The organism is Verrucomicrobiota bacterium (genome assembly GCA_016871675.1).
GTDB lineage: Bacteria > Verrucomicrobiota > Verrucomicrobiia > Limisphaerales > VHCN01 > VHCN01.
Map to the genome: position 1 here is coordinate 1 of VHCN01000009.1, position 57,671 is coordinate 57,671.

General features: G+C 66.3%; 50 protein-coding genes (1 of these 50 running past the window's edge). 38 read left to right on the top strand and 12 right to left on the bottom strand.

What is annotated here, in order from left to right:
- Positions 1 to 444 precede the first annotated feature (444 nt).
- Complete coding sequence (locus FJ386_03405) at positions 445 to 780, top strand: hypothetical protein (protein ID MBM3875749.1); 336 nt, start codon at positions 445 to 447, stop codon at positions 778 to 780.
- A gap of 143 nt (positions 781 to 923) precedes the next feature.
- Here FJ386_03405 and FJ386_03410 read toward each other — a convergent pair whose 3' ends face one another.
- Complete coding sequence (locus FJ386_03410) at positions 924 to 1,445, bottom strand: hypothetical protein (protein ID MBM3875750.1); 522 nt, start codon at positions 1,443 to 1,445, stop codon at positions 924 to 926.
- A 612-nt stretch (positions 1,446 to 2,057) separates the two neighbouring features.
- Between FJ386_03410 and FJ386_03415 the strand changes: the two genes are divergently transcribed.
- The 3 genes from FJ386_03415 (at position 2,058) to FJ386_03425 (ending at position 4,168) form a co-directional block, all read left to right on the top strand.
- Positions 2,058 to 2,390, top strand: a complete 333-nt coding sequence (locus FJ386_03415) for a hypothetical protein (GenBank protein ID MBM3875751.1) — start codon at positions 2,058 to 2,060, stop codon at positions 2,388 to 2,390.
- 142 nt (positions 2,391 to 2,532) lie between these two features.
- Entirely contained in the window at positions 2,533 to 3,099 is a 567-nt protein-coding gene (locus FJ386_03420; GenBank protein ID MBM3875752.1) for a hypothetical protein, read from the top strand.
- A gap of 100 nt (positions 3,100 to 3,199) precedes the next feature.
- Positions 3,200 to 4,168, top strand: a complete 969-nt coding sequence (locus tag FJ386_03425) for a terpene cyclase/mutase family protein (protein ID MBM3875753.1) — start codon at positions 3,200 to 3,202, stop codon at positions 4,166 to 4,168.
- Between the two features lie 30 nt (positions 4,169 to 4,198).
- Here the strand turns inward: FJ386_03425 and FJ386_03430 are convergent, their stop codons facing one another.
- The 7 genes from FJ386_03430 to FJ386_03460 all read right to left on the bottom strand — a co-directional run bounded on the left by FJ386_03430 (position 4,199) and on the right by FJ386_03460 (position 15,281).
- Positions 4,199 to 5,416: a hypothetical protein gene (locus FJ386_03430; protein ID MBM3875754.1), complete on the bottom strand. Its 1,218-nt coding sequence runs from the start codon at positions 5,414 to 5,416 to the stop codon at positions 4,199 to 4,201.
- The gene (locus FJ386_03435) at positions 5,413 to 6,510 is read right to left on the bottom strand and encodes a hypothetical protein (GenBank protein ID MBM3875755.1); all 1,098 of its coding nucleotides are present in this window, start codon (positions 6,508 to 6,510) and stop codon (positions 5,413 to 5,415) included. Before FJ386_03435 ends, FJ386_03430 begins: the two co-directional genes overlap by 4 nt.
- Before the next feature lie 179 nt (positions 6,511 to 6,689).
- Positions 6,690 to 10,007 carry an efflux RND transporter permease subunit gene (locus FJ386_03440; GenBank protein ID MBM3875756.1) on the bottom strand — a complete coding sequence of 1,106 codons (3,318 nt, stop codon included), beginning with the start codon at positions 10,005 to 10,007 and terminating at the stop codon, positions 6,690 to 6,692.
- A complete protein-coding gene (locus FJ386_03445) occupies positions 10,004 to 11,779 on the bottom strand; it encodes an efflux RND transporter periplasmic adaptor subunit (protein MBM3875757.1) in 1,776 nt (591 codons plus the stop codon). The genes FJ386_03440 and FJ386_03445 overlap by 4 nt, the downstream gene beginning before the upstream one ends.
- Positions 11,776 to 13,119 carry a TolC family protein gene (locus tag FJ386_03450; GenBank protein MBM3875758.1) on the bottom strand — a complete coding sequence of 448 codons (1,344 nt, stop codon included), beginning with the start codon at positions 13,117 to 13,119 and terminating at the stop codon, positions 11,776 to 11,778. Before FJ386_03450 ends, FJ386_03445 begins: the two co-directional genes overlap by 4 nt.
- 104 nt (positions 13,120 to 13,223) lie before the next feature.
- Positions 13,224 to 13,565 (bottom strand): hypothetical protein, encoded by a 342-nt coding sequence (locus FJ386_03455; GenBank protein MBM3875759.1) that lies wholly within the window; start codon positions 13,563 to 13,565, stop codon positions 13,224 to 13,226.
- 285 nt (positions 13,566 to 13,850) lie between these two features.
- A complete protein-coding gene (locus FJ386_03460; protein MBM3875760.1) occupies positions 13,851 to 15,281 on the bottom strand; it encodes a DUF3463 domain-containing protein in 1,431 nt (476 codons plus the stop codon).
- 228 nt (positions 15,282 to 15,509) lie between these two features.
- Here FJ386_03460 and FJ386_03465 point away from each other — a divergent pair, with 228 nt between their 5' ends.
- Complete coding sequence (locus FJ386_03465) at positions 15,510 to 16,265, top strand: hypothetical protein (protein ID MBM3875761.1); 756 nt, start codon at positions 15,510 to 15,512, stop codon at positions 16,263 to 16,265.
- Positions 16,266 to 16,278: 13 nt separating this feature from the next.
- Here FJ386_03465 and FJ386_03470 read toward each other — a convergent pair whose 3' ends face one another.
- The gene (locus FJ386_03470) at positions 16,279 to 17,271 is read right to left on the bottom strand and encodes a YHYH protein (GenBank protein ID MBM3875762.1); all 993 of its coding nucleotides are present in this window, start codon (positions 17,269 to 17,271) and stop codon (positions 16,279 to 16,281) included.
- A gap of 256 nt (positions 17,272 to 17,527) precedes the next feature.
- On the opposite strand from FJ386_03470, the gene FJ386_03475 reads away from it, so the two are divergent.
- From FJ386_03475 to FJ386_03485, 3 genes are all read left to right on the top strand, one after another.
- Positions 17,528 to 19,132 (top strand): arylsulfatase, encoded by a 1,605-nt coding sequence (locus FJ386_03475; GenBank protein ID MBM3875763.1) that lies wholly within the window; start codon positions 17,528 to 17,530, stop codon positions 19,130 to 19,132.
- Positions 19,129 to 20,577, top strand: a complete 1,449-nt coding sequence (locus FJ386_03480; protein ID MBM3875764.1) for a hypothetical protein — start codon at positions 19,129 to 19,131, stop codon at positions 20,575 to 20,577. The genes FJ386_03475 and FJ386_03480 overlap by 4 nt, the downstream gene beginning before the upstream one ends.
- 63 nt (positions 20,578 to 20,640) lie before the next feature.
- Positions 20,641 to 21,978, top strand: a complete 1,338-nt coding sequence (locus FJ386_03485) for a signal recognition particle protein (protein MBM3875765.1) — start codon at positions 20,641 to 20,643, stop codon at positions 21,976 to 21,978.
- 333 nt (positions 21,979 to 22,311) lie between these two features.
- On the opposite strand, the gene FJ386_03490 is transcribed toward FJ386_03485, so the two are convergent.
- The gene (locus FJ386_03490; protein ID MBM3875766.1) at positions 22,312 to 23,262 is read right to left on the bottom strand and encodes a hypothetical protein; all 951 of its coding nucleotides are present in this window, start codon (positions 23,260 to 23,262) and stop codon (positions 22,312 to 22,314) included.
- A 424-nt stretch (positions 23,263 to 23,686) separates the two neighbouring features.
- On the opposite strand from FJ386_03490, the gene FJ386_03495 reads away from it, so the two are divergent.
- On the top strand, positions 23,687 to 24,637 hold the full coding sequence (locus FJ386_03495; GenBank protein ID MBM3875767.1) for a nucleotidyltransferase family protein: 951 nt from the start codon (positions 23,687 to 23,689) through the stop codon (positions 24,635 to 24,637).
- 105 nt (positions 24,638 to 24,742) lie between these two features.
- Entirely contained in the window at positions 24,743 to 25,300 is a 558-nt protein-coding gene (gene efp, locus FJ386_03500; GenBank protein MBM3875768.1) for an elongation factor P, read from the top strand.
- An 80-nt stretch (positions 25,301 to 25,380) separates the two neighbouring features.
- On the opposite strand, the gene typA is transcribed toward efp, so the two are convergent.
- Together typA and FJ386_03510 are read right to left on the bottom strand one after the other, a co-directional pair.
- Positions 25,381 to 27,216: a translational GTPase TypA gene (gene typA / locus FJ386_03505; protein MBM3875769.1), complete on the bottom strand. Its 1,836-nt coding sequence runs from the start codon at positions 27,214 to 27,216 to the stop codon at positions 25,381 to 25,383.
- A gap of 125 nt (positions 27,217 to 27,341) precedes the next feature.
- On the bottom strand, positions 27,342 to 27,770 hold the full coding sequence (locus FJ386_03510) for a hypothetical protein (protein ID MBM3875770.1): 429 nt from the start codon (positions 27,768 to 27,770) through the stop codon (positions 27,342 to 27,344).
- Between FJ386_03510 and FJ386_03515 the strand changes: the two genes are divergently transcribed.
- From FJ386_03515 to FJ386_03650, 28 genes are all read left to right on the top strand, one after another.
- Positions 27,769 to 29,103 (top strand): hypothetical protein, encoded by a 1,335-nt coding sequence (locus tag FJ386_03515; GenBank protein ID MBM3875771.1) that lies wholly within the window; start codon positions 27,769 to 27,771, stop codon positions 29,101 to 29,103. The genes FJ386_03510 and FJ386_03515 overlap by 2 nt on opposite strands.
- A 2-nt stretch (positions 29,104 to 29,105) precedes the next feature.
- The gene (locus tag FJ386_03520; GenBank protein MBM3875772.1) at positions 29,106 to 29,768 is read left to right on the top strand and encodes a hypothetical protein; all 663 of its coding nucleotides are present in this window, start codon (positions 29,106 to 29,108) and stop codon (positions 29,766 to 29,768) included.
- A gap of 6 nt (positions 29,769 to 29,774) precedes the next feature.
- Positions 29,775 to 30,368 carry a hypothetical protein gene (locus FJ386_03525; protein ID MBM3875773.1) on the top strand — a complete coding sequence of 198 codons (594 nt, stop codon included), beginning with the start codon at positions 29,775 to 29,777 and terminating at the stop codon, positions 30,366 to 30,368.
- A gap of 2 nt (positions 30,369 to 30,370) precedes the next feature.
- Positions 30,371 to 31,027, top strand: coding sequence for a hypothetical protein (locus FJ386_03530; GenBank protein ID MBM3875774.1), 657 nt, complete (start codon positions 30,371 to 30,373; stop codon positions 31,025 to 31,027).
- Positions 31,028 to 31,085: 58 nt separating this feature from the next.
- Positions 31,086 to 32,693 carry a type II secretion system protein GspD gene (locus tag FJ386_03535; protein ID MBM3875775.1) on the top strand — a complete coding sequence of 536 codons (1,608 nt, stop codon included), beginning with the start codon at positions 31,086 to 31,088 and terminating at the stop codon, positions 32,691 to 32,693.
- Between the two features lie 29 nt (positions 32,694 to 32,722).
- A complete protein-coding gene (locus FJ386_03540; protein MBM3875776.1) occupies positions 32,723 to 35,740 on the top strand; it encodes a hypothetical protein in 3,018 nt (1,005 codons plus the stop codon).
- Positions 35,741 to 35,837: 97 nt separating this feature from the next.
- Positions 35,838 to 36,446: an SIS domain-containing protein gene (locus tag FJ386_03545; protein ID MBM3875777.1), complete on the top strand. Its 609-nt coding sequence runs from the start codon at positions 35,838 to 35,840 to the stop codon at positions 36,444 to 36,446.
- A gap of 3 nt (positions 36,447 to 36,449) precedes the next feature.
- Positions 36,450 to 36,971 carry an HAD family hydrolase gene (locus FJ386_03550; GenBank protein MBM3875778.1) on the top strand — a complete coding sequence of 174 codons (522 nt, stop codon included), beginning with the start codon at positions 36,450 to 36,452 and terminating at the stop codon, positions 36,969 to 36,971.
- A gap of 28 nt (positions 36,972 to 36,999) precedes the next feature.
- A complete protein-coding gene (locus tag FJ386_03555; protein ID MBM3875779.1) occupies positions 37,000 to 37,725 on the top strand; it encodes a transaldolase in 726 nt (241 codons plus the stop codon).
- A 38-nt stretch (positions 37,726 to 37,763) separates the two neighbouring features.
- Entirely contained in the window at positions 37,764 to 38,789 is a 1,026-nt protein-coding gene (locus FJ386_03560; protein MBM3875780.1) for an SDR family oxidoreductase, read from the top strand.
- On the top strand, positions 38,786 to 39,790 hold the full coding sequence (locus FJ386_03565) for an NAD-dependent epimerase/dehydratase family protein (GenBank protein MBM3875781.1): 1,005 nt from the start codon (positions 38,786 to 38,788) through the stop codon (positions 39,788 to 39,790). The genes FJ386_03560 and FJ386_03565 overlap by 4 nt, the downstream gene beginning before the upstream one ends.
- Before the next feature lie 77 nt (positions 39,791 to 39,867).
- Entirely contained in the window at positions 39,868 to 41,418 is a 1,551-nt protein-coding gene (locus FJ386_03570) for an adenylyltransferase/cytidyltransferase family protein (GenBank protein MBM3875782.1), read from the top strand.
- Positions 41,415 to 42,329 carry a Gfo/Idh/MocA family oxidoreductase gene (locus FJ386_03575; GenBank protein ID MBM3875783.1) on the top strand — a complete coding sequence of 305 codons (915 nt, stop codon included), beginning with the start codon at positions 41,415 to 41,417 and terminating at the stop codon, positions 42,327 to 42,329. Before FJ386_03570 ends, FJ386_03575 begins: the two co-directional genes overlap by 4 nt.
- Positions 42,326 to 43,585, top strand: coding sequence for a nucleotide sugar dehydrogenase (locus FJ386_03580; protein MBM3875784.1), 1,260 nt, complete (start codon positions 42,326 to 42,328; stop codon positions 43,583 to 43,585). The genes FJ386_03575 and FJ386_03580 overlap by 4 nt, the downstream gene beginning before the upstream one ends.
- A gap of 7 nt (positions 43,586 to 43,592) precedes the next feature.
- Positions 43,593 to 44,498, top strand: coding sequence for an NAD(P)-dependent oxidoreductase (locus tag FJ386_03585; protein ID MBM3875785.1), 906 nt, complete (start codon positions 43,593 to 43,595; stop codon positions 44,496 to 44,498).
- Between the two features lie 13 nt (positions 44,499 to 44,511).
- On the top strand, positions 44,512 to 44,988 hold the full coding sequence (locus tag FJ386_03590; protein MBM3875786.1) for an NUDIX hydrolase: 477 nt from the start codon (positions 44,512 to 44,514) through the stop codon (positions 44,986 to 44,988).
- Between the two features lie 25 nt (positions 44,989 to 45,013).
- Positions 45,014 to 46,009 carry an NAD-dependent epimerase/dehydratase family protein gene (locus FJ386_03595; protein ID MBM3875787.1) on the top strand — a complete coding sequence of 332 codons (996 nt, stop codon included), beginning with the start codon at positions 45,014 to 45,016 and terminating at the stop codon, positions 46,007 to 46,009.
- Between the two features lie 7 nt (positions 46,010 to 46,016).
- Positions 46,017 to 46,838 (top strand): transketolase, encoded by an 822-nt coding sequence (locus FJ386_03600; protein MBM3875788.1) that lies wholly within the window; start codon positions 46,017 to 46,019, stop codon positions 46,836 to 46,838.
- Complete coding sequence (locus FJ386_03605) at positions 46,835 to 47,764, top strand: transketolase (protein MBM3875789.1); 930 nt, start codon at positions 46,835 to 46,837, stop codon at positions 47,762 to 47,764. The genes FJ386_03600 and FJ386_03605 overlap by 4 nt, the downstream gene beginning before the upstream one ends.
- Before the next feature lie 11 nt (positions 47,765 to 47,775).
- Complete coding sequence (locus tag FJ386_03610; GenBank protein ID MBM3875790.1) at positions 47,776 to 48,438, top strand: class I SAM-dependent methyltransferase; 663 nt, start codon at positions 47,776 to 47,778, stop codon at positions 48,436 to 48,438.
- Positions 48,435 to 49,595, top strand: a complete 1,161-nt coding sequence (locus FJ386_03615) for a class I SAM-dependent methyltransferase (protein ID MBM3875791.1) — start codon at positions 48,435 to 48,437, stop codon at positions 49,593 to 49,595. Before FJ386_03610 ends, FJ386_03615 begins: the two co-directional genes overlap by 4 nt.
- A gap of 84 nt (positions 49,596 to 49,679) precedes the next feature.
- A complete protein-coding gene (locus FJ386_03620) occupies positions 49,680 to 50,360 on the top strand; it encodes a class I SAM-dependent methyltransferase (protein ID MBM3875792.1) in 681 nt (226 codons plus the stop codon).
- Positions 50,361 to 50,429: 69 nt separating this feature from the next.
- Positions 50,430 to 51,407, top strand: coding sequence for a glycosyltransferase family 2 protein (locus tag FJ386_03625; protein ID MBM3875793.1), 978 nt, complete (start codon positions 50,430 to 50,432; stop codon positions 51,405 to 51,407).
- Positions 51,408 to 51,484: 77 nt separating this feature from the next.
- Positions 51,485 to 52,435 (top strand): acyl-CoA desaturase, encoded by a 951-nt coding sequence (locus FJ386_03630; GenBank protein MBM3875794.1) that lies wholly within the window; start codon positions 51,485 to 51,487, stop codon positions 52,433 to 52,435.
- Positions 52,436 to 52,510: 75 nt separating this feature from the next.
- Entirely contained in the window at positions 52,511 to 53,194 is a 684-nt protein-coding gene (locus FJ386_03635; GenBank protein ID MBM3875795.1) for an ABC transporter ATP-binding protein, read from the top strand.
- Positions 53,195 to 53,297: 103 nt separating this feature from the next.
- Positions 53,298 to 54,446 carry an FtsX-like permease family protein gene (locus tag FJ386_03640; GenBank protein ID MBM3875796.1) on the top strand — a complete coding sequence of 383 codons (1,149 nt, stop codon included), beginning with the start codon at positions 53,298 to 53,300 and terminating at the stop codon, positions 54,444 to 54,446.
- 132 nt (positions 54,447 to 54,578) lie between these two features.
- Positions 54,579 to 56,291 (top strand): dihydroxy-acid dehydratase, encoded by a 1,713-nt coding sequence (gene ilvD / locus FJ386_03645; GenBank protein MBM3875797.1) that lies wholly within the window; start codon positions 54,579 to 54,581, stop codon positions 56,289 to 56,291.
- Positions 56,292 to 56,552: 261 nt separating this feature from the next.
- On the top strand, positions 56,553 to 57,671 hold the start of the coding sequence (locus tag FJ386_03650; GenBank protein ID MBM3875798.1) for a redoxin domain-containing protein. 1,308 nt of this gene lie beyond the right edge of the window; the window shows 1,119 of its 2,427 coding nt (coding positions 1–1,119); its start codon is at positions 56,553 to 56,555; its stop codon lies beyond the right edge, outside the window.

A 57,671-nucleotide genomic window follows, 5' to 3' on the forward strand; every position in this document is an offset into this window, starting at 1 on the left:
ATCGTGATCGAGCACTCCGCGACGGTTTACACGTGGTTCGGACTGATTGACCGGCTGGACGAAAGCCTCGTGAAAGCGGCGGGCGGATTGCCGCCAGCCGGGCCGCCGGTGGGTGTGCGCATCCCGGTGAAGGCCGGGCAGGTCATCGGCCGCACGGGCGGCGGGCACGGCGTGGATTTCACCATCATCAACACCGAGGCCACGTTCAAGGGCTTCATCAACCCGGCACAGTTTCGGCACCGCGACCCGTGGAAGCCCCATGTGACAGATCCGTTCCCATTCATCGACGAACCGCTTCGTTCGAAGCTGCTCGCATTGAACCCGCGCAAAGCCGAGCCGCGCGGCGGGCGCATTGATTACGACGTGGACGGCACGCTCGCGGGCAACTGGTATCGCGAAGGCAGCGGAGGTTATGCGGGGATGAATCGGCGGATGGATTATTGAGTGGGCCACCTGGCGTTTGCGTATCATCACATTGATCCAACGAAGATCGTGGTGAGCATCGGCGACTTCGACGGACAGCCGCGGCAGTTCTGGGTGAAAGGCAACGCACCCCACCCCGCGGCCATCCGCGTCGGCGACGCGCCGGCGAAGTTCGAGTTGGTGTTCGGCTCCATCAACAACGCCGGCCAGCCGTATCCGGGAATTGACACCAACCGCGTCCACGGCGTGCTGGTCGTCCAGTTCGTCGCGAAGCGCCGGCTCAAGGTCGAAGTGTTCCCACGCTCGGCCTTCTCCTTCTCCTTCTTCACCGATGCGGCGAAATACTACGAGCGATGACCGCGTTTCGTCCCGCCCGGGGGGTCATTCGTCACGTGAACGCGCCGACTCGTCCCCGCGCCGTTGTTAATGCGTCAGTCCTTGTTACCTTCGACGCAGACCGGCAAAGTCAACCAATCACACCAGCCATGAAGACACTCGCCTCACTCACAACCGCCGCCGCCCTTTGCGCCGCGCTCGCCACCGCCAGCCTCCAGGCGCAGGACCGGCAGCAACCGCAACAGCCAGAACCCAAGCGCGTCCGCGGCGAAGGCCAGCCGCCCGGCGACAGCAAGTCGCGCGAGAGCCAGCCTCGCAACGTGCAACCCCAAGGCGGCGCTCCGCGCGAACCGCAGGCCGCCGGCCAGCAAGGCCCGGGAGATTTCAACACGCGACTCATTAACGAACTTCGCTCGAAGCTCACGCCCGAGCAGATCAAGCACGTCGAGGAAGCGCTTCAGCGCGTCGGCCCGCCGCCGATGGCCCGCATGCAAGCCGGCCCGCAGGCTGGTCCGCGTGAAGGCGAGCCGCGCCGGCCCGGTGCCGAGGGCGGAGCACCTCCGCAGGGCGGCAGCCGTTTCAATGATCGCGGTGGTTCGCAGCCCGGTCCGCAAATGCAGCGCGGACAACGTGGCGACGGCCCGCAAGGCCAGCCACAGTTTCAGCGCAATTTCGATCCGTCGCACGGCGAGCGTCCCCCCGGTGAAGGCTCCGGACGGAATGCCGGACCGCAGAACTTCCGCCCATCAGGCCCGCAAGGTGGCGGTGATTTCAATCGCGGTGGTCCTGGCGGTCCCGACCGCGGCGGTCGCGGTGATTTCGTGCCGCCCGTTGAGCGGTCGAATCGTCCCGGCGAATTCAATCCGCCCCGCGGCGGCCGGTCGGACTTTGTCCCCCCGATGAAGCGCGAAGGGGGATTTGATGAAGGCCGCGCGCGATCACGCGAATCGCAGCCGGGGCCGCGTCCAAACGTCGGTCCCGCGGGCGCGCCTCGCGACAACTTCAACCCGCCCGGCCCGCGTGGTGGACAAGGTCCCGGCAACATCAACCCGCCGTTCCGACGCGATGGCGCGCCGCAGGGTGGACCGCGGCCGGAAGGTCCTCAGCCGCAATTCCGCCGTGAGCCGCGCGAAGGCGACTCCCAACCCGGCGACAGACCTCGCTTCAATCCACCGCAGGACGGTCCGCGCGGCCCCGGCCCCGGCCGTGGCGGCGAGAACGATGATTCGCGACCGCGTCGCGGCGACGGTGGCGAATCGCGCGAACTCCCGAGGCGTCCCGAAGCCCGCTAGATTTTCATGAAGCCGCTTGTCGCGCTCGCCGTGTTGGTCGGGTTTTGCGCGATTGTCGCCGCGCAGCAACCGAAGCGCGGGCCATTCCAGCCTCGCGCCGAGTTTCGCGTCGAAGACATCGCGTCAAAATATCCGGCCGCGCCCGCCGCGAAACCCGGACGCTTCACCACCGGTCAACCCGCGGACATCGTGCTCGGCGTGGAAGACGACTCCGACCGCAACCCCGAGATCGGCCGCGACAAACTCTTCCAGGCCGCGACCGTCGCGTTCGACGGCGCCCGGCTGTGGGTCGGCGAGTTCAAGTTCTCGACTCGCGTGTTGCGGTTCACCGCGAAATGAGCCGCAAGTCTGCGGCGAAACCCGCGCGCAGCCCCGGTGTTTGAAGTCCGGAACAGTTGTGGGAATCGCGTGGCACGACCGTGTCCGCGCGCGGACCGCGGGCGTTTCGCGCAACAACCCAAACCCAGCCAGTGCATCAGCCATGAAGACCACACTTCTGCTCAGCTCGTTCCTCGGCATCGCGCTCGCCTCGTCGGCCGCGGATTCACCGAAGGACGCCGTGAAGGCGGCCGCGAAAAAACTCACCGACAAGGGCAACTACAGCTACGTCTCCACCGCGAAGTTCGCGGGTGGCGGCGGCGGTGGCAAGGGCGGCTTCGTCCGCGGCTTCGCCGCTACGCGGCTCATCTCCAACTACAAGACTCCGGCTGCGCAAGCTGCGGAACTCGCGGACAAGGCGACCGCGTTGAAGGAAGCCGACGGCGCAATCTCCGGCGCGCTGCCCGAGGCGACGGCGCGCGAACTGATGTCCTTTGGCGGACGCGGCGGTGGCGGCGGCGGACAAGCCCGGCAAATCAGCGGCGCGAAGGCGTCGGTGAAGTTCTGGCTCAAGGACGGAATGCTCTCGAAGTATGAGATCACCACCGAGGGTTCGATGAGCTTCAACAACAATGACATCAACCTCGGCCGCACGACGACCGTCGAGATCAAGGACGTCGGCACGACGAAGGCGACCATCCCCGAGGACGCGAAAGCCAGGCTGCAGTAGCCCGCGACTCGTGAGACCCGCACCAACGGGCGGTCCCGGAGATCGGGATCGCCCGTTTTCTTGCCTTGACGGCGACCGGATGTGCGGCGAACGACGACGTGTGAACCGCACACCACGCGCACTCGGGTTTGGCGCGGGCTTTGCAGCGCTCGCGGCGACGGCCTGTCTCACGCTTCCGGGGCACGATTCCGCCGAGGCGCGGGCGGTTGCCTTTCTTTCGCGCGAAGTTCCTGCGTGGTCGCGCGAGAACCGCTGCTTCTCCTGCCACAACAACGGCGACGCCGCGCGCGCGCTGCTGCTCGCGTCGCGCCGCGGTTTCGCCGTGCCGCGGTCCGCCCTCGCCGACACGCTTGCCTGGGTGTCGAGGCCAGCGACATGGGACGACAACAAGGGCGATCCGGCCTTCAGCGACAAGCGCCTGGCAAACATTCAGTTCGCGACGACGCTCGGCGCTGCATTCGTGGCCGGACGCGTCCGTGACATCGAGCCTCTGCGTGTCGCCGCGCGTCGCGTGGCGGCGGATCAGTCCTCGGACGGCTCGTGGCCGGTGCATCCGCCCGGAACGGTCGGCACGCCGGCGACCCACGGGACTGCGCTGGCGACTCACGTCGCGATCCAATCGTTGCAACAGGCGGGCGGGATCGAGTTCGTCGCGGCGATCGAGAGTGGCCAGCGGTGGCTTCGCGCGGCGCCCGCCAATTCGGTGCCGGACGCCGCGGCCTTGGTGCTGGCGTTGAAGGATGCCGCCGACCCGGCCGCGGAACGCCAGCGCTCGCGCGCGATGGATTTGATCCGCAGTTCGCAAGGTTCGGACGGCGGCTGGGGGCCGTTTCCCGATTCGCCGCCCGAGGCGTTCGATACCGCGCTCGCGTTGCTGGCGCTTTGGGAACTTCGCGGCGCGCCGGGAACAGGCTCGATGATTCGCCGCGGCCGCGCATTCCTCGTCGGTTCGCAGAATCCCGACGGAAGCTGGCAGGAATCGACTCGCCCGGTGAAGGCGGAGAGTTACGCGCAGCGCATTTCGACGACGGGCTGGGCGACGCAAGCCCTGCTGGCCACGAGGGAGTGAGGCGCAATCCGCGGCGCGTGGCGCTTCACTTCACTTCACTTCAAACTCGCGGCTGACGTTGGCTGTCGTGAGCCGGCGCTCGACACGGTCGAACATGTCCACCTCGAATGGCTTGCCGATGTTGTTGCCCGCGAGATCCTCGATGAGGGTTTGCACGACGAGCTTGTGCAGGCCGGGCTTCCACGGTCGATCCGGCACAAACGTCCAGCGCTGCTCGAAATGGGAGAGCTGCGGTTCTCCCGCGATGTCCGAGCCGCCCGCGGTGACGCGAATCATCCGAAGCGCGAGCGCGTGGTCCATCGGTTTGTTGAAGGAGACGATCAGCGGGTCGCGGGAATCGGCGCGCGGCGGTTCGAGCCCCCACTTCGAGGGGTCCGGCGGAGTGCGGTCCTGCGGGCCGACGCGGAATGCCTTCCGGAACTGCTCCTTCAGCGGAGTGCCCGCGCCGTCCTTCCAGTCGCGCGCGATCACCAGTGTGAAGTTCCTGCCCTCGACGAGCGCGGGACCGATTTCCTCAAGGGGCTTGACGCCGCGCTTGATGCGGCCGGGGTCGATGAAGAGCGTCAGCCGCGTGCGGTCCGGGCTCCAGAGTTCCTCGTCGATCTCGAGGAAGGGCAGTTCGACCGGCTTGCCCGCGTCATCGAGCAGGCGGATGTGCTCGTAAATGTTGCCGCGGCTCATCGGCGCCGAGAAATGGAGGTAGAACTTGAGCAGATTCTCCGGCAGCACACCCGCGCTCGGATACACCGCGCTGACCACGGTCGTCGGTGTGAGCTCGCGCGGCGGAACAAAGTGGACGAGGGTGAGTTTCTGGTCACGTTTCGTGGCGCGGCCGCCGAGCGCCGCAGGATCGAACACGGCCCGGTAGCGAATGCCCGGCTCAATCGGAAACTGCGGCGTGAATCGCAGCACGCCGCGCTCGTGTGTGTGCGTGCCGAGCACGGGTGGAAGTCCAGCCGGAGCCGCGGCGCCCGGCGCGTCGGCGAACACGCACAGCAGGCGGTTCCACCACTCAACGGTCATGTCGGCGAGCTCGATCTGCTTCTGAAGCGCGGGATCGAGTCCGCGGACTTCGACGGCCATGCGGTTCGGCGCGCCCGGAACCGGCACCCACTCCATCGAAAACACCAGCGGCTGCGCCGCGGATTTCGCCGCAGGCGCAGCCGCCTTGGGATCGGTGGAGTTGGATTCGGGCGCGCAGCCCGCGGCCAGCGCCGCGAGCAGGCACGCCCCGCGCGCCAGCCTCACGGCAGCGCGAGCGCCTCGAGGTTGAGCGCGCTGCCCTCGCGCCGGAGCACGAGCGCGTGGTCGTTGCCGAGCTTGTCGAGTTGCTCGATGCCGGTCCACGCGGAGATGGTCTCGTAGGACTGGCCCTGTTTGTCCGCGACGCGGGCGGTGATGCTCTCGGCCTTGTCGATGTTGTCCGTGGTGATCTTCATGATGCCGCGGCTGCTGTTGGCCAGGAGGAGCCAGTCCTTGCCCCCCTTGGTGTAAACGATCATGTCGAGCGGGCGGTTTCGGTTGCCGAGCTCGGCGATGGTCTTGCCACGGATCTTCGCGCCGGGGGCGAGCTCCTTGATGGGGAACTGCACGAGCGGCGTGCAGGTGTAGGCCGCGAGCAGGCTTGCCTCGTTGCCGACCTTGAACGGGACGAACGTGCGCACGGGCGAGCGCGTCTCAAACGCGCCGTGGGCGCCGTGGTAGATCTCGACCGCCGTGCCCTTGTCCACCGATTGGAACGGGAACGGGATGGAGCGCAGCGTGGAGGCGAACTCCTCGTTCGAAAGTCCCGCGACGAGCACGCGTCCGTCGAGATAGGCGATGTCGGTGATGGCCTCGAGGCGCGGGTTGCCCTTCTTGCCGGGCGCGGCCTCGGCGGGAGGATTCGGCAGGTCGGCCTTCGCGAACTTCACCTTGTCGAGCGAGACGGCCTCGAGCGTTCCGGCGGACTTCACGCGCACGAGCACCGGGGTGGCGTCGGCGCCGCGGCCGCGCGTGACGGCGAGGTAGGCGTTGCGCGAGAGGGGATTGACCGCGAGATCGTCGATGGTGAGCTGGTCTGCGGCCGTGCCGAGCAGCGCGCCGAGCTTGACGTTGATGGCCTCGACCTTGAATTGGGGCGAACCGGAGGCCGCGGTGGTGTCGCCCGTGGCGACCGCGACAACGGCGGCGGACTTCGAATCGCCGACGAACAGCACGCCGTCGGGGCCGAAGGCGATCGGGCCGGCGGACTTGAGTTCGACTTTGCCCTCCTTCATGCCGGCGGTCGAACTGGCGGCGGAGGCGGTGCCAGCCACGGCAGCGCAGGCGAGCATGGTGAGCAGGGAACGGATCGGTTTCATGGTCTGTCCTTTGGGTGACGGCGTCGGTGGGACGCCGGGTTCATAAGTGAGGGCGGACTATTTTCGGTTCTGCGGGAACCCGTCAAGCGTGAAGCCGGAGCCAACAGGGCACTGGACGCGGGCGGGTTCGTGCCGGGTTCAACACCGGCCGCCCACGGTGGTTTCGCGGCAGGGGACCGTCACGCTGCGCCCGAAGCCAAACCTGCCGGCGAAGCCCTCAACTCCCGCTCCCGCAGAAAGGCGAAGATCACCGGCGTCACGATGAGGATGTGGATGAGGCTGGAGATCATGCCGCCAATCACCGGCGTCGCGAGCGGCTTCATCACTTCCGCGCCCGTGCGGTCGCTCCACATGATGGGCAGCAGGCTCGCCACGATCGTCGCCACGGTCATCACCTTGGGCCGCAGCCGCAGGCGCGCACCGTCCTTCACGGCTTGAATCAAGTCCTCGCGCGTGAAGGGCTGGCCCGCCGCGGCGCGCTCGGCCTTCTTCTTCTCCAGCATTTCCTCCAGATACACGACCATGACGACACCGGTCTGGATGGCCGTGCCGAAGAGCGCGATGTAGCCGACCCACACGGCCACGCTGAAGTTGTAGCCGAGCGCCGCCTGCAAAAAAACGCCGCCCGTCAGTGCGAACGGCACCGCGAGCACCACGTGCGCGGCTTCCTTGAGCGAGTGATAGACGATGTAAAGCAGCAGGAAGATGATGAAGAGCACGCTCGGCACGATGAGTTTCAACGTGCGCTCGGCGCGCAGCAGGTTTTCGTATTCGCCGCTGTATTCGATGGTCATACCCGCGGGCAGCGTGGGGACGATTTCCTTCGTGAGCCGCGCGCGCACGTCGTCCACGAAGCCGCCGAGGTCGCGGTCCTTCACGTTGGCCTGCACGAACACGCGCAAGCGGCCGTTCTCGCTCTGGATTTCGCTCGGACCGAGCGTGCGCCTGAACTTCGCGACCTGCCCCAGCGGGATGAACTTGCCCGACGGCGTCGCGATGAGCACTTCGCCGAGTCGCTCGATGTCGTCGCGCTCGCCGCGCTCGATGCGCACTTGGATCGGGAAGCGCTGGCGTCCCTCGATGGTGGTGGAGATGTTTTTGCCGCCGAGGCCGGCCTCGACGGCGTCGAGCACGTCCTGCGCGCGCAGGCCGTAGCGCGCCATCGCCACGCGGTCGGCGGCGACTTCGAGATACGGCTTGCCCTGCACGCGCGACGCGGCGACGCCGACGGCGCCGGGGATTTCGCGCACGACGCGCTCGACATCGAACGCCTTGGCCTGGAGCGCGTCGGGGTTGTCGCCGAGGAGCTTGATGCCGACCTGTGCGCGGATGCCGGTCGAGAGCATGAGGATTCTGTTCTCGATGGGTTGCAGGAAGCTCGGCACGTAGCCGGGCACCTCGAGCATCTTCTCCGTGAGTTCGTCCTTGAGCTTGGCGATGGTCATGCCCGCGCGCCATTCGGGGTTGCGCGCGAGCGTGGGCCACTTGATGAAGCCGAGCACGGTGCGGTTGGTGGGCAGCCACTCGGGCTTGAGCATGATGGTCGTCTCGATCATCTCGACGGGCGCGGGGTCGGTGGCGGTCTCCATGCGGCCGAGCTTGCCGGCAACGGAGAGCACCTCGGGCGTGGCGCGGATGACCCGGTCCTGCCACGCCATGATGCGCTTGACCTCGGTGAGCGACGTGCTCGGCAGCAGCACGGGCATGAAGAGCAGCGAGCCTTCGTTGAGCGGCGGCATGAATTCCTTGCCGAAGCCTTTCGTGGCCGCGGCGATTTTCTCCCAGCCGCGCGCCTGCACCCGCTCGTGCCATGGGCGCGGCAGGCCGAAGCCGACGGCGAGCGCGCACGCGAGCAGCGCGGCAGCTCCGAGCATCACGGTCTTGCGCCATGACAGCGCGAAGTCCAGCAGCGGATCGTAAATGGCGAGCAGCCCGCGCATGACCCAGTTGCGGTCCTCGCCGTGGAACGGGCCGCGCACGAGCAGCGTGCAAAGCGCGGGCACGACCGTCGCCGCGAGCAGCGTCGAGCCGATCATCGCGAAGGTCTTGGTGAACGCGAGCGGATGGAAGAGCTTGCCCTCCTGACCCGCCAGCGCGAACACGGGGATGAACGCGAGGATGATGATCATCATCGCGAAGAAAATCGGGCGGCCAACTTGCTTGGATGCTTCGAGGGTGACCTGCCACGTCTCGGCGGCCGTCAGGCGCCCGCCCTTCTCCTCCTCCGCCCGTTCGCAATGGCGGATGACGTTCTCGGTCATCACGATGCCGGCGTCCACGAGCACGCCGATGGCGATGGCGATGCCGGAGAGCGACATGATGTTCGAGGTGATGCCGAACTCCTGCATCAAGATGAACGAAATCAAAATCGAAACCGGCAGCGGGAACGTGACGATGAGAATGCTGCGGAAGTGAAACAGGAAGATGATGTGCGCGAGCGTGACGAGGATGATCTCCTCGGCGAGCGCGTGTTTGAGCGTGTCGATCGTGCGGTCGATCAGCTCGCTGCGGTCGTAGAAGGGCCGGATGCTCACGCCCGGTGGCAGGCTTGGCGAGATCTGCGCGAGCTTTTCCTTCACGCGGTCGATGACGGCGAGGGCGTTGTCGCCGTTGCGCATCACCACGGTGCCGCCGACGACTTCCCGGCCGTCCACGTCGAGCGCGCCGCGGCGGAACTCGCCGCCGATCTGCACCGTCGCCACGTCGCGCAGGTAGATGGGCGTGCCGTTGCGCTCCATCAACACGATGGTCTCGAGGTCGGCGGTGGATTTCACGAGGCCGATGCCGCGCACGACAAACTCCATGCCGTTCTCCTCGATGACCTTGCCGCCGACGTTGAGGTTGCTCTGCTGCACCGCTTCGAGCACGGCCTGCAGCGACACGCCGAGCGCGCGCATCTTTCGTGGCGAGACGTCGATCTGATACTGCCGCACGAAGCCGCCGACGCTGCCGACCTCTGCGACGCCCTGCACGGCGTTGAGCTGGTAGCGCACGAACCAATCCTGCACCGCGCGTAACTGCCCGAGGTCGTAGCCGCCGCCCGGCGCCTTCGCGGGATCCACGTGGAGATAGTATTGGTAGACCCAGCCGAGTCCGGTCGCGTCGGGGCCGAGCTTGGGAGTGACGCCCGGGGGCAGCGCGTCGCCGAGGTAGTTGAGACGCTCGAGCACGCGCGTGCGGGCGAAGTAGTTGTCCACCTTGTCCTCGAAGACAATCGTGAGCAGCGAGAATCCGAACATGGAATTCGCGCGCACGGCCTTCACGCCGGCGAGTCCCTGCAAGTTCACGGAGAGCGGATACGTGACCTGGTCCTCGACCTCCTGCGGCGAGCGCCCCGGCCAGTCCGCGAAGACGATGACCTGGTTCTCGCTGAGGTCGGGGATGGCATCCACCGGCGTGCGATAGACCGCGCGAATGCCGAACCCGATGACGAACAGCACGCCGCACAACACGAGGAAGCGGTTGCGCAGCGACCACTCGATGAGGCGGTTGATCACGGCTTCACCTCCGTTCCGCAATCGAGCATCGGTGCGCCGTGGAAGGGATTCTGGATCGGGCCTGTGAGCTGCATCCAGTAGGCGGTCATGCCGGACTTCGGCGCCATCGGACACTCAAAGACTTTCACGTCCTTGAACGGTGCCTGCCGCCGCGCGGCGCGGGTGAGGTCCACGGTCGCGGCGCTCAGCGCGTAGAACGACTTGCGCGCGGCCGCGAGGTCCGGCGCGGCCGCGAGGTGGCCGCCGGCGTGGAGCTTCGCGAGCAACGGCTGCCAGTCGTCCGCGCCTGCGAAGGCCCTGCTCAGCGCGGGCAGCTCGGTGTGGAGCCGCGGCACGAGTGCGTTGAAGTCCTCGAGTTTCGCGTGCGCGAGCGCGAGGCTGATGCTGTTGGCGAGCGCGAGGAAGTTGCTCACGGCGGCCTGTTGCGCGGCGTTCAGCTCGGGCAACGGCGGCAGCGGCAGAAGTTTGTGTCCGGTCCCGCTGCTGCTCGAACTTGCGGCAGGTCCGCCATGGTGCTCGGGTCCGCCGGCGGAGCCGCTTTCAAGCTGCGCCTGCGCGTCAATGAGCAGGTTGCCCGTGGTCACGACCTTTTCGTCTTCGCCGAGGCCGGCGGTGACTTCGATGAGTTCGTCGCCGGTGCGGCCGACCTTGATCATGCGCTGCTCGTAGATGCCGCCCCCCTTGTCCACATACACGACGGGCTGCGCGCCCGCGGCGAGCACGGCGCTGCGCGGCAGCGCGAGCACCTCGGGCACCTCGACCTTCACGAGGCCGTCCGCAAAGAGCCGGTGCAGAAGCAGCCGGCGCGGGCGACCGGAATCCTCGACGACCGGGTTGTCGAGCTCGACGCGCACCTTGGCGCTGCGGCTCATGTCCTTGATGTTTGGATCAATGAACGCCACCGCCCCGGTGAAGGACTTGCCGGGCACGGACGGTGTGGTGACTTCGACCGTCTGCCCGGTGCGGATCCACGGCAGGTCGCGCTCGTAGGCGTCGAATTGGAACCACATCGTCGAGAAGTCGGCGAGTTCGAGGAGCTTGTCGCCTTCCTTCACATACTGGCCCTCGTAAACGAAGCGGCTGATGACCGTGCCCGCGGCGGGCGCGAGGAGTTCCGTGTGGAGATTCGTCGCGGACTTGTCGGGCAACGCGGCAATCTGCGCGTCCGTGAGGCCGAGTCGCTTGAGGCGCACGACGACGGCGTCCATGAACCGGATGCGCTCGGCCTGCACGAGGGCGTTGGTCGGGGTGGGCAGCCGCGCGAGCGAGGCGTATTCGCGCTCGGTGTTGAGCAACGTCGGGCTGAAGAGTGTGGCGAGCGGCTGGCCCGCGGCGACTTCCGCGCCGACGAAGTTGATGAAGAGGCGGTCCACCCGGCCGTCGGCGATGGCCGAGATGAAGCGGCGCCGCGTGTCGTTGTCGTCAATGGTGCCGGCGACGCGCAGCGTGCGCGAGAGCGGCTGGCGCTTCGCGACGGCGGTTTGCACGTGGATGGCGTTGATTCGATTGGTGCCGAGCATGACCTGGCCGGGCAGGAGGTTCGCGGCCGGGCCCGCGCCGAGCGGCGCGAGCGCCATGCCGCAGAAGGCGCACGTGCCGGGCTTCTTCTCGCGCACCTGGGGGTGCATCGAGCACGAGTAAGTTTTCTCCGCGCCGGCACCGTGACCGCCGGGAGGGTCGCCGGGGCGCGAGGAAAACCGGGCTGCGAAAAAACCGCCCGCGACGCCGAGCAATGCGGCGGCGAGGATGATGAGCGGGGTTTTGGATTTCATGGTTGTTCCTTCTCGTTTTCGGACGGCAGTTTGCCGGTGCGATAATAGCGTTCGAGCGCGGTGAAGTCTCCGAGGCCGCAGCACAGCACGAGCTCGGCGAACATCTGGTGCTGCTCGGCCGTGGCGCGGGCGATCATCACCTGCGCCTCGAGCAGCATGCGGCGGAGGTCGATGACATCGCGCGCCATGCCGCGGCCGGCCTCCCACGCGGTGCGCGCGCTGCCGAGCGCCGCCTCGGTGCGCGGCGTGACTTCGTCGCGATACACCAGCGCCTCGCGTCGCGCGGAGTCCAATTGCGTGGTGAGACGAAAGACCTCCTCGCGGATGCCGGCCTCGCCGTCAGCCAGGTCGTGTTCGAGCGCACGGGCCTTTGCCTCGTCGCGCAACACGTCGCTGCGATAGCGTTCGCGATTGCCCCACGGGAGGTTGAACTTGAGCGAGACCATCGCCTCGCGGTAGCCGAGGTTTCCCGAGAACTGCCGCGTCTGCATCCCGGCGGTGACGTCCGGCTTGCGCATCGCACGCGTGGAGCGGGCCATCGCCTCGGCCGCGAGGATGTCGTCGCGGATGACTTTGAGGCGCGGCTCCTGCCGGCACGCGAGGTCGGCAAGCGCGGGACGATAGGGCATGGGGTCGGCGAGCGCGGGAAGCACGAGCCCCGGCCACAGTGCGGCGACATCGCGGCCAAGCGCGCGGTTTACTGACGAAAGTTCGGCGGCGAGCTTGTTGGTTTCGGCGTGGAGTTCGTGGACGCGGCGCGAGCGCTCGTTCTGAAGCAGCACGACGTCGGCCTGCGTGCCCGCGCCGGCGCGCAGGCGTTCCTCAGCAAGCGGGATGAGTGTGTCGAACCACGTGAGGTCTTGTGCGACGATCTCGGCCGTGCGGTCGGCGAGCGCGGCGCGGAGCAGCGCCTTGGCAAGGTCGCGCCGGAGATACTGAAACGCGGCGTCCACCTCGCGGTCGCGGGTCTTCGCGTCCGCGATGGCGGCGGCGCGCGCGAGTTGCGGCTTGTTCCAGAGCGGCAGCTTCTGCTCGACGCCGTAAACGAGGTTGCCGTCTTCCTGCACAGCCATCGAGCGCCCGGGTCCGGGGACGACGTTGCCGAGCATCAGCATCGGGTCGTCCCATTTGCGAATGCCGTTGGCGTTGAAGAGGGCGGCATCCGCGCGCGACTGCGCGGCGCGGAGCGCGGGATGATTCGTGCGCATCTCTGCGGAAAGGGATTTGAGGAGCGCGGGGGTGAGCGCGAGCGGTTCGGGCGCGGGGGCGGAGGAGACGGGCGCGGCGCTCGCGAGGGCGGCGGCGGCCAGTGCGTAATGAGTCATGCGTAATGTGTTCATGGCGGCAAACAGGGACACTTCGAGCTGGTGACAGGGACACGGGGAGACACGACGTCCGCAATGCGCGCCGGCTCAGGGCGCACCACAGGCGTGAGAGGAAGGAATCAGACGAGGTAACTGCAGTGCCGTGTGAACAGCGGCACTGAAGCGGCCTGAAGCAGTGCGGACCCGGACGGAACAGCAACAAAAACCTCGCGGGCGGGTTCGGGGATGAAGACAACACTGGCGACGAACAGAAGCTGGATTTGCTGTGCCGAGAGTGATCTCGCGGGGATTGGCGCTTGTTCGCCGCGCTGCGGCAGCGAGGATTTGGAGCAGCATTGCGCGCAGTTGTCACAGCACGCTGGCGCGCTGTCCGCGCAGGACGGCGCCGGGGCCGGAGCTTGCGTCCACGCCGGCGCGACTGCCATGAGCAGTGTGAGGATGAGCGCGGCGGCGGTTTTCACGGTGGGAGAGTAGCCTTTCGGGGCGGTCGGGTCAAATGCAGTTCTTGGCCGGGGCCGCGCTCATTTGGGCGTGCGGCGCCGGGATGCGTGCGGACGGGCTTCTCGCCGGGCGGTTACAGGCTGCGCAGTGAGAAAGAGCCGGTGAGAAACAAGGCGATCAGCAGGAGGAACATCATGTAGAACGTGAGCTCGAGGCTGAGCGTCCACGCCATGTCGGGAAACGGCGCGCAGACTCTCCCGCGGTGGGCGTCGCCGGAGCGCCGGCCGGGTTCCAGCATGCCGGGACTACTCGGCTTTGACGGCCACCTTCTTCAGATCTGCAATTTTCCCGAGCAAATCATCCCGCTGGGAAGTGTCGCCGCTGCCGCAGGAGCCATTGTTTTCGTGCGTGTGCTGCTCTTCCCTCCGGGAGAAGGCGCCGCGGGCATTCGCCGCGGGGTTGATCGCGGCCTTGGCCTCGGCAAGGTGGCCCTTGCCCATGGAGACGCCGTTGAACGCGCGTTTCTCAAGCTCGGGGGTCGGCCGCACGGGGGCGGGCCGCGGGAAGAAGTTGTATTTGAAATTCATGAGCGTGTCGCGGGGGCTGGTGCTCAGCGCGCCGCTCGGGTCGTAACCGCAGTGGACCATGCAGTTCTCGCAGCGCGGGTCGCGGGCCTTGCCGTTCACGACGCCGTAGGTTTCCCACTTCACGTTGCCCAGCATCTCGGCGTAGGTCGGGTAGTGGCCGTCGGTCATCAGGTAGCACGGGGCCTTCCAGCCTCGGACGTTGAAGGTCGGGATGGCCCACGCCGTGCAGGTGAGCTCGCGCTTGCCGGCGAGGAATTCCTGATAGACGGGCGTGCCGAAGATGGTGAACTTCTCGCCCCACTCCTGGATCTTCGCGAACTTCTCGCGGGTCATCGCGCGTGTGAGGAAGAAATCCTCCGGCTTGCGGCCGAGGCGCTTGACCATGTCTTTCTTGGCGGCGTCGTAATCGTAGCCGGGCGAAATCGTGTGGCCGTCCACGTCGAGCGAGGAGAGGAACGCAAACATGTCCTCGATCTCCTTGACGTCGGTTTCCTTGTAAACGGTCGTGTTGGTCGCGGTCTGGTAGCCGAGGATCCTGGCCATTTTGATGGCGGCGACGCATTCCTTGAACACGCCTTCGCGCTCGACGATGAGGTCGTGCGTGAATTCGAGGCCGTCGACGTGCACGTTCCAATACATCCACTGGCTCGGACGGATGACGGTCTTGGCGCGGGCCTTGTCGTCGGCGTTGCGGATGGCTTCGGCTTCTTTCTCGGTGATGAGCTTCTCGGCCAGGAGGCGGGTCAGATACGACTCATGAGTCTCATTTGACCGATCGTAGAGGGCGGCAAGATACTCCCGCATCTTTTTCCGCATGAACACGCCGTTGGTGCAGATGTAGATGATGCGCCCCTGTTCGCGGAGGCCGGCGACGAGTTCCTCGATCTTGGGGTAGATGAGCGGTTCGCCGCCGCAGATGGAGACCATCGGCGCGTCGCAATCCTGTGCGGCCGCGAGGCATTGCTCCAGGGGGACCATGTCCTTGAGCGACGTGGAATACTCGCGGATGCGGCCGCAGCCCGTGCAGGTGAGGTTGCAGGTGTGCAGCGGCTCGAGCTGGAGGACGAGCGCGAACTTCGGGGTTTTCCGAAGCTTGTGGCGGATGATGTGACGGGCAATCTTGACCGTCAGGGCGAAGGGAAATCGCATGGCTTACTCGGTCGCGGCGGGCTGGGTTGCCGGCTCCAGTGCGGTCGAAACGGCGGGGGCGGGCGCCGTCGTCGCGCTGCCGAAGAAGCCCGGCAGGAAAAATGACGCGGGCGACACGCTCTGGCGGGTCTGAAATCCGCCGCAACCCGTCCCGCAGCACACTGCGAGCGCGAGGATTGCCAGCGAAGCCTGTAACCGGTTCAATCGCATCTGCGCACTATAGGAAGGGTGAACCTCGTGGCAACACATTATTCAGGAACGGCCGCCGCGGCGCTTCTGTTGCTCCTCACGCCGCACGGCCTCGGCCAGACCAACTTCGCGGGCTACTTCGAGACGCGGCTCCAGCAGGCGCGGGCGCGGTTCCAAGCCGGCACCAACGGCGCGGATGCCGCGTGGCAGCTTGGCCGGGCGTGTTTCGACCGCGCGGAGTTCAGCACCAACGACACGCAGCGCGCCGCGCTCGCCATCGAGGGCGTCGGCGTGTGCCGCCCGCTCGTCGCGCGGGAGCCACGGCTCGCGGCGGCGCACTATTACCTCTCGATGAACCTCGGCCAGCTCGCGCGCACCAAGATGCTCGGAGCCCTGCCGCTTGTGGACGAAATGGAGCGGCACTTCAAGCTCGCGGCGGCGCTGGATCCGAAGCTCGACCACGCCGGGCCGGAGCGCTGTCTCGGCCTGCTCTATCGCGACGCGCCGGGCTGGCCCGCGAGCGTGGGGAGCAAGGCGAAGGCGCGCGCTCACCTCGTGAAAGCCGCGGAGATCGCGCCGGAGTTCCCGGAGAACCGCCTCAACCTGCTCGAGTCCGCACTGAAGTGGAACGACCGTAAGCTCGGCGTGGCCGAGCTCAAGTCCATGGGCGAACTCCTCCCGTCCGCGAGAACCAATCTCACCGGCGCGGCGTGGGACGCGGCGTGGGCGGACTGGTCGGGCCGATGGGATGCCGCGCGGGTCAAAGCCAAGTCGCTTTGGAAGCTGAAAGATTGACGGGGCGCGATCGTTACTTCCCCAAGGGCGGCGCGCCTTTGGCCTTGCCGGGCGGGCCCTTCTTCCCGCCGGGTCCGCCGCCCGGTCCGCCACGGAAGAAGCTCGCGTCAGGCGTGCCCTTGTAGAGGCGGGGGATGAACGGGAAGTCATCCGTCAGCACATAGTGGTAGGTGCCTTTGGGAAACTCCGGCGTGACGCCGGCCCTGCCGTTCGCTTCGTCGAGGTCGCCCGCGCCCTTCACGAATTGGAAATCCTCCACAAAGGTGCCGTCAAATCTCCCGCCCGGCCCGCCCGTGCGCGTGCCGGGGCGAAGCTGATAGCCGGACTTGAGCCGCTTCACCGGGCTGTTCGTGTCGCGCGCATCCGAGTGGCCCCACGGGCCGTAGATTGGGAAGCCATCCGCCGCCCATCCAGCGAGCGCGACTTTTTGTTTGCCCTCCGTGACGCGCTCGATCAGCCCGGTCGGCATGCCGTGGTAATGATACGCGCCCGTCGGCTGCACATGGGCGTTGTGACGGTCGATGCCGAGTTTTTGGGGCCCACTGATCGGGTCGTAAGTCCAGCCGGACTGCGGGTCCATCTGCCACCACTCGGCGGCGTCGGGGTCGAAGACCACGCCATTGAGCGCGACGCCAAACGGGTGCATGCGCAGCCGTGTGAACGTGGCGTTCTCCCTCGGCCCGAGCGGCACGCGGAAGTTGTAACTCTGCGGCGCGAGCAGATTCGGGTTGCCGCGATTCGGGAACTGACCGGGCAGATGGTCGGGCAAACCGTTGGCGCGAATGACCCGGTAGCCCGCGTCGATGGTGATCGTGGCTACGCTGGCGGCGGGGCTCTTGCCGTCGCCCGCGGGCGCGGCCTGGTTCTTGCCGCCCTTTGGGCCGCCGAAGCCCTGCCCCTTCGCGTCCCCGGGGCCCTTCGACTGCGCGACGACGAAGACGGCAAGCACAAGCGCGATGCTGGCGCACACCAGCGGGCTGGAATTGGGGCCGGGTTTTGGGTGCATTGGATTGCCGGGCAACCTTGCCCGAGATTACAAAAAAATCCGAGCCTTAATCGTCGCGCGACAACGTCAGGCCACTGCGGGCAAGTGCCCGTCGTGTTTGGGTTGCGCGCATTCCCCGTCGAGCCGGTGGATCAACGCCGCAAGTTGTGATGGCAGCAACGGCCGGGCAAATGTGGGGGCAGGCAAAGGCGTCCGCCGCGGCCACCGCCCGCCGGCCGCGTATTGCACGCAGTCGCTTCACTGATACACTCGCCGCATGAACCCGCTGCGATTTCTCCTCGCGCTCGCCCTCGTCGCGGTTGAACTTCCGCTCCGTTCCGCTGACCGTCCCAACATCCTCTACATCCTCTGCGACGACCTCGGCTACGGCGACGTCCGCGCACTCAATCCCAACGGCAAGATTGCCACGCCGCACATGGACCGCATCGCGCGCGAGGGGATGATCTTCGCCGACGCGCACTCGCCGTCGTCGGTCTGCTCGCCGACGCGCTACGGCATCATGACCGGCCGCTACAACTGGCGCACACGCCTCCAGTCCGGCGTGCTCGGTGGCCTGAGCCCGCGGCTCATCGAACCCGGCCGCCTCACCGTCGCCTCGTTCCTCAAGCAGCACGGCTATCACACCGCCGCCATCGGCAAATGGCACCTCGGCATGGATTGGGAAAAACTCCGGGGCAAGGACGTCTCCGAACTCAACATCGAAACGCCCGCGCAGGTCCGCAACGTGGACTACTCCAAGCCCATCGCCAACGGCCCGAACGCCGTCGGCTTCGACTACTACTTCGGCCTCAGCGCCTCGCTCGACATGGTGCCCTACACGTTCATCGAGAACGACCGCGTCACCAAGCTGCCGACCGTGGACAAGGAGTTCCCGCTCTTCCTCGGCCGCGCACAGGGCCGCTGCCGGCCTGGCCCTGCCGCGCCGGACTTCGAGGTCGAGGACGTGCTGCCCACGCTCACGCGCAAGGCGCTGGATTTCGTCATCAAGCACGCGGAAAGCCCGGACAAGAAGTCCGTGCCGTTCTTCCTCTATCTCCCGCTCACCTCGCCGCACACCCCCATCGTGCCGACGAAGGAATGGCAGGGAAGAAGCGGGCTTAACTTCTACGCGGACTTCGTGATGCAGACCGACGCCGCCATCGGCCAACTGCTCGACGCGCTCGACCGCCTCGGCCTCGCGAAGAACACCATCGTCCTCCTCACCAGCGACAACGGCTGCTCGCCGCAGGCGGACTTCCCCGCGCTGCTCGCCAAGGGCCACAACCCCAGCCACGCCTTCCGCGGGCACAAGGCCGACATCTTCGACGGCGGACACCGCGTCCCCTTCCTCGTGCGCTGGCCGGCGCGCATAAAGCCCGGCGCCACCAGCACCCAGGTCATCTGCCTCACCGACCTGCTCGCGACCGTCGCCGACATGCTCGGCGCGAAGCTGCCCGACAACGCCGGCGAGGACAGCGTGAGCTTCCTGCCCGCGCTGCTCGGCAAGGACACGCGGCCGCTGCGCGAAGCTGTCGTGCATCATTCCATCAACGGCTCCTTCGCCATCCGGCAGGGGAACTGGAAACTCGAACTCTGCCCCGGCTCCGGCGGGTGGAGCGCGCCGCGCCCCGGCCAGGCCGACACCACCGCGCTGCCGCTCGTGCAGCTCTTCGACTTCCGCCACGACGTCGGCGAGACGAATAACGTGCAGTCCCGGCACCCCGAGGTCGTCGCGCAACTCACGAAGCTGCTTGAGAAATACGTGGCCGACGGCCGCAGCACGCCCGGCGCGCCGCAGAAGAACACCGTCGAACCCGACATCTGGAAGGCCGGCAAACAGGCGCACCAGCCGCCCGCCGGCAAGAAGGGGAAGAAGCAATGAACCACAACCGCATCCGCTCGATTGCCCTGGCCATCGTTTCAATCTCCGGGATTCTCTGTCCCACACTCGAAGCCGCCGAGCCCAAGGCCCGCGTTTTCCGCGCGGGAGCGGCCACGAGTAACATCACGCCGGCCATCGGCGCGGGTATCGTCGGCGGGTTCACCGTCCCGGCCTCGACGCACATCCACGATGAGCTTCACGCGCGCTGTCTCGTGCTCGACGACGGCCAGACCAAGCTTGCCGTCGCGATCATTGACAGCGTTTCCGTGAACCGCGAGGTGCTCGACGAGGCGAAGCGCCTCGCCAGCGAGTCCACCGGCATCGCACCGGAGCGCATGATGATGGCCGCCACGCACACGCACTCCGGCCCGAGCGCGCGCGGGGCGAGCGCGTTCAACTTCGGCCAGCCGCTCGACGATTATCAGTCCTTCCTCGCGCGCCGCATCGCGGATGGCGTCCGCCGCGCGCACAACAACCTCGCGCCCGCGCGCATCGGCTGGGGCACGGGCGAGCTGCCGCAGCACGTGTTCAACCGCCGCTGGCACATGAAGCCGGGCACGAAACTGGTGAACCCCTTCGGCGGCGAGGACAAGGTGATGATGAACCCCGGCGTCGGGAACACGAACCTGCTCGCGCCCGCCGGTCCCGTGGACCCGGGCGTGACGTTCCTCTCCGTGCAGTCCACGAACGGCCGGCCCATCTCGTTGCTCGCGAACTACTCGCTGCACTACGTCGGCGGCGTGCCCGGCACGCACATCTCGGCCGATTACTTCGGCGTGTTCTGCGACCGCATCCAGCAACTGCTCGGCGCCGACCGGCTCGACCCGCCGTTCGTCGGGCTGCTGTCCAACGGCACGTGCGCCGACGTGAACAACATCAACTTCCGCGGCCCTGCGGTCGCGCGCGCGCCTTACGAGAAGATGCGACTCGTGGCGGACGACCTCGCGCACGAGGTCATGCGCTCGCTCAAGACCGTGCAACACCGCGACTGGGTCGGGTTGAAGTCCGCGCAGTCCGAACTGGCGTTGAAGGTCCGCAAGCCTTCGCCCGAGCTGGTCGCGCGCTCGAAGGACGTGCTCGCCCGGCCGAAGACGGTTTCACCCATCCATCGCCACGAGGAGACTTATGCGCAGCGGGCGTTGCAGATGGGCGAATGGCCGGACGAGGTGAGCGTGGTGCTGCAGGCGTTCCGCATCGGCGAACTGGCGGTGGCGGCGATCCCGTTTGAGACGTTCGCGGAGACCGGGCTGGAGTTGAAGGCGACGAGCCCGTTCAAGCCGACGTTCACCATCGAACTGGCGAACGGCGGCTACGGCTACCTGCCCACGCCCGAGCAGCACGAACTCGGCGGCTACGAAACGTGGCTCGGCACGAGCCGCGTCGAGAAGGACGCCACGCGCAAGATTGTGGCGAAGCTGCTGGAGTTGTTGGCGCGGGTGAAGTGAGGCAGTTGCGTCACGACACATTGGACCTTGCGCGGTCGGCACGGGCTGCGAATCTTCCGCCGCATGTTCGACAATCTCACGGGCAAGCTTCAGTCGGTGTTCCGCCATCTGCGCGGCCTCGGGAAAATCTCCGAGGCAAACATCGCCGAGGCGTTGCGCGAGGTGCGGCTGGCGCTGCTGGACGCGGACGTCAACTTCAAGGTCGCGCGCGATTTCATCGAGCGGGTGAAGGTGAAATCGCTCGGCGTCGAGGTGGTGCAGACGGTGCAGCCGGGGCAGCAGGTGATCAAGATCATCCACGACGAACTCGTGGAACTGCTCGGCTCGACGAACGCCGGGCTCAACCTGTCCGCCTCGCCCGCGTGCGTGATGCTCGTGGGGTTGCACGGCTCGGGCAAGACGACGTCGACGGGCAAGCTCGCGCGGCTGCTGCAAAAGCAGGGCCGTCAGCCGCTGCTCGTGGCATGCGACGTGTATCGGCCCGCGGCGATGGACCAGCTCGAGACGCTCGGCAAACCGCTCGACCTGCCGGTTTTCCTCAGGCGCGGCGAGACGGACGTGACGCGCATCGCGACCGAGGCGATGGATTTCGCCAAGGCGAACAATCGCAACGTGCTGCTGCTCGACACGGCGGGCCGGTTGCAGATTGACGAGCCGCTTGTGCAGGAGCTCGTGCGCCTGCGCGACCTGATGCGCCCGCAGGAAATCCTGCTCGTCCTCGACGCCGCGACGGGCCAGGAGGCGGTGAGCGTGGCGACGCACTTCGACGGCGCGCTCGGGTTGACGGGCGCGATCCTTACCAAGCTCGACGGCGACGCGCGGGGCGGCGCGGCGCTTTCGCTCAAGGCGGTGACGGGCAAGCCGATCAAGTTCGCGGGCACGGGCGAAAAGCTGGAGGACTTCGAACCGTTTCATCCCGAGCGCATGGCGGGGCGCATCCTCGGCATGGGCGACGTGGTGAGCCTGGTGGAGCGGGCGGCCGAGGCGATCCAGGAGGAGGACGCCAAGAAGCTCGAGGAGAAGATGCGAAGGGGGGAGTTCACGCTGGAGGATTTCCTCGATCAATTGCGGCAGATGAAGAAGCTCGGCCCGCTGGAGAACATCGTCGGCCTGCTGCCCGGCGGCGACCAGATGCTCAAGGGCGCGGACCTGTCCAAGGGCGAGCGGGAGTTTCGCCGGATGGAGGGGATGATCTGCGCGATGACGCCGAAGGAGCGGAAGCTGCCGCAAATCCTGAACGCCCGGCGGCGCCAGCGCATCGCGAAGGGCAGCGGCGTGTCGGTGACGGAACTCAACACACTGCTGAACAAGTTCGGCCAGATGCAGCAGATGATGCGGAAGATGGGGAAGTTCCAGAAGATGATGTCGCGGATGGGCGGGAAGCTGCCGGGCAGATTTTAGCCAGGCGCGCGCCAGAAGATGAAGGAGCGCGGGCTTCAGCCCGCTTCAGCATCCATCCACGCAAGGGCCCGACGCGACTCCACCGCGACCGCCGGCTTGCGGCAGGTGTGCGTCACCCGGGCTGGGTCCCGAGGGTTTTTCCAGACTCGCATTCGGGCTCATGCCATTGGCGGGCGCTTTCTGGTAGTGCCGGCGGGCGGGGCTGGCGGAAGAGCGCGAGTTCCTCCTTCGAAACAGGGGACGGCCTTGGCTTCTGGCGCGGCGACGCGGGCGCGGGCGCGGGCGGCGGCAAGCTCGCGGGCGAGGCGCCCGACCTCGGCGGCATCGGCTAGCTTACCTCTTTTTTTCGCCGCCGGCCTTGAGCGCGTCGTTGAGTTTTTTCTGGAGGTCGTCGCGCTCCTTCTCGAGTTGCTTCAGCTTGGAGGCGTCGACGGTCGCGAGGCCGGGGTCGGTGAGGAGTGTCTCCATCTTCTTGTTGTCCTTTTGGAGCGCCTCGTTCTGGACTTGCGTGGCCTTGAGCTCGGTCTTCACCGCGGCGAGTTGGGCTTGGAGGTCCTGCACTTTCGGCAGGGCGCCGACTTGCCTCGAGAGTTCGCCGACCTGTCGCTTGAGGCCTTCGTTTTGGGTCTTGAGCATCGGGAGTTCGCGCTTCTCGTCCTCGATTTGCTTTTGGAGCGCGTCCTTCTCCTTGGCGAGGCCTGAGAGTTTGGCGGTCTGCTGTTCGAGCGTGATCTTCTGGATGTCGAGGTCTTTCTGGATCAGTTTCACGCGATCCTGCGCCTTGGCCATCTCGGCGGGGTCGACGTCTTTGGGGCGGGCGGCGAGCGCCTCGCGGAGTTTCGCCTCGGCATCGCGCATGGCAGCCTCGGCGCGTTCCTTGTCGGCGCGGAAGCCGATGATCTGCTGGTCCTTGTCGAAGAGCGCCTTCTCAAGCCCTGAAATCCTGCCGATAAGCGGGTCCATCGTGCCGGGCGGGAGGATGGGCTTGGGCATCGCGGTGCCGGGGAACTGCTGCATGAGCGGCGTGATGCGGTCGGTGATGTATTTGAGTCGGAAGTTGAGGACGTTCACGTTCCACGACGGGAAGGCGGACTGGATTTTCTTCAAGCCGTCCTGCGCCTCGAGGTATTTCTCCAGGGATTCGCGGCCCTTGCCGTCCGCGCGGAGGGCGTCGGCTTGCACGATGAGGTTGAAAATCCGGACGTATTGGTCCTCCTGCGCGGAAGCGGAGGGAGCCAGCACGAGCGAAAGGGACAGTCCAGCCAGGGCGAGTAGGCGTTTCATGGGCTCGACCTATGCCACACGGGGGAATTTTTGGCAACGGGTTTAATCAACTCATTGCCGGGAGCGATGAGCCCGCGCGAATCCTCACGGGGACGCCGCGCAGAAGGCGATGAAGCCGAGGAGCGCCGCGCCTTCGAGCAGGGTGAGCGAGAGCGCGATGCGCGCGCATTGACGGTCAGGCGCCTTGCCCCAAGCCTGGTCGGTGTAGATGAGCGCCGCGGGCAAACCGCCGAGAACGAGGCTCGGACCGAGCCACGACAACGGGTGCCCTCAGCAGAACACTGGCGTGAGCCCGGCCCCGGCCGGGGCGACGGCGGCGAGCAGCAACGCGACCTTGCCGGAGGGGGTGCGGCCCGATGCGAAGAAGCTTCCGAGCGCGAAACCAATCGCAGGGATGGCGACAAAGAAAAGGACGGCTTGAAACATGAGGAGGTGGGTTGCGTGTTGTCGCCGCATTCACCGCCCGGCGGCGACAGAACTCAACGAAAAAAATCTTCCGGGCGGGATTCGCGGACGGGGCTTGCGTTCAAGCGGTGTCTGCACTTTCCTCTGGCGCGTCCATCGGCCGGCAGGAATTCCGCCGGTCAACCCGAAGCCCCGAGGGGCGCCAAGCACTTTGAAAGCCGTCATTCTCGCAGCCGGAAAAGGCACGCGCATGGGCGAACTCACGCACCAGACGCCCAAGCCCATGCTGCACGTGCTCGGCAGGCCCATTCTCGAGCACATCATCCGCGGGCTGGCCGCGGCGGGCGTGCATGATTTCTGCATCGTCACGGGCTGGCGCGCCGAGGTCATCGAGAAGGGCTTTGGTGACGGCTCATGGCTCAAGCTCAACATCACCATCCATTACGCGCGACAAGAAGTGCAGGACGGCACCGGCAAGGCGCCCGAAGTGGCGAAGGAATTTCTCGGCGGCGAGACGTTCTTCCTCACCTACGGCGACATCCTCGTGCGGCCGGAGACCTACATCCAGATGATCCGGCGATGGGGCGAGGCGCCGTTCTCGGGGCTGATGACCGTGACGGGCAGCGAAGATGTGACCAAGGGCGGGCTGGTGTTCTTCGACGACGAATTCTGCCTGCGGCGCATCGTGGAGAAGCCGACGCCCACAGACCTGGAGCAACTGCGCGCCGGCGGCTGGCTCCGGCCCGGCCAGACGGCGTGGTATAACGCGGGGATCCAGATTTTCAGGCCGTCGCTCTTCGACTTCACCTCGCGGCTCAAGAAATCACCGCGCGGCGAATACGAGTTGACCGACGCCATCAGCGCCATGGTCTCGGGCGGGCACCGCATCGCGGGGCTGGAAATCCTAGGCCGTTGGGTGGATGTGCGCGACCCGCAAGTGCTCGGCGCGCTCGACCGAGGCGAGCTGTGACCGGCGGCTCGGCGCGGCCAAATGAGGGCTTGCAATGGGGGGCTCCTCCGCTAACTTCCCGCCTCCGCCGACCTGCTTCCGGACGGCACACATCGAAGACCACTTATGCCGAGCGCGAACGACCTCCGAAAGGGAATGGCCATCAAGCACAACAACGACGTGACCGTTGTGCTCGATTGCCAGCACCGCACGCCGGGCAACCTGCGCGCGTTCGTGCAGGTCACGCTCCGCAGCATCAAGACCGGCAAGACGGCCGACCTGCGCTTCAGCTCCAACGAGCGCATCGAGGTCGTCCCGCTCAACACGCGCAAGATGGAGTTCAGCTACAAGGACGGCGATGACTTTGTTTTCTCGGACCCGGAGACTTTCGAGACGGTGACGCTCTCGCCTGAGTTCGTCGGGGATTCGGCGAACTACCTCACGGAAAACGGCAGCGTGGTCGCGACGTTCATCGAGGACAAGCCGGTGTCCATCGAAGTGCCGCCCAGCGTGGTGCTCGTGGTCAAGGACGCACCCGAGGGCATCCGCGGCGACTCGGCAAACAACGTGCAGAAGATGATCACGCTGGAGACCGGCATCGAGATCCAGGCGCCGCTGTTCATCAAGACCGGCGAGAAGATCCGCGTGGACACGCGCTCGGGCAAATACATCGAGCGGGCATAGCCGCGGGCAGCCGCGCGTTCGGAACGGCAAGGCCCGCCGCAAGGCGGGCCTGCTGCATTTTCAGGCGGGACGCGGGAGGATCAATTCTCAACCAGCTTGATGATGCGCGCCTGGGACGCGCGCTTGCGCTGGGTTTCGTCGAGGAGGCGTTTGCGGAGGCGGAGGTTTTTGGGCGTGGCCTCGACGTATTCGTCGGGGCCGATGTATTCGAGCGCGCGCTCGAGGGAGAGGATGAGCGGCGCGGTGAGCTGGATGCCCTTGCCGTCGCCTTGCGACCGCATGTTCGTGAGCTTCTTTGCCTTGCACGGGTTGACGGGGATGTCGTTCTCGCGGGCGTTCTCGCCGACGATCATGCCGGCGTAAATGGCGTCACCGGGCTGGACCATGAGGCGGCCGCGTTCCTGGATCATGTTCAGCGCGTAAGCCATCGCCTCGCCTTGTTCCATGCTGACGAGCGAACCGTTCTTGCGCGCGGCGATTTCGCCGCGGTCAGGGCCGTATTCGTGGAAGAGGTGGCTCATGACGCCAAGGCCGCGGGTGGTGTTGACCAGGTCGGTCTCGAAGCCGATGAGGCCGCGCATGGGGATGAGCGCCTCGATGGTGACCTGGTCGGCGTGATGGTGCATGCCGCTGATCTCCGCCTTGCGGCCGGCGAGGTTCTCCATGATCGCGCCCATGTGCTCCTGCGGGATTTCGAGGAACAGCTTCTCGATGGGCTCAAACAGGCTGCCGGTGGCGTTTTTCTTGTAGAGCACCTCGGGGCGGGACACGAGGACCTCGTAGCCTTCGCGGCGCATCTGCTCGACGAGGATGGCGATCTGCATTTCGCCGCGGCCGGAGACGGCGAAGACCTTCGGGTCGCTGGTCTGCGCGATGCGGAGGGCGACATTGGTGCGGACTTCGCGCAGGAGGCGCTCCCAGATGTGGCGCGCGGTGACCAGCTTGCCGTCAAGCCCGGCGAGCGGGCCGTCGTTGACGGCGAATTCCATCTGAATTGTCGGCGGGTCAATGGGGATGTAGGGCAGCGCGGCGCGGGCCTCCGAGTCGCAAATCGTCTCGCCGATGAAGACATCCTCGAAGCCGGTGAGCCCGACGATGTCGCCGGCGTGGGCTTCCTGCACTTCGATGCGCTTCATGCCTTCGAAGTGGTAGATGGCGGTGATCTTGCCCTTGGAAATGCGGCCGTCGCCGTGGCGGCAGATGGCCGGGTCGCCGAGCTTGACCTTGCCCTCGTAGATTTTGCCGAAGGCGATGCGGCCGAGATAGTCGCTGTAGTCGAGGTTGGCCACGAGCACCTGGAAGCCCTCGCCCGCGCGCGCCCGCGGCGGCGGGATGTGCTTGGTGATGGAGTCGAAGAGCGGCTCCATGGTGCCGGAGATGTGCTCCAACTCGGTCTTCGCGTAGCCGGCCTTGGCGGAGCAGTAGATGAACGGGAAATCGAGCTGCTCGTCGGTGGCATTCAGCGACATGAAAAGGTCGAAGACCTGGTCGAGCACCTTCCTGGGGTTGGCGTTCTCGCGGTCGATCTTGTTGATGACGACGATGGGCTTGGCGCCGGCCTCGAGGGCTTTGCGCAGCACGAAGCGTGTCTGCGCCTGCGGGCCGTCGGCGGCGTCCACCACGAGCAGCACGCCGTCAATCATGTTCATGATGCGCTCGACCTCGCCGCCGAAGTCCGCGTGACCCGGCGTGTCCACGATGTTGACGTGGTAGTTCTTGTATCTGAACGCGGCGTTCTTGGCGCGGATGGTGATGCCCTTTTCCTTTTCGAGGTCCATCGAATCCATGAGGCGTTCCTCGGAGGATTCGTGCTGGTTGGCGCGGAAGGTGCCGGACTGCTTGAGGAGACAATCCACGAGCGTGGTCTTGCCATGGTCCACGTGGGCGATAATGGCGATGTTTCGGATGTGCTGCATGAGCGTGGTGCGCGGTGCGTGAAGAAAACCGGAGCCGATCCCCGCTGCTTCGCGATCCCGGCGGTGCGCGCCGGGCCGCGTAAGATGGACGTTCCGGTGGAAAGGTCAAGCCCTGCGGCGGCCGCTCAGGGAGCTTTGGCTTCGGGCTCGGCGCGGGGATTGGCTGTGCCCTCGGGCAGAAACGGCTTCTCGAAGGCGTCGAAGAAGTCGTATCCGCCCTTGAAATCCTCGCGGCTGTCCTTGTCGGTCTTCCCGAGGAGGTTGGCCTCGATCATGTTGAAAACGAGGTCGCCGAAGTCCTCGCAGCGCTGGACGCCCCATTCGTCGAAGACCACGCGGGCCATCGGTCCGAATTGTTCAAGGGCGAACTGCCGGATGCCTTCGAGCAACTCCTGCCCGCTCACGTGCCGCGGCTGGGATTTCTGGGACTTGAGCAGGCTGCGCTGCGTGTGGTCGAGGGCGTCGCGGATGAAGTGGTAGGCGTCGCGCCGGAAGCGCGGATCCTTCGCGACGAGGTCGTCGAGCACGGCGTCAATATCAAGGTTCTTGTGCATGGCGGGTTGGAGGCGGCCCGGTGTTGGACGGGGCGGGAGCGTGGGACGTTCGAAAGAGCTTCACGGCCAGACCGGCGAGGAGCAGGAGCGCGAGCGTGACGATCACGAGCTGCTCCTGGCGCGTGAGGCGGTTCACGGCGCGAGGATAGCGCGGGGCGGTGCGGGTGCAATCGCGCGCTTCGATCGCCGCGCCCGCGGCATCGGCGATGCCCTCCGCGACATTGCGGCTTGCTTCGACATTTCCGCTGAATTACAAAGGAATGAAAACATGGACTTGCCCTTCATCATCAATGGTCGGGGCAAACGTGACCAGGTTGTCGCGGTGGATTTCGGCTCCCGGATCACCAAAGCCGTCCACGTCCAGCGCGCCGGCGGCGGCTACAGATTCCTTGGCTTCGTCTGCGTCGAGGCCCCGACGTCCGGCGACAAGCCCCCGACGAAGGAAGTCCTCACGGCGCACCTCAAGAAAGTCCTCGATTCGCTCGGCGCGCACGCCAAGCAAGTCTGCCTCGTCGTGGGCGTGGGCGATTCGGAACTGCGGTTCGCCGAGATGCCGCTCGTGCCCGTCGACGAATTGCGCGGCGTGCTCCGCATCGCGGGCAAGAACTACGTGCAGCAGGACTTGAAGGACAGCCTGTTCGACTGCCACCTGCTCCAGCCCAAGGACGTCTCGAAGGGCGAAAAGGTAAAGGGCGTCGCCAAGACGCGAGTCGTCATCGGCATCGCGAAGAAGGACTTTGTCGAACACCTCGAAGGCGTGGCTCGTGGTGCGGGCGTGCAAGTGGACCAGGTGACCCTCGGCTATGTCGGCCCCGCGAACGCCTTCGAGATGGCGATGCCCGAGGTGTTCGCCAAGGAAGTGGTGGCCCTCGTGGACATCGGCTACCGCAACACCACCATCAGCATCCTGCAATCCGGCCAGCTCATGCTCAGCCGCGTGGTGGCGTTCGGCGCGCAGCGGCTCACCGCGAGCCTTGCCGAGGCGATGGGCGTGACGCCCGACGAAATCCAGCTCGGCAAGCAGCCCATGACGCCCGAGGTGGAATCCGCCGCGATTGCCATCCTGCTCCCGCTCGGCCGCGAGCTCCGGGCCTCGGTCGATTTCATCGACCACCAACTCGACAAGCCCGTGAGCCAGGTCTTCTTCAGCGGCGGTCCCGCGCGGGAGAACGCGATTGTGCAGGCGTTGCAGACGGAGTTGATGGTGCCGTGCCAGGCGTGGAACCCGACGAGCTTCCTGACGCTCTCGCTTCCGGCGCACCAGCTTGGTGAAGTCGAGAACCTCGCGCCGCAACTCGCCGTGGCGATCGGCGCGGCCATGACCTCCTTCTAGCCATGCCCATCCGGATCAATCTTCTCGCGGAGCAGCAGGCCGAGGAGAAGGCACGCAGGCAAAACCCCGTCAAGCGCGCGGTCCTCGTCGTGCTCTTCTTTGCCATGCTCCTCGCGCTGTGGGGCAGCTCGGTGTTTCTCAAGAATTCCGCCGCCGCAACCGAGCTCGCGAACACCGAGGCCTCCCTCCACAAAATGGAGAAGGATGCCGGCGCCACGCGCACCAACCTCTCGGACATCCGCAAGATCGACCAGAAGATGGACGCGCTCTACGCGCTCGCGACCAACCGCTTCCTCTGGGCGCCGCAGCTCGACGTGATGCAACGCGCCATCTCGCCCAACATCCAACTCTCGCGCGTGCGCACAGAACAGCGATACGTTGCGACCGTGGCGGAGAAGTCCAGCGACCCCAAGAAGCCCGGCAAGAAGGCGAGCGTCACTGAAAGGATCACCGTCATCATTGAAGGACGCGACTCCGGGCGGCCCGAGGAGCAGTATTACGACAAGTTCAAGGAGAAGCTCCTCGCCGACACCTATTTTCGCTCCGTGATGACCAACGAGGCTGGCGTCGGGTTCAAGCAATTCTCGCCGGTGATCGTGGAAAACAACATGAGCTACTTCAAATTCCAGCTCGACTGCGTGTTTCCCGAGCGCGTCCGCAACTGATCCGCCATGGCCAAGCTCACCCAAGAGAAGAAGAAACAGATCGCGACGGTCGCCGTCGCCGGCGCGCTCGCGCTTGTCGGCATGTGGTTCTTTGGCATCCGCACGTTGCAGGAAAAGCAGGCGCAGCTCCTTGCCAAGATCACCGAGACCCAGAACAAGGAGCACGAGGCCCGCAAGCTCGTTCAACAAGCTCCGCAGCGACAGGCGGAACTCGACGAGTCGCTCCGCCGGCTCGAGGAACTCGAGACCAGGATGGTTTCTGGTGACACCAACAACTGGATTCGCACGGTCATGAACCAGTTCCGCGCCGCAGGCAATCACACCGCCGTCGAGATCAGCACGTTTTCCAACGCCGAGGAATTCCAGATCGGCATGCTGCCGGACTTCCCCTACAAGTCCGCGCTCTACCGGCTCAACGGCCAGGCGTTTTACCACGACATCGGGCGCTTCATTGCGGATTTCGAAAATGCCTTCCCGCACATCCGCGTGCAGAATATCGACCTCCAGCCGATCGACGCATCCCAATCGGCCGTGCCCGAACGGTTGTCGTTCACAATGGAAATCGTCGCCCTCATCAAGCCCCCGCCGGGGAGCCGTTGACCATGCAAGCCGCCCTGACGCCCCTTCGCAGGCTGGCCTTGCTGCTCGCCCTCGCGCTTTGCGCGGGCGTCGCAGCGCCCGCGGGGTCCGGCGCCGACGCGACCAACAGCCCGGCCAAGTCGGCGGACAAAAAGGGAACTCCCGACAAGAAGGGCGCACCCGACAAGAAAGGCTCGCCGGCGAAGGTGGAGGCCGCGCCCGTCATCACCAACGTGCCGCCCAAGGTCGTCGTGATTCCCAAGTCCTCCTTTACTTTCAAGCTGGGTGAAGGCACCGACCCATTTTATCCGGACTCGACCCGGCGCAACCCGCGGGTGGTTGCCCCGCCCCCAGTCACGCACATCCTGCCGCCGCCCGTCGCCTTCACCAACACCCCGACCGTCCCCGAAGGGACGAACGGGGTCGCGGTTCAGCGCACCGGGGTTCCGCCCATCTCCGCCACGTTCACCGTGCGCGGCGTGTTCGTCGGCAAGAAATCCTCCGTGGCCATCAACACCGGGCCCGCGACCTACGACTTTTTCATCGGCGACGAACTCGTGGTGCGCACCAAGGAAGGCATCAGCCGTGTGCGCTGCCTCGAGATCAAGGCCGGCGGGGCGAAGATTTCCGTCGAGGGCGAAAAGGAACCGCGCGAGCTCAAGCTGCGCCCGGACCTATGAACCCCGTGGACCCTTTGCCGAAGCAAGCGGTGGTCGGGCTGAACAACTGGAATCGCGAATGAAAATCAAACTGTCCATCGTCCTGACGGCGCTTGTGCTGGCCGCCGCCGCCGCCCCGGCCCAGAACCAGGCCCAGCCGCCGCGCAAGGCCGAGGTGCCCAAGGCGCCCGAGCAGCCACCCAAGCCTGAGGAACTCGCCGACATCGCCTACGACGACAGCGACCTCATCACCGTCGTCAAGAGCCTCGCGCTGCGCGCCGAGCTCAACGTGTTGTTCGACCCCAAGCTCGTCGCCACCGCCGCGCCCGCGGACCAAATCAAGGTTCCGGCGTTCCGCATGACGCAAGTCACCCCGCTTCAGGCGCTCGAAGCCATCCTGAACAACCACAGCCTGGTGATGGTTGCGGACCCGAAGACCAAGACCGTCCGCATCACCGCCAAGGACGCCGCCCAGCAGGAACCGCTTGTGACCCGCATTGTCCTGCTCAAGAATGCGAGCCCCACGAACATGGCCTCGGTCCTGCCCGCATTCGTCTCCACCCGTGTGAAAGTCAGCACCGACTCGCGGACCAGCCAGCTCATCATCGCCGCCACCGAGAAGGAATGGGAAATCATCAACGACCTCGTGGAGAAGCTCGACACACCGATGAAGCAGGTCCTCATCGAGGCGCGCATCATGGAGTCCAGCCGCAGCCCGCGCTCGGTCAAGGGCATTGATTGGAGCGGCACCCTGTCCGCGCAAAACGTCTCCTTCGGCAACGGCCGCGTCACGGGCACCGCCACCACCACCATCCCAGGCACGCCCGTCACCACCACGACCACCCTGCCGAGCGGCAGCGTCGTCACCAGCACCTCCACGCCGAAGTTCACAACGGCCAACGCGCTCACCACGGCCATCGGCGGTGTGGGCGCCGGAGGATTCAACCTCAACACCGCCAGCGGCCTCACGCCGGCCATCGGCTTCCTCAACGCCGACGGCGTCAACGCCGTCCTCTCCTTCCTCAACACGGACAGCGAGACCGACCTCATCGCCACGCCACGCACCGTCATGATGGACGGCCAGACCGCGAAGCTCTCCGTCACCCGCGCCTTTCCGATCTTCAAGATCACGCCCGGCACGGCGCAGACACCCGCTGGCTCGGAAATCACCTACACGAACCTCGGCACGATCCTCGAAGTCAGCCCGCGCGTCGCGCCGGACGGACGCGTGATGCTCAAGCTTACCCCGGAAGTCTCCAACATTGACGGCAAGGACACTCAGACCATCAACGGCCAGCAAAACGTCGCCAACATTTACGCCATCCGCCGCATCGAGACGCAGGTGATCATCCCCAGCGGCGACACGCTGGTCATGGGCGGCCTCATCAACACCACGTCGACGAAGGCCTACCGCAAAGTGCCGCTGCTCGGCGACATCCCCGGTTTGGGTGTCGCGTTTCGATACGAGGACAAGAGCCGCCAGAAGCAAAACCTGATCATCTTCGTCACGCCGACATTGATCGAGGCCGGCCACTTCCAGCCGTCGCAGCCTGACTTCCTTGGCAGCGAGTTCCCGGACTCCGGCACCGAGTTTCTGAAGACCAAGGCTCCCGTGCAGGCCGCCGACAAGGAACGGCCATTCGACAGCGCGCGGCCCGTGCCCCTGCGTGACTTGAACAAGAAGTGAGCGGCCAGCGACTGAAACGACGCCTCGCCATGAACACCCCCCTGCGCCGAGCCGCACGAGCCGGAGCGTTCGCCCTCGCGGTGCTCGCCTTCGGCGGCACCCTCCGCGCTCAGACCGTCACCACGATCGGCGGCGGGCCGAAGAGCTTCCCCATCACGATCGGGAATTCCGCGGGCTCCGCCGACGGGAACACGTTTCTCAAGGCGCAGTTCAACACCCCGTCGGGACTCGCGCTCGATTCGGCGGGCAATCTTTACATCGCCGACCTCGCAAACAACTCCGTCCGCAAACTGTCGTCCGCCGGTTCCTCCTCGGGCTTCACCACCACCCTCATCGCAAACCTCAGCAGCCCCATCGCGGTCGCCGTGGATTCGACCGACGCGCTTTACGTCCTCACCCAGGGCGACGGCACGCTCCGAAAATACACGACGGCCGGCGTGCTCGTTTCGACACTCACCACCACCCTCACCGCGCCGACCGCGATGTCGCTCGACTCCTCGACAAACCTCGTCGTCACCGAACTCGGCGGCGCCGTGAAGCGCGTGCTCCAGACCGGCACCGTCACCAACCTCGCCGCCGCGGGCACATTCGTCTCGCCCCGCGGCGTCGCCGTCCTCGCCACCAATTCCATCGCCATCGTCAGCGGCAACGCGGTTGTGAACCTCAATCCCGTTGCCAATACCACCAACATCATCGCCGGCAACACCACCGCCGGCATGGTGGACGGGCTCGCCGCCGACGCGCGCTTCAACACCCCGCAGCAGATCACGCGCGGACCCGATGGCAGCATCCTCGTCGCGGACCGCCTCAACCACCGTGTGCGCGTCATCAAACCCGAGGGCACGGTCAGCACGCTTTACGGAGTAAGCACGAACTTGTGGGTGGACGAACCGCTCGCCAATCCAATCCTGCTCGCCGGGTGGGTGGACGGCGCGGTGCCCGCGGCCGCCCGCGACCCGCTTGCCGTCGCGATCCATGCCGGCGGCACCAACCTCTTCACCGCCGAGGCTGGCTGGCATCTCATCCGCATGGTCAGCGGCGTGAACTTCGCCCCGGGCGCCACCGGGGGCACCGGGTCCGGCGGCTCCGGCGGCGCCATCAACAGCAACCTCACCGCGAACCTCATCACATTCGGGTTTCAGAATGGCGAGGGCTCGACGGAATTCATCGGCGCGCCCGGGCAGACGTTCTTCGCGCCCGTCACCATCACGCTGCTGCCGGGGCAGGAGATGTATTCGCTCGGGTTCTCCATCGCGGTCACGAATGACCCCGGCGCGCCCGCGGTGACGAATGGCGCGCTGTCGTTCGACTCGATGCTGCAGCGCCCCGTGCCGAGCAACCCGGCGTTTTTCGAGCCCATCCCGCCGTCATTCGCGTTCTCGTTCATCACGAACCTCTTCACCAACACCACCGACTTCACCGTCACCACGAACATCATCCCCACGTTCACCAACTCCGTCTTCATTGACACCAACTTCAACGTGATGAGCGTCGCGTGGCTCGAGACCAAGGGCCGCACCAACCTCTACAACTCGCTCGCGCAGGACCTCATCACCTTCTCCCAGGCGCACATCAACCAGTTCAACAAGTCCGGCGGCAGCGTGTTCGCCGGCGGCTTCGGGTTCCAGATTCCCGCCAACGCGCCGACGGGCACGACGTATCGCATCCAGGTCTTCAACGCCACCGCCGCCACCAATGTCGCCGGCGGCGTCACCCTCACCGCGCCGACGAACGGCTCCCTCACCGTCGGCCCCATCAACGCCATCAAGCAGGTCACCGTCAACGTCCGCCCGTATCTCGTCGGCGACGTCTCGAGCTTCCGCTGGTTCAACGCCGGCGACTTCGGCGACGGCACGCTCACGCTGGACGACGCCTCGCAGACCTTCAATTCCGCCATCTACCTCGTGAACATCCCGCCGCTGGGAAGCGATTTCTTCGATGCGATGGATTCTTCCAACGGCACCACCAACGGCCTGCTCAACGCCTCCAGCGGCAGCATCGACGCCGTCGCCATGGGCGATGGCGTGATCGCGGTGGACGATGTCTTCGTCACGCTCCGCCGCTCGCTCAACCCCTTCGCGACGTGGTATGTCCGCTTCTGGACCAACGGCGTGCGCACCAACGCCGTCACCACGAACAGCCTCCCGAAGCCCACGTTCGGGTTCCAGCGGCCCGCGATCGAACTCGCGAGCCATCAAGCCGGCCACGGCGCCGAGGACTCGCACGTCCTCTTCACGGCGGGCGACGGCGTGCGCGCCGGCCAGACCGTCACCGTGCCCGTAACCGCGAGCCTCTTCGGGCCGTATCCGCTGCGCGTGCTGATGCTCCGCCTTCGCGTGCAACCGCTCGACAGCTCGCCCGCCATTACGCAGCCGGTTCAGTTCAACTTCCTCCAGGCCGGCCGCCTCGGGAATCCGTTCCAGTCGGCGAATCCATCGCCCGACGCGTGGGTCGGCATCTGGCTCAACGACCATGCGCCCGGGCTCATCGCGGGCGATTCCCTCCTCGGCAACCTCGTCGTGACGCTCCCGCCCGGCACGCCCGCCTCGGCGTCGTATCTCATCCGCTTCGACCACGCGTCCGCTTCGCCGAACGGCATCGCGCTCTTCGCCGCCCGGGCCGTGTCCGGCCTCATCACCGCCACCGACCGCTCGGCGTCGTCCTTCGGCGACACGCTGCCCGACCAATGGAAGCTGCGGTGGTTCGGCACGCTGTATGACGTCCGCGCGAACCCCACCCTCGACCTCACCGGCGACGGCATGCCCAACTGGGCCAAGCTCCGCGCCGGCATCGACCCGCTCGACCCGTCGCAATCGCTCCGCCTCGCGCCTCGCGTGACCACCGACGCCCTCGGCCGCCCGAACGGCGTCACGCTCCGCTGGCCGACCGTCCGCAACAAGCGCTACGTGCTCGAAGGTTCGCCTGGCCTCGGCGCGAACAACTGGTCGGTCCTTTCCACCAACGTCACCGGCAACGGCGGCGACGCGCGGCTCACCAACTCCGCCTCGGGCCTGCAGTTCTTCCGGCTGCGCCTCGTCGAGCCGTGATGCGCGTCCGCCGCCCACGCACCGGCGGTGTGCGCCTCGCCATTCCCACAAGCCTGCGGTTCCCAAACGCCCGCCTTCCTGCTAAGAGCTTTGCCCCATGACGCACGCGCAAACGTATTTCGAGCAGGTCCGGCAGATCGCAGCCGCGTTGGACGCCGGACTCATCGAGACGCTCGCGCTCGAACTTGCCGCGCTCCGCGAGCGCGGCGGGCGGCTCTTCCTCCTCGGCGTCGGCGGTAGCGCGGCGAATTGCAGCCACGCGGTGAATGATTTCCGCAAGCTCGGGGGCATCGAGGCCTACAGCCCGTGCGACAATGTGGCCGAGCTGACCGCGCGCACGAACGACGAGGGCTGGCCCACCGTCTTCGAAGGCTGGCTCAAGGTCAGCCGCGCCGGCGAACGCGACGCCATCCTGATCTTCTCCGTCGGCGGCGGCGACGCGGCGCGCAACGTCAGCCCCAACCTCGTCCGCGCCGTGGACGAGGCGAAGCGGCGCGGCATGAAAGTCTTCGGCATCGTCGGCCGCGACGGCGGCTACACGAAGAAGGCGGGCGACGTGGTTGTGGTCGTGCCGACGGTGGACGCGAACGCGATCACGCCGCACGCGGAAGCGTTCCAAGCCGTGATCTGGCATTGCTTGGTCACGCACCCGGCCGTGCTCATGCAGGCGAACAAATGGGAAGGGCTGGAGGCAAAGAAGCCCTGAGCGATGCGCGCCGTCTTCCTCGACCGTGACGGCGTGCTGACGCGGTCGGAGACGCGCGGCGGCAAACCCTTCGCGCCGCGCCGGCTGGAGGATTTGGAACTGCTGCCCGGCGTGATCGAGGCGACGCGCGAGCTGAAGGCGGCGGGCTGGCGGCTGGTCGTGGTGACAAACCAGCCCGACGTGGCGACCGGGAAACTCGACCGCGCCGTGCTCGATGCCATGCACGAGCGCCTGCGCCGCGAACTGCCGCTCGACGACATCCGCGTCTGCCGTCATGTGGACGCCGACGCGTGCGCGTGCCGCAAGCCCAAGCCCGGCCTGCTGCTCGACGCCGCGCGCGAGCTGGGCTTGTCGCCCGCGGCGTCGTTCATGGTGGGCGACCGCTGGCGGGACGTGTCGGCGGGCAAGGCCGCCGGGTGTCGGACGATCTTTGTGGACTGCGGCTACGCCGAGGCGCTGCGCGACGCGCCGGATTTCACCGTCAGGAATTTACCTGAGGCCGTGCGGATTATCCTCGGCCAGTGAATCGCGCTATCGTCCGCCTGGAACACCTATGAAGCAAACCAGCGAACTCAAAGTGAAGGTCTTCGCCGACGGCGCGGACCTCAAAGGCATTGCGACCCTGGCGGCGAACCCGCTCATCAAGGGCTTCACCACCAACCCCACGCTCATGCGCAAGGCCGGCGTGGCCGACTACAAGGCCTTCTCGCACGAGGTGCTCAAGATCATCGGCGGCCGGCCGGTGTCCTTCGAGGTGTTCTCGGACGATTTTGACGAGATGGAGCAGCAGGCGCGAGAGATTGCGTCGTGGGGCGCGAATGTCTATGTGAAGATCCCGGTGACGAACACGAAGCGCGAGTTTGCCGGGCCGCTCATCCGCCGCCTCGCGCAAGCCGGCGTGCAGCTCAACGTCACCGCGCTGATGACCAACGACCAGGTGCGCGACGTGGTCGCTTGCCTCTCGCCGGCCGTCGCCAGCTATGTCTCGGTCTTTGCCGGGCGCGTGGCGGACACGGGCCGCGACCCGGTGCCGCTGATGGCCGAGGCGGTGCGGCTGCTCGCGCCGAATCCGAAGGCCGAACTCATCTGGGCCAGCCCGCGCGAGCTGCTGAACATCTTCCACGCGGACAGCATCGGCTGCCACGTCATCACCGTGACGCACGACATTCTCGGGAAGCTGAACCTCGTGGGCAAGGACCTCGACGGCTATTCGCTCGACACCGTGAGGATGTTCTACAACGACGCGCAGGCGGCGGGCTTCCGCATCGTGACCGGCTGACCGCGCCGGCCGGGTTTTCGCTCGACAGGCCGGACTTCATTCCTACCCTCTGCCCACTTGTGAAACGTGTTCTGGTCACCGGCGGCGCCGGCTACAAAGGTTGCATCCTTGTCCCCAAGCTCCTCGCCATGGGCTGCGAGGTGGCCGTCTATGATTTGATGCTCTTCGGCTCGGCGGGCTTGACGCCCCATCCCAAACTCACGGTCATCGAGGGAGACATCCGCGACACGAAGAAATACGCCGGCGCGCTGCGCGGCTGCCACGCCGTCATCCACATGGCGTGCATTTCGAACGACCCGAGCTTCGACCTCGACCCCTCGTTGAGCCGCACGATGAATTACGAGTGCTTCGAGCCGTTGATGCAGTCCACGGCCGCGGCCGGCACGGTCGAACGTTTCATCAACGTCTCCTCCAGCTCGGTCTATGGCGTGAGCGATTCGCCCGAAGTCACCGAGGAGCACCCCTTGGTCCCCCTCACGGACTACAACAAATACAAGGGCCTCTGCGAACCCATCGCCTTCAAGTATCAGTCGCCGCAGATGACCGTGGTGACGTTCCGCCCGGCGACGGTCTGCGGCTACTCGCCCCGCATGCGTTTCGACCTCACGGTGAACATCCTCACCAACCACGCCTGCCACAAGGGCGTCATCACCGTCTTCGGCGGCGACCAGCAGCGGCCCAACATCCACATCGAGGACGTGACGGACCTCTACGCCGAGGCGCTCACGATGCCCAAGGAAAAGCTCGCCGGGCAGACCTTCAACGCGGGCTACCAGAACCAGACCGTCAACGAACTGGCCGGGATCACCAAGAAGATCGTCGAGGCGGAGTTCCCCGAGCGCCCGCCCGTCCGCATCGAACGCACCTCGACCAACGATCCGCGCTCCTATCGCATCACCTCCCGCAAGATCGAGCAGGTGCTCGGCTGGCGGCCCAAGCGCACCATCGAGGACGCCGTGCGCGACCTGTGCCGCGCCTTCAAGGCCGGCAAGTTCCCCGGCAACACGCTGACAGACGAGTCCTTCATCAACGTGAAGAGCGTCAAAAAGCTCGGGTTGAAATGAGCGCCAAACCCCTCGCCGTCGTCACCGGAGGCGCCGGCTTCATCGGCAGCCACATGGTGGACCTGCTCCTCGCCGAGGGCCACCGCGTCCACGTCATGGACAACCTCGTCGGCGGCCGGCTCGAAAACCTTCAGCACCACAAGGGCAACCCCGACCTCGTCGTCGAGGTGCGCGACATCCGCGAACTGGCGGCGGACGACCGGCTCTTCGCCGGCGCGAGCTATGTCATTCACTTCGGCGGCATCGGCGACATCGTGCCGTCCATCGAGCGGCCTTTGGATTACCTCAGCACGAACGTCATGGGCACCGTGAAGGTGCTCGAGTGCGCGCGGCATGCCGGCGTGCGGAAGTTCGTCTATGCCGCGTCCTCCTCCTGCTACGGCCTGGCCGCCGTGCCCACGCGCGAGGACGCGCCCATCGCGTGCGAGCATCCCTACGCGTTGAGCAAATACATGGGCGAGGAGGCCGTGCTCCACTGGAGCCGCGCCTACAAGCTGCCGGTCAACTCCATCCGCATCTTCAACGCCTACGGCACGCGCTCCAAAACTTCCGGCGCTTACGGCGCGGTCTTCGGCGTCTTCCTCGCGCAGAAGCTCGCAGGCAAGCCCTTCACGGTCGTCGGCGACGGCACACAGCGGCGCGATTTCCTCTACGTGACCGACGTGGCGCGCGCCTTCTACCTCGCGGCGAAGACGGGTTTGGTGAACCAAATCTGGAATCTCGGCGCGGGCAACCCGCAGCCGGTGAACCGCCTCGTGGAACTGCTCGGCGGGCCGGTGATCCACCTGCCCAAGCGCCCCGGCGAGCCGGACTGCACCTGGGCCGACACGGCAAAAATCCAGCGCGACCTCGGATGGCGGCAGCTCGTGCCCTTCGAGCAGGGCGTGGCGAACCTGCTGGCAAACATCGAGTATTGGCGGCAGGCGCCGGTGTGGGACCAGGCCTCCATCGCGCAGGCGACCAAGACGTGGTTCGCCTTCCTCGGCGGCGGGAAGAACTAAGTGGCAGTTTTTCTTCGCCTCGCCTTTTGTGCGCGGCCCGCTAGAGTCCGCGCCCGACAACCGTCCACTCCCTACGCATGAGTGCCGCAGACAAGCACGCCGACTATCGGCGGAAGATCATGACGCGCGAGCAACTCCGCGCCGCCATTGGCCCGCGCCCGCGCCCGCACAGCGTCATCATGTGCCACGGCACCTTTGACCTCGTGCATCCCGGCCACATCCGCCACCTGATGTATGCCAGGAGCAAGGCGGACCGGCTCATCGCCAGCCTCACCAGCGACGCCCACATCAACAAGGCCAACTTCCGCCCGTTCGTCCCGCAGGACCTCCGCGCGATGAACCTCGCCGCCCTCGAGTGCGTGGACTACGTGATCGTGGACGAGAACGCCACGCCCATCGAGAACCTGAAGTTCATCCAGCCCGACTACTTCGCGAAGGGCTACGAGTATTCCGCCGAGGGCGTCCACCCGAAGACAAAGGAGGAGATCGCCGCGCTCGACAGCTACGGCGGCGAAGTGGTCTTCACCCCCGGCGACCTGATCATGTCCTCGTCGGCGATCATTGACATGACGCCGCCGAACCTCGCGGTGGACAAGCTCGATGCGCTGCTCCAGTCCGAAGGCCTCGGGTTCGCCGACCTCCGCGCCGCGCTCGACAAGATGCGTGGCGTGCGCGTCCACGTCCTCGGCGACACCATCGTGGACGGCTACACCTACTGCACGCTCATCGGCGGCACGGCCAAGACGCCGACCTTCAGCGTGAAGTATGAGCGGCAGGAGGACTTCTCCGGCGGCGCGGCGGTCGTCGCCAAGCACCTGCGCTCCGCCGGCGCGGAGGTTGTCTTCTCCACCGTGCTGGGTAACGACGCCTTGAAGGACTTCGTGATCAAGGACCTCACCGACGCGGGCATCAAAGTCGAGGCCGTCATTGATCCGCAGCGGCCCACCACGCACAAGAACGCCTTCATCACGAACGGCTACCGGATGCTCAAGGTGGACACGCTCGACAACCGGCCCATCTCCGAAAAAATTCTCGGCAAGCTTCAGGCCCAACTTGCGGCGCATCCCGTGGACGTCGCGGTCTTCAGCGATTTCCGCCACGGCCTCTTCAACAAGCACACCATCCCGACGCTCACCGCCGCCGTGCCCGCGGGCGTGATGCGCGTCGCCGACAGCCAGGTTGCCAACCGATGGGGCAATATTTTGGAGTTCCAGGACTTCGACCTCATCACGCCCAACGAGCGCGAGGCGCGTTTCGCCCTCGGCGACCAGGACTCCACCGTGCGCCCGCTCGCGCTCGACCTCTATCGAAAGGCGCGCTGCCGGATGCTCATCCTTAAACTCGGCGAGCGCGGCATCATCACCTACCGCTCGCCCAGCCCGGAGGTGCGCGCGTTTTTCACCGTGGACAGCTTCGCCGGCCACGTCGTGGACGCCGTCGGCGCGGGCGACGCGTTGCTCGCCTACGCCACGCTCTCGCTCAAGGCCACCGGCTCGAACGTCATCGCGAGCATCCTCGGCTCCCTCGCCGCCGCCGTCGCCTGCGAGCGCGACGGCAACAATCCGGTCGCCCCCGCCGACGTGCTCAAGAAACTCGCGGAGGTCGAGAAACGCGCGCGCTTCGAATGAGAGTCGCCATCATCGGCCACGGGGTGCAGGGGCGCAAACGCCGCGCCATCGCGGGCGATCGAGTCACCGCCGTCGTGGACCCCGCCGCCGCGGGTGTGGACTTCAAGGCCATCCAGGAAGTCCCGCTCGACCGCTACGACGCCGCGTGTGTGTGCGTGCCGGACGATGCGAAGGTTCCGATTCTCCGGCATCTGGTTTCGAACGGGAAACATGTGCTCGTGGAGAAACCGCTGCTTGCCCCGGCCAGCGAGATTCAGGAGCTGATCGCGCGCGCGCGGCGCACGAAGGCGGCGGCTTACACCGCCTACAACCACCGATTCGAGCCGCACATTGCCCGGCTCAAGCAGGTGCTCGACTCCGGCGTGCTCGGCCGCGTGTATCTCACGCGCGTCTTCTACGGCAACGGCACCGCGCGCGACGTGCGCAACTCGCCGTGGCGCGACCACGGCGCGGGCGTGTTGCCGGACCTCGGCTCGCACATGCTCGACCTGGCGCACTTTCTCACCGGCCCGCGCGATGACTTCGGCCGGGTTTGGAGTGCGAACCGCTTTGAGAACCAATCGCCGGATCACGTCACTTTCGGCTTCGACGGCCCCGCCGTGTGGGAGATGGAAGCCACACTGCTCTCGTGGCGGAATACCTTCACGCTCGACGTCTTCGCCGAGCGCGGCAGCGCGCACATCCACTGCCTCTGCAAGTGGGGCCCGAGCACGCTCACCGTCCGCACGCGGGTCTTGCCCAGCGGCCGGCCCGGGGAAACAGTCGAAACCCTCGAACAGGCCGACCCGACGTGGAAGCTGGAATACGACCACTTCCTCGCGCTCTGCCGGACCGGCGGGACGAACTGGGAAAACGACCTCTGGATCGGCGCTCAACTCGACGCGCTCACACGCCAACTCCCGCCACCATGATCGGCTTCGCCGGCCTCTCGCATCTCGGCCTCGTCTATGGCCTCGCCTCGGCGGCGAAGGGCTTCGAGGTCGTCGGTTTCGACCGCGACCCGGCGCTGTGTGCGCGGTTGTCGCGGGGCGATTTTCCTGTCTCCGAGCCGGGACTTGACGACCTGTTTTCGGCGCATCGGGCGAGGATGAACGTCACCACCGACCCCGCCGACCTCTCCAAGTGCCGCGTCGTGTTCTACTCGCTCGACGTGCCGACCGACGCGGCGAACCGCAGCGACCTTGCGCCGCTCCGGCAGTTGCTGGAACACACCGCCCCGCACCTCGCGCCGGACGCGACCGCTGTGATTCTCAGCCAGGTGCCGCCCGGTTTCACACGCGCGCTCCCGCGCCTCGGCGGCGCGTTGCACTACCAGGTCGAGACACTCGTCTTCGGCAACGCCGTCGAGCGCGCGCTCCGGCCCGAGCGCTGCATCGTCGGCTGCGCCGACCCGCGCGCGCCGCTGCCCGTGGACTATGCGAAATGGCTCGGCGCGTTCGGCTGTCCGGTCCTGCCGATGCGCTACGAGAGTGCGGAGTTGGCAAAGATCGCGATCAACTTCTTCCTCGTGTCCAGTGTCTCGACCACGAACACGCTTGCCGAACTTTGCGAGCGCATCGGCGCGGACTGGAACGAGATCGTCCCCGCGTTGCGACTCGACGCGCGCATCGGCCCCAAGGCCTACCTCGCGCCCGGCCTCGGCCTCGCCGGCGGCAACCTTGAGCGCGACCTCGTCACCGTGCAGGCGCTCGCCGCGCAGCACGGCACGGAGGCGGGACTCGTCAGCGCATGGCAGCGCAACAGCGCCTACCGCCGCGATTGGGTGCTGCGGCTCGTCCACCAACGCGTGCTGTCGCGAACGCCCGGGGCCCGGCTCGCGTTGTGGGGGCTGGCCTACAAACAGAACACCCGCTCGACCAGAAACTCCCCGGCCGTCGCGCTCGCCGAGGCGCTCGCGCCATTCGTAAAGACCGCCTTCGACCCGCAGGTCAAGTCGCTCGGCGCGCCGGTGGCCAACCTCTCCTTCGCGGCCTCCGCGCTAGAAGCCTGCAGCGGCGCGGATGCGTTGCTCGTGGTGACGCCGTGGCCGGAGTTCAGCAAAGTGCCGCCCGCTGAAGTGAAGTCAGCCCTGCGCGGCAACGTGGTCGTTGACCCGTTCGCCGTGCTCGATTCCTCCGCCTGCGCCACCGCGGGCTTGGAACACCACCGCCTCGGCGTGCGAAACTGATTCAGCCATGCTCAAACACCACCACGCCACGCCCACGCCTCCCGCGCGCGTCGTCATCCTCGGCGCGACCGGCTTCATCGCGCGCGATCTCGCGCAGTTCCTCGGCTCGCAGCAGGTGCCCGTCGAACTTGTCGGCTCCGCGCGGGTGGACCTGCTCCAGCCTGACGCCGTCGAAAAACTCCGCGCCCGGCTGCGCCCCGACGATGCGCTGGTCGTGACTTCCGCCCTGACGCCCGAGAAGGGCAAGGACGTGCCGACGTTCATGAAAAACCTCACCATGGCTGCGAGCGTGTGCGCCGCGGTCGAGGCCTCGCCGTGCGCGCACCTGGTCTATCTGAGCTCCGACGCCGTGTTCGAGGATCCGCCGACCCTGCTGAGCGAGCAGGCGCCGCGTGCGGGCATCGGCCTCTACGGCAAGATGCACGCCGCGCGCGAGGAGATGCTGCACTTCTCCGCAGCCGTGGCGAAGACACCGCTGTGCATCATCCGACCGTGCGCCGTCTATGGCGCGGGCGACACGCACAACAGCTACGGACCGAACCGCTTTTTCCGCACGGCGCTCAAGGACCGCAAGGTCCAGCTCTTCGGCAACGGCGAGGAACAGCGCGACCACATCCACGTGCGCGACCTCACGCGGCTCATCGGGCTTTGCCTCGCGCGCCGCACGGCGGGCGCGCTCAATGCCGCGACGGGCAGGGCGGTGACTTTCATGGAAGCCGCGCAGCAAGTCGCGCGGCTCTGCCCCCAGCCGGTTGAAATCATCTGCCAGCCGCGCGCCGCCAATGCCGTCATCACGCACCGCCACTTCGATGTCTCGCTGCTCCTGCGCGAATTCCCGGACTTCCACTGCCAGGCGCTGGCGGACGGGCTGGCGCAGGTGCATCGGCAATTGACGTCAACTCCGGCCACCTGAGAAAGTCCGGGCGATGTCGCCAACGCCACCAGCGGTTGCGCGCGCGCGCATCAGCGGCGTGGTGCTCCTGCGCGAGGACGGAGCGTCACTGCTCCAGCATCGCGACGACAAGCCGGGCTTGAGCGCGGCCGGACAATGGGTCTTTCCGGGCGGACACTGCGAACCGGGCGAAACCTGCCGTGACTGCGCGCGACGCGAGTTTCTTGAGGAGACGGGTTACAACTGCGAAGCGCTGGAGCTCTTGACAGAGTTCGACTACCTGAGCCCCGATACCGGGCGCGAGTTTCGGCTGAGCTTCTGGTGGGCAAGCTATGACGGCGTGCGACCGGTGCATTGTTTCGAGGGTCAGGAAGTGCGATTCATGACACGCGCCGAGGCCCCGCGGCATCCGATGCCCGATTACGTCACCCGCGTCTGGGACCTCGCGCTGGACCAAAAGAAAACTTCACCGGACGGCCAAAGCAGGCTACTTACAACGCCCTCGCGATGAGCGCCCGCGGCGGCGCGGGCAACTTATGGCAAAAACCTACGTCATCCTTGGCGGCGGCGGCTCCTTCGGCGTCCACACGGCGATGTATCTGCTCGCGAACACCGACGCAAAGAAGGTCATCTCAGTCGGTCGCAACCCCGAGAAGCCCGAGCCGTTTTCGCTCGGCGTGGGCCGCGGCGACTCGCGTTACGCCTACCACCAGATTCACATCACCCACGAACAGGACCGGCTCTTCGAGTTGTTCGATGCCGAGAAACCCGAGGTCATCGTGAGCTACGCGGCCCAGGGTGAAGGCGCGGTGTCGTGGAAGAAGTCGTGGCGGTTTTTCGAGACGAACTGCGTCGCGCTCGCCAAGATGAGCGAGGAACTGATGAAGCGCGACTACATGGAGCGGTTCATTCAGATCGGCACCAGCGAACTTTACGGCTCGGTGGACTTCGCGGCCAAGGAGACGACGCCGTTGCAGCCCACCAGCCCTTACGCGGCGAGCAAGGCGGCGTTTGACATGTATCTGATGTCCGTCGCGAACGTGCTGAAGTTCCGCATGAACATCATCCGGCCGTCGAACGCCTACTGCCCCGGCCAGCTCCTGCACCGGGTCATCCCGCGCGCCGTGCTGTGCGGACTCACGGGCCAGAAGCTCCCGCTCCAAGGGGGCGGCCGCGCAAAGAAATCCTACATTCACGCCCGCGACCTCGCCCGCGCCATCCTGCTCGTCGCCGAGAAGGCGCCGCCTGGTCGCGTCTACAACGCCGGTCCCCCGCTGCCGATCAGCATCCGCGACCTCGTTGCGAAAGTGGCCGAGGGCTTCCCGATGCCGTTTGACCAGTTGTGCGCCATCGTGGCCGACCGGCTTGGGCAGGACGGCCAATACTGGCTGGACAGCAGCGCCATCAAGCAGGACGTCGGCTGGGAGCCGCAGATCAGCCTCGAGGAAGGCATCCAGGAAATGATCGCCTGGGGCCGCAAGTATCTGGACCAGATTCGCGACGTGCCCACCGGCTACATCCTCCGCACGTAGTCTGACCATGGCCCGACCTCCTTTTGATGCGGACGCGGTGCGCGCACGGTGCAAGCGGTATCGGCGGCGCATCCTCGACATTTCGCAGACGGTCGGCGCGCTGCACATCGCCCCGTCGTTTTCGTGTCTCGAACTGGTGGCGACCTCCTACTTCGGATTGATGAACCGCACCGGCGACGCGGCCACGGAGGACACCTTTGTGCTCTCGAAGGGCCACGGCTCGCCCGCGCAATACGTCGTGCTCGAAGAACTCGGCGTCATCCCGACGGCGTGGCTGGAGAACTTCTGCAAGCCCGGCTTCCCGCTGGCGACGCATCCGGACTATGGCACGCCAGGCATTTCGGCCTCGACCGGCTCGCTTGGGCACGGCCTCGGCCTCGCCGTCGGCATGGCTTACGCAGACAAGCTCGATGGCAAGGCGCGCGACATCTTCGTGGTGATGAGCGACGGCGAGTTGCAGGAAGGCTCCGTGTGGGAGGCGCTCATGGTCGCCCCCTCTTTCGGCATCACGCGGCTCGTGGTGCTGGTGGACTTGAACGACTTCCAATCACTCGGCCAGACCAGCAAGACACTGCCAAACTTCTACCCGATGCTGGACAAGCTCCGCGCCTTCGGCTGGGAAGCCGCCGAAGTGGACGGCCACAATCCGCAGGCCATCCACGACGCGGTCAGGGCGCGCAGCGGCACGAGGCCGTTTGTGTTGCTGGGCCGCACAACAAAGGGCAAAGGCGTGAGCTACATGGAGAACGTGCCCATCTGGCACTACCGCGCGCCCAACGCAGAGGAATACCGGATTGCCATCAAGGAAGTGGAGGGCTGCGCCTCGTGAGAAACGCCTTCGCCAACGCCTTCTACGAACTGGCGCGCAACGACCCGCGCATCGTCCTCGTCGTCGCCGACATCACCGCCGCCGCAGGCGTCGCGTCCTTTCAAAAGGAATCGCCCGAACGCTTCGTCAACGTTGGCGTCGCCGAACAGACGATGATCGGAATGTGCGCCGGCCTCGCGTTGCGCGGGAAGATCCCGTTCGCCTACACCATTGCCACGTTTACGATCTACCGGCCGTTCGAGCAGGTGCGCGTGGATTGCTGCTACCAGAATCTTCCGGTGAAACTCGTCGGCGTCGGCGCCGGCGTGAACTACTCGACCCTCGGCGGAACGCACCACGCGCAGGAGGACGTCGCCGTAATGAGCGCGATCCCCAACATGACCGTGCTCGCGCCGTGCGACCCGGCCGAATCCGCGCTGTGCACACGGGCGTGTGTCGCGGACATTCCCGGTCCGGTTTACCTGCGTCTCGGGAAGGCCGGCGAGCCGGACCTCACCGCGGGCGCGCCGGATCCGTTCCGACTCGGCAAGGTTCGATGCATCCGCCCCGGCGCCGACGTTTGCCTGCTTTCCTACGGACCGATCACAAAGATGGCGCTCGACGTCGCCGCGCGCATCGAGAGCGAGCGCGGGCGAAGCGTCGCCGTCCATTCAATCCACAGCCTCAAGCCTCTCGACACGGAAGGCATCAAGTCCTTGCTTGCCCGATTCCCCGCGATCGCCGTCATCGAGGAGCACGCGCCCTTCGGCGGCCTCGGTCCGCAGGTCAAGGCGCTCGCGTGGGACTCGGGCGCACGCTGCACGCTTCGCACGTTCGCGTTGCGGGACGAGTTCATCCACGTCTACGGGTCGCACGGCGACCTCCTCAAGGCGCACGGACTCGAGACCGGATTGCTGGCCCGCGAGATTGGCGCGCTCGCGAACTGACCTCACCCGCCATGGCCGAGCTGGACTTCATCTCCACCGTTCACCAGGCGACCGCGCGCAATTACCTCCAGCGCGTCGTCGAGCACGACAAGGCCGAATGCGCCGCGGTGGCGAAGAAATTCGGGCAGGATTACTTCGACGGCGACCGCAAGTATGGCTACGGCGGTTTCAAGTATGACGGCCGATGGATTCCATTCGCCCGGCAGTTGGTCGCACATTACGGGCTCAAGCCGGGCGACCGCGTGCTCGACATCGGCTGCGGCAAGGGCTTTCTCGTGCATGACTTCATGGAAGTCTGCCCCGGCATCGATGTGTCCGGGGTGGACATCTCGGAATACGCCGTCGCCAACGGGATGCCCGAAGTCCGCGACCGCCTCAAGGTCGGCAACGCCGTATCGCTGCCGTATCCGGACAAGAGCTTTGACCTCGTCGTGGCCATCAACACGCTGCACAACCTGCGGATCTACGACCTCGAGAAGGCGCTGCGCGAGATCGAGCGCGTCGGCCGGGGCGGCAAATACATCGTGAACGACTCCTACCGCACGGAGCGCGAGAAGGTCAACCTGCTGTATTGGCAGATCACCTGCGAGTCCTTCTACACGCCGCCGGAGTGGGAGTGGATCTTCGCCCGGTGCGGCTACACCGGTGACTACGGGTTCATCTTCTTCGAATGACGCCAAGCGCACAGGCCGCCTGCCACGTCTGCGGTGGCGCTGCGTTGCAATTGCTGCCCGCCTACGCGGCACTGCGGCGCGTGACCTCGGACTGCAAGCCCTGGCCCGCGGGCGGGCGACTCGCCACGTGCCCCGCCTGCTCGTGCGCGCAAGCCGTGCTCGACCCCGCGTGGCACGACCAGTCCCGGCGCATTTACGAGGACTACACCATCTATCATCAGGCGAAGGGCGCGGAGCAGAGCGTGTTCGACCCGCGCACCGGTCAGCCAGGCACGCGCTCGGCGCGACTCCTGCAACGCTGGCACGCGGAGATGCCCCTCCCGGCTGGCGGCCGGCTTGTGGACATCGGCTGCGGCAACGGCGCCCTGCTGCGCGCCTTCAGCGCCATGTTTCCCGGATGGTCCCTCGCGGGCGTCGAAGTCAACGACCACTGCAAGTCCATCGTCGAGTCCATCCCTCGTGTTGAACGGCTCCACACATGCGGCGCGTCCGAAGTGCCGGGCGAATTCGACGCCATCACGCTCCTTCACGCGCTCGAGCACATTCCCTCGCCGCGGGAGTTTCTCGTCAGTTTGCGGCCCAAGCTCGCCATGGGGGGGCTTCTGCTCGTGCAGGTTCCGGACTGCGGGCAGAACCCCTTCATGTTCCTCGTGGCGGACCATGCGTCGCATTGCTTCGTCCCGCCGCTCCGCGAGTTGGTCGAGAGCGCGGGCTTCGAGGTCATCGTTGCCGCGCCCGACTGGGTCGCGAAGGAAATCACCATCGTGGCGCGCAAGTCCGGCGCGGGTCCGCGCCCGATGCGGGCCACCGGTGACCTCACGCCCGCCGTGCTTGGTCAACTCGAGTGGCTCACCGCGCTTGCAAAGGACACGCGCGCGCTTGCCGCCGCGGGCCCGCTGGGCATCTTCGGCACTTCGATCGCCGCGACATGGCTGCAGGGCGAACTCGGCGGACGCGCCGCGTTCTTCGTGGACGAGGATCCAAGCCGTCCGGGCCAGTCGTTCATGGGACGCACCATTCTCCGTCCGGCCGACGCCCCGGCCGGCTGCCGGGTCATGCTCGCGTTGCCCGCGGCACAGGCGGCGGACGTGCGCGCGCGGCTGAATCGCCAGTATCCCGCCGTTGACTTCCGGCTCCCACCGGCCGCGCCGGCGTGAACGCTTGTCCGGGTCGAGATGCAGGCGGGACACGCGCCAATTTTTGAATGACGGCAGCCTGCGGTCCCCGGCACACTCTCTCCCATGAGTTCCGAACCATTCACCACGCGTGAACCGCAGTATCAGCGGACGCTGGACCTCCTCAAGGAAGGTGTCGCGCCGCTGGGTTTGATGACCAATCAGGCCTGGCATGATGACCCGCGGCACCTGGTCTTCACGCTCTCGCGCTACAAGTTCGTCGCCAAGATGCTCAGCGGGTCGCGCCACGTGCTGGAGGTCGGATGCGCGGACGCCTTTGGCACGCGCCTCGTGCAGCAGGAAGTCGCGAAACTGACCGCCACGGACTTCGACCCCGTGTTCATCGAGGACGCCAGGCGCCGGATGGTGGCGCGATGGAAGTTCGAAGCCGTCGTGCACGATATGGTTGAGCAGCCGTTCCCCGGCAGCTTCGACGGCGCTTACGCGCTCGATGTCATCGAGCACATCGCCGCCGCGCAAGAAGACCGTTTCATGTCAAACCTCACCGCCTCGCTCGAACCACGCGGCGTGCTCATCCTCGGCTGCCCTTCGCTCCCGTCGCAAGCGCACGCGTCGCCCCCGAGCAAGGCCGGCCACGTCAACTGCAAGGACGGTCCGGGCCTCAAGGCACTGCTCCTCCGCCATTTCCACAACGCCTTTGTCTTCTCGATGAACGACGAGGTCGTGCACACCGGCTACCATCCGATGGCGCAATACCTCCTCGGCATCGGCTGCGGGAAACGGTAGCTTCCCATGCGCGCCCCTTGCTCGCGTTCACCGGCTGCGCCGAGCCACTGACCGCGGAGGCGGCTTGCGATGAACCTTCCCTCACTCTCGGTCATCGTCCCGAACTACAACCACGCCCGCACGCTTCCCGTCTGCCTTCGCGCCCTGCTTGCCCAATCCGCTCCGGCGCTCGAAGTCATCGTCATCGATGACGCCTCGACCGACGACAGCGTCGCCGTGATCGAGGGCTTTGCAAGGCAGCACCCGGCGATCCGCTTCATCCGGCACGAGGCCAACCGGGGTGTCGTTGCGGGCATGAACCACGGCCTCGACCTGGCGCGTGGCGACTTCGTGCTTTTTGCCGCGGCGGATGACGAAGTGCTGCCCGGTCTGTTTGAGAAATCGCTCCGGCTCCTTGCCGCACATCCCGGGGCGGGCTTGTGCTGCGCCATCGGAGACTGGCGCCAGGCCGAGCGCGGGCTGCGCTGGCACATGGGCGTGGGGATGTCGCCTGAGCCGGCTTTCCTCGATCCCGCGCGGCTCGTCGATTTGGAGCGCACCGGCCGGCTCTTCATCGCAAGCCACACCACGGTGTTCCACCGCGAGCGCACCCGCGCCGCCGGTGGATTCGCGCCCGCGCTCAAGTGGCATTGCGACTGGTTTGTGATGCACGTGCTCGCGTTCCGCCACGGCATCTGTCACGTGCCGGAGTCACTTGGCATCCTGAACATCCGCGGCGCGTCCTTCCACGAGCGCGGCCGGCGCAACCCCGCGGAATACCGCCAGCTCCTCGGCGAGCTCCTTCGCCGTCTCAACTCGCCCGAATGCGCCGACGTCGTCAGCCGCATCCGCGCGTGCGGCGCGCTTTACCTTTTCGGCGGCACCGTGCTGCGGGCGGTCGCAGGGCAGCCGGCCAACCGGCACTTCCTCACGGCGGCATTCCTTCGGAAGAATCTCTGGCACTCGTTCAAGCTCTCCGTGAAGCGCTTCGTCCCAGCGTGGCTCGGCAATCTCTACCTCCGCCTTGCCGGGTTCCGCGTAAAGGACCGAAAACCCGGGACGCATTGACCCGGGCCGCGGCGTGCGGTCGCTTCCGGCAGCGCGCGTTGACACTGGACACGACTTCTGTTTTTGTCCTCCGGACCATGGCCCAAGCCCACGACCCAAGTCCGCTCCGGCGCTGTCTGATCTCCCTCGCCCAGTGGTTTGATGCCGACCACGGCTGTGAGGACCCTGACGCCATCCGTGCGCGCCCGGACAAGGTCGAGTGGGTGCGATGCATCCCTTTCATCGTGCTGCACGCAGGCTGTCTCGGAATCTTCTGGGTCGGCTGGAGTTGGGCTGCCGTCGGCGTCGCGCTCGCGCTCTACTTCATCCGCATGTTTGCGATGACCGGTTTTTATCATCGCTACTTCTCCCACCGGACTTTCCAGACGTCGCGGCCGGTCCAGTTTGGCTTCGCGCTCGTCGGCGCGTCCGCGGTGCAGCGCGGCCCGCTGTGGTGGGCCTGCCAGCACCGGCATCATCACCAGCACTCCGACGAGGAGACCGACGCGCACTCGCCCCGGCACCACGGGTTCTGGTGGTCGCACATCGGCTGGATCACCAGCGCCCGAAATTTCCCCACGGACTACCGGCTCGTGCGCGACCTGGCGAAGTTTCGTGAACTCGTCTTTCTCAACCGCTTCGACGCGCTCGTGCCCGCGTTGCTGGCGGTCGCGCTGTTCGTTGCCGGCGGGTTGCTCGAACGCCACGCGCCCGGCCTTGGCGTGACGGCGGGGCAGTTGCTCGTGTGGGGATTCTTCATCAGCACCACGGTTTTGTTCCACGCCACGTCGAGCATCAATTCGCTCGCGCACGTGTGGGGCGGCCGGCGGTTTGAGACGGGTGACGACAGCCGGAACAACTTCTGGCTCGCGCTCCTCACGCTTGGCGAGGGATGGCACAACAATCACCACCACTACATGCACTCCGCGCGGCAGGGCTTCCGGTGGTGGGAAGTAGACCTCACCTACTACACGCTCAAGGTGCTTTCGTGGACGGGCCTCGTCTGGAACCTGCGCCCGGTCGCGGCCGAAGCCGTGGCCACACGCTGAGCCCGCGGGCGCGCGGCGGACAACGCGCCGCCGTGTTTGCAATCCGGCGCGCCGGGCCGTATCCCTTTCCGCCACATGGCCGACGCCGCTCCCATCGTCTCGATCCGATCGCTGACCAAGGTTTACCGGCAGGGCGACATCAACGTCACCGCGCTCAACAACCTCTCGCTCGACATCGCGGCGGGCGAGTTCCTCGCGCTGATGGGGCCGAGCGGCTCTGGCAAGTCGACGCTCCTGCACATCATCGCCGGCGTGGACCGCCCCACGAACGGCCAGTGCCGCGTGCAGGGCATTGACGTCGCGAAGCTCAGCGAGTCCGACCTGGCCGACTGGCGCAACCAGAATGTCGGCTTCGTTTTCCAGTCATTCAACCTCATCCCGGTGCTGACGGCGTTCGAGAACGTCGAGCTGCCGCTGCTGCTCACCAAGCTCGGCGGGCGCCAGCGCAAGAAACAGGTCCGCACCGCGCTCGAACTCGTCGGCCTCGCCGACCGCTCGCATCACCTCCCCCGCCAGCTTTCGGGCGGGCAGGAGCAACGCGTCGCCATCGCACGCGCGCTTGTGACCGACCCCGCCCTGATCGTTGCCGACGAGCCGACGGGAAACCTCGATGCGAACTCTGCGAACGAAGCCCTCGGCATCCTGCAAGCGCTCACAACGTCCGCCGGCAAAACAGTCATCCTCGTCACGCACGACCCGAAGGCGGCGGCGTTCGGCTCGAGGACGGTGCATCTGGAAAAGGGGGAGCTGGTTGTGTGATGAATTCCGCCCTTCAATGCCCGGTCGCCTGGCGCTTCGCCTGGTCAAATCGATCGTCCCGCCATTCCGCCATCCGCACAACGCACTCCGCGCCGATCGTCCCGTGACCATCGCGACTTTCATCGCCAAGAACGCGTTGCGCAACAAGCGGCGCGCCGCACTGTGCGTGTTGAGCGTCGCGGTCAGCTTGTTCCTGCTGGTCACCCTGCTGGTCACGCTGCGCGAGTTCACCATCCCGCCGGAGGACATCGGCGCGGCGGCGCGGATCGTCGTGCGCAACCGTATCTCGCTCGCGAACCCACTGCCTTACCGGCAACGCGCCGTGATCGAGAAGATCCCCGGCGTCGAGGCCGTCTCGCCGTTCAGCTGGTTTGGCGGCAAGTATCGGAACGAGGAGTTCACCGCGTTCGCGCAGTTCGCGATGGACCCGAAGCTCCTGCGTCCGATCTTCGGCGAGGCGAAAATGGGCGAGGGGCAGTTCGAGGCGTTCGAGCGCGACCGCACCGCGTGCATCCTTGGCAAGCTCACCGCCGACAAATACGGCCTCAAGCTCGGCGACAAGATGGTTCTCGAGAGCACGATCTACCCGTGCACCATCGAACTGAAGATCGCGGGCATCTATTCGGGCACGATTGACGACCGCAACGTGCTCTTCCACCACGACTATCTGGACGAGGCGTCGGGCCTGAAGGGCACGGTCGGCACGTGGTGGGTCAAGGCCCGCTCGCTCGACGAAGTGGCGCCGGTCGTGACGGCGATCAACGAGGCGTTCAAGAACACGTCGTGCGAGGTGCGCGCGGAGACGGAGCGGGCGTTTCAACTGAGCTTCGTCTCGATGCTCGGGAACATCCAGGTGCTGATCGGCTCGATCTGCACGGTGGTGGTGTTCTCGCTCGTGCTCGTGGCCGCGAGCACGATGAGCATGGCCATCCGCGAGCGGATGCGCGAACTCGCGGTGCTCAAGGCGCTCGGATTCCGCCAGCGCGAGCTGTTCGCCTTCATCCTCGCGGAGAGTTTCGGGCTGGCGATGTTCGGCGCGGCCCTCGGAGTGGGCGGGGCGTGGTTCCTCTTCGAACCCGCGCAACTGATGCAGAAGATCACCGGCGGGCTGTTCATCACCTTCGAGGTCACGCCGCGCATCATCGGGACCGCCTCTGCGGTCGCGGCCGGGCTTGGCATCGTCGCGAGCATTGCGCCGGCCGCCGGGGTCGCGAAGATGAGCGTCGTGCAGGGCTTGAAGACGTTGGATTGAAGCCCGTGGCTCGTCGTCGGTCTCGATCCGGGTTAACTCGGCCCGACTGGCATCGACAAATGCAAGCAAGCGCGTTCCGGTGGAGCGCTTGCCAGTCCGTTGGCCTTCGCGCAAGCTGCGCGGCGCTTTGACATGAGAAAATCTGCCCGCAAACCGACCGCTTCCCTTCGCGCGTTTTCATCCGTTGTCGTGGACGGCCCCGAGCGCGCCGCGAGCCGCGCGATGCTGCACGCCGTCGGCTTCACGCGCGACGACTTCAAGAAGCCGCAGGTCGGCGTCGCGTCCACGTGGAGCATGGTCACGCCGTGCAACATGCACATTGACCAGCTCGCCGTGAGCGTCGCGCAGGGCGTCAACGAGGCCGGCGGCAAGGCGGTCGTCTTCAACACCATCACCATCAGCGACGGCATCTCGATGGGCAGCGAAGGGATGAAGTATTCGCTCGTGTCGCGCGAGGTCATCGCGGACTCCATCGAGACGGTTGTCGGCTGCGAGGGCTTTGACGGCGTGGTGGCCATCGGCGGTTGCGACAAGAACATGCCCGGTTGCGTGATGGGGCTCGCCCGGCTCAACCGCCCCGGAATCTTCGTCTATGGCGGCACGATCCTGCCGGGCGATTATCGCGGCACGCCCGCGGACATTGTCACCGTGTTCGAAGCCGTCGGCAAACACGCCGCCGGCAAGGTGAGCGACGCGGAGTTGCAGGAAATCGAGGAAGTGTCCGTTCCCGGCGCGGGCTCGTGCGGCGGGATGTATACGGCCAACACGATGGCCAGCGCGATCGAGGCGCTCGGCATGAGCCTGCCCAACTCCAGCGCGCAGGCCGCGGTGTCGCAGGACAAGACGCGCGATTGCGAGGCGGCCGGCGCCGCCGTGCTCAACCTGCTCAAGCTCGGCATCCGCCCGCGCGACATCATGACGAAGAAGGCCTTCGAGAACGCGATCACGCTCGTCATCGCGCTTGGCGGCTCGACCAACGCCGTGCTGCACCTCATCGCGATGGCGCACACCGCCGGCGTGAAGCTGACGATTGACGACTTCACCCGCATCGGCAAACGCGTGCCCGTCCTCGCCGACCTCAAGCCCAGCGGCAAATACGTCATGGCCGAACTCGTGAAGATTGGCGGCACCGTGCCGCTGATGAAGATGCTGCTCGACCGCGGCCTCATGCACGGCGACTGCCTCACCGTCACGGGCAGGACGATGGCGGAGAATCTGAAGAGCGCGCCCAAGTATCCCGCCGGGCAGGACGTCGTCCGCGGCTTCGATCATCCCATCAAAGCGGAAAGCCACCTCGTCGTCTTCCGAGGCAACCTCTGCCCGACGGGCGCCGTGGGAAAGATCAGCGGCAAGGAAGGTTTGCAGTTCGCCGGCCGCGCGATCTGTTTCAACAGCGAGGAACTCGCGCTCAAGGCCATCCTCGACGGCACGGTGAAGGCCGGGCACGTCATCGTCATCCGTTACGAAGGCCCGCGCGGCGGACCCGGCATGCGCGAGATGCTCTCGCCGACTTCCGCCATCATGGGCAAGGGCCTCGGCAAGGACGTCGCGCTCATCACGGACGGACGCTTCAGCGGCGGCTCGCACGGATTCGTCGTCGGCCACGTCACACCCGAGGCCTACGAAGGCGGTCCGCTCGCAATCGTGAAAACCGGCGACACGATCGTCTTCGACGCGGCGAAGCGCGAGATCACGCTCGGCATAGCGAAGGCTGAGATGGACCGCCGGTTGCGCCTTTGGAAGCAGCCCAAGCCGCGCTACACGCGCGGCGTGCTCGCCAAATATGCCGCCACTGTCCGCCCAGCCAGCGAAGGCGCCGTGACAGATGCTGCGTTGGAAGTTTAGCGAGACCACGGGGCGATGATCGACCCGGCGGTTTTCACCGGCCCAGACTCAGGATCCGCGTGGAAAATGTTGCGGACTCCGGCGGGCCGACCGCGACAGGCCTGTCGCAGCATTTTTGCCGGCCTTGGATGCTGCGCGGGTGCGCGCAACTTGCGACTGCCCGGGTTTGTCTTCACCGCGACAAATCCGGGCCGCCGAAAAACTTTGCCCGGCCGCGGCTGTTCTGCACATCATCGGACAGTCCCGCGAGCGGTTTGACGTATGGCCGTTTGCGGACCGATGTTCATGCATTCCTCAACGCGCGTTCCCGTCGTTCTCGTCATCGTATTCCTCCTCGCTTTCGCCCGCACCGCCACCCGCGCGCAGGAGCAGTCCGGGCCGCTGCCGGGCCACTCGTATCACGGCGAAGTCTTCAACGAGGGCGCGCGGCAGAAGGCCTACTTGATGGAAAACACCGGGCGGGTCCACCTGCCGGTGACGACCCGGGACCCGCTCGCGCAAAAGTTCTTCGACCAGGGCGTCGGGCAATTGCACGGCTTCTGGTATTTCGAGGCGGAGCGCAGCTTCCGGCAAGCCGCGAGCCACGACACGAATTGCGCCATGACCTACTGGGGCATGGCGATGGCGAACACAAGCAACCAGAAACGGGCCCGCGATTTCATCAAGCGCGCCGCGGCGCTCAAGTCCGCCGCCAGCCCGCGCGAGCAGCGCTGGATCGAGCTCTACGCCGAGTTCTGGAAGGACGACAAGCGTCACGACAAGGATCGCCGCACGGCGCTCACCAGCGGGCTGGAGAAACTCGCGAAGGAATTCCCCGGTGAACACGCGACCGAGGCGAAAGCATTTTGGGCTTACCACGTGTGGAACAACGGCAGCGTCACCAACCACACCGCCGTGGATGCCGTGCTCAAGGAAATCTTCAAGGCGAACCCCGCGCATCCGGCGCACCATTACGTCATCCACCTTTGGGATAACAAGGACGCGAAGCTCGCGCTCAGTTCCGCGGCCCAGTGCGGACAGTCCTCGCCCAGCACGGCGCACATGTGGCACATGCCCGGCCACATCTACGACAAGGTGAAGCGCTACGACGATGCCGTGTGGCAGATGGAAGCCAGCGCGCGCACCGACCACGCCTTCATGGTGCGCGACCACGTGCTGCCCGACCAGATCCACAACTACGCCCACAACAACGAGTGGCTCGCGCGCAACCTCAGCCACATCGGCCGTGCGCGCGACGCCGTGGATCTCGCGCGCAACATGATCGAGCTCCCGCGCCATCCCAAGTTCAATCACACCGGCAAGGGCAGCATGCTTTACGGCCGCACGCGGCTCTTCGACACGCTCAACCGCTTCGAGCTTTGGAGCGACGTGCTCGCACTC

Coding starts and splice junctions, on each gene's coding strand:
- FJ386_03520 (MBM3875772.1), top strand. CDS start 29,106: ATGCCCATCCGGATCAATCTTCTCGCGGAGCAGCAGGCCGAGGAGAAG.
- FJ386_03620 (MBM3875792.1), top strand. CDS start 49,680: ATGAGTTCCGAACCATTCACCACGCGTGAACCGCAGTATCAGCGGACG.
- FJ386_03510 (MBM3875770.1), bottom strand. CDS start 27,770: ATGCACAAGAACCTTGATATTGACGCCGTGCTCGACGACCTCGTCGCG.
- FJ386_03475 (MBM3875763.1), top strand. CDS start 17,528: ATGAACCCGCTGCGATTTCTCCTCGCGCTCGCCCTCGTCGCGGTTGAA.
- ilvD (MBM3875797.1), top strand. CDS start 54,579: ATGAGAAAATCTGCCCGCAAACCGACCGCTTCCCTTCGCGCGTTTTCA.
- FJ386_03580 (MBM3875784.1), top strand. CDS start 42,326: ATGATCGGCTTCGCCGGCCTCTCGCATCTCGGCCTCGTCTATGGCCTC.
- FJ386_03480 (MBM3875764.1), top strand. CDS start 19,129: ATGAACCACAACCGCATCCGCTCGATTGCCCTGGCCATCGTTTCAATC.
- FJ386_03415 (MBM3875751.1), top strand. CDS start 2,058: ATGAAGCCGCTTGTCGCGCTCGCCGTGTTGGTCGGGTTTTGCGCGATT.
- FJ386_03575 (MBM3875783.1), top strand. CDS start 41,415: ATGAGAGTCGCCATCATCGGCCACGGGGTGCAGGGGCGCAAACGCCGC.
- FJ386_03615 (MBM3875791.1), top strand. CDS start 48,435: ATGACGCCAAGCGCACAGGCCGCCTGCCACGTCTGCGGTGGCGCTGCG.
- FJ386_03625 (MBM3875793.1), top strand. CDS start 50,430: ATGAACCTTCCCTCACTCTCGGTCATCGTCCCGAACTACAACCACGCC.
- FJ386_03550 (MBM3875778.1), top strand. CDS start 36,450: ATGCGCGCCGTCTTCCTCGACCGTGACGGCGTGCTGACGCGGTCGGAG.
- FJ386_03435 (MBM3875755.1), bottom strand. CDS start 6,510: ATGAAACCGATCCGTTCCCTGCTCACCATGCTCGCCTGCGCTGCCGTG.
- FJ386_03635 (MBM3875795.1), top strand. CDS start 52,511: ATGGCCGACGCCGCTCCCATCGTCTCGATCCGATCGCTGACCAAGGTT.
- FJ386_03530 (MBM3875774.1), top strand. CDS start 30,371: ATGCAAGCCGCCCTGACGCCCCTTCGCAGGCTGGCCTTGCTGCTCGCC.
- FJ386_03490 (MBM3875766.1), bottom strand. CDS start 23,262: ATGAAACGCCTACTCGCCCTGGCTGGACTGTCCCTTTCGCTCGTGCTG.
- FJ386_03420 (MBM3875752.1), top strand. CDS start 2,533: ATGAAGACCACACTTCTGCTCAGCTCGTTCCTCGGCATCGCGCTCGCC.
- FJ386_03610 (MBM3875790.1), top strand. CDS start 47,776: ATGGCCGAGCTGGACTTCATCTCCACCGTTCACCAGGCGACCGCGCGC.
- FJ386_03495 (MBM3875767.1), top strand. CDS start 23,687: ATGAGGAGGTGGGTTGCGTGTTGTCGCCGCATTCACCGCCCGGCGGCG.
- FJ386_03555 (MBM3875779.1), top strand. CDS start 37,000: ATGAAGCAAACCAGCGAACTCAAAGTGAAGGTCTTCGCCGACGGCGCG.
- FJ386_03585 (MBM3875785.1), top strand. CDS start 43,593: ATGCTCAAACACCACCACGCCACGCCCACGCCTCCCGCGCGCGTCGTC.
- FJ386_03545 (MBM3875777.1), top strand. CDS start 35,838: ATGACGCACGCGCAAACGTATTTCGAGCAGGTCCGGCAGATCGCAGCC.
- FJ386_03535 (MBM3875775.1), top strand. CDS start 31,086: ATGAAAATCAAACTGTCCATCGTCCTGACGGCGCTTGTGCTGGCCGCC.
- FJ386_03525 (MBM3875773.1), top strand. CDS start 29,775: ATGGCCAAGCTCACCCAAGAGAAGAAGAAACAGATCGCGACGGTCGCC.
- FJ386_03630 (MBM3875794.1), top strand. CDS start 51,485: ATGGCCCAAGCCCACGACCCAAGTCCGCTCCGGCGCTGTCTGATCTCC.
- FJ386_03450 (MBM3875758.1), bottom strand. CDS start 13,119: ATGAACACATTACGCATGACTCATTACGCACTGGCCGCCGCCGCCCTC.
- typA (MBM3875769.1), bottom strand. CDS start 27,216: ATGCAGCACATCCGAAACATCGCCATTATCGCCCACGTGGACCATGGC.
- FJ386_03600 (MBM3875788.1), top strand. CDS start 46,017: ATGGCCCGACCTCCTTTTGATGCGGACGCGGTGCGCGCACGGTGCAAG.
- FJ386_03540 (MBM3875776.1), top strand. CDS start 32,723: ATGAACACCCCCCTGCGCCGAGCCGCACGAGCCGGAGCGTTCGCCCTC.
- FJ386_03470 (MBM3875762.1), bottom strand. CDS start 17,271: ATGCACCCAAAACCCGGCCCCAATTCCAGCCCGCTGGTGTGCGCCAGC.
- FJ386_03595 (MBM3875787.1), top strand. CDS start 45,014: ATGGCAAAAACCTACGTCATCCTTGGCGGCGGCGGCTCCTTCGGCGTC.
- FJ386_03515 (MBM3875771.1), top strand. CDS start 27,769: ATGGCGGGTTGGAGGCGGCCCGGTGTTGGACGGGGCGGGAGCGTGGGA.
- FJ386_03445 (MBM3875757.1), bottom strand. CDS start 11,779: ATGAAATCCAAAACCCCGCTCATCATCCTCGCCGCCGCATTGCTCGGC.
- efp (MBM3875768.1), top strand. CDS start 24,743: ATGCCGAGCGCGAACGACCTCCGAAAGGGAATGGCCATCAAGCACAAC.
- FJ386_03565 (MBM3875781.1), top strand. CDS start 38,786: ATGAGCGCCAAACCCCTCGCCGTCGTCACCGGAGGCGCCGGCTTCATC.
- FJ386_03485 (MBM3875765.1), top strand. CDS start 20,641: ATGTTCGACAATCTCACGGGCAAGCTTCAGTCGGTGTTCCGCCATCTG.
- FJ386_03590 (MBM3875786.1), top strand. CDS start 44,512: ATGTCGCCAACGCCACCAGCGGTTGCGCGCGCGCGCATCAGCGGCGTG.
- FJ386_03460 (MBM3875760.1), bottom strand. CDS start 15,281: ATGCGATTTCCCTTCGCCCTGACGGTCAAGATTGCCCGTCACATCATC.
- FJ386_03570 (MBM3875782.1), top strand. CDS start 39,868: ATGAGTGCCGCAGACAAGCACGCCGACTATCGGCGGAAGATCATGACG.